At 60.5% G+C, this 57,304-nt stretch carries 51 protein-coding genes and 1 pseudogene (2 of these 52 only partly in view); 25 read left to right on the forward strand and 27 right to left on the reverse strand.

Annotation, left to right across the window (positions count from 1 at the left end):
• From P3T20_RS32985 to P3T20_RS33005, 5 genes are all read right to left on the reverse strand, one after another.
• On the reverse strand, positions 1–528 hold the beginning of the coding sequence (locus P3T20_RS32985; RefSeq protein ID WP_429289034.1) for a YncE family protein. It extends 660 nt beyond the left edge of the window; the window shows 528 of its 1,188 coding nt (coding positions 1–528); the start codon lies at positions 526–528; the stop codon falls past the left edge of the window.
• A gap of 582 nt (positions 529–1,110) precedes the next feature.
• The gene (locus P3T20_RS32990) at positions 1,111–1,764 is read right to left on the reverse strand and encodes an FMN-dependent NADH-azoreductase (RefSeq protein WP_429289035.1); all 654 of its coding nucleotides are present in this window, start codon (positions 1,762–1,764) and stop codon (positions 1,111–1,113) included.
• Between the two features lie 14 nt (positions 1,765–1,778).
• Positions 1,779–2,234 (reverse strand): GNAT family N-acetyltransferase, encoded by a 456-nt coding sequence (locus P3T20_RS32995; RefSeq protein ID WP_429289036.1) that lies wholly within the window; start codon positions 2,232–2,234, stop codon positions 1,779–1,781.
• Entirely contained in the window at positions 2,231–2,959 is a 729-nt protein-coding gene (locus tag P3T20_RS33000; RefSeq protein WP_429289037.1) for an NAD-dependent epimerase/dehydratase family protein, read from the reverse strand. Before P3T20_RS33000 ends, P3T20_RS32995 begins: the two co-directional genes overlap by 4 nt.
• A 161-nt stretch (positions 2,960–3,120) precedes the next feature.
• On the reverse strand, positions 3,121–3,426 hold the full coding sequence (locus P3T20_RS33005) for an SAF domain-containing protein (RefSeq protein WP_429289038.1): 306 nt from the start codon (positions 3,424–3,426) through the stop codon (positions 3,121–3,123).
• Positions 3,427–5,274: 1,848 nt separating this feature from the next.
• On the opposite strand from P3T20_RS33005, the gene P3T20_RS33010 reads away from it, so the two are divergent.
• Positions 5,275–6,720 carry a sigma-54-dependent transcriptional regulator gene (locus P3T20_RS33010; protein WP_074268511.1) on the forward strand — a complete coding sequence of 482 codons (1,446 nt, stop codon included), beginning with the start codon at positions 5,275–5,277 and terminating at the stop codon, positions 6,718–6,720.
• A gap of 40 nt (positions 6,721–6,760) precedes the next feature.
• Here the strand turns inward: P3T20_RS33010 and P3T20_RS33015 are convergent, their stop codons facing one another.
• Positions 6,761–7,927 (reverse strand): DUF3734 domain-containing protein, encoded by a 1,167-nt coding sequence (locus P3T20_RS33015; RefSeq protein WP_429289039.1) that lies wholly within the window; start codon positions 7,925–7,927, stop codon positions 6,761–6,763.
• Positions 7,928–8,243: 316 nt separating this feature from the next.
• Here P3T20_RS33015 and P3T20_RS33020 point away from each other — a divergent pair, with 316 nt between their 5' ends.
• Positions 8,244–9,929 carry an MFS transporter gene (locus P3T20_RS33020; protein WP_429289040.1) on the forward strand — a complete coding sequence of 562 codons (1,686 nt, stop codon included), beginning with the start codon at positions 8,244–8,246 and terminating at the stop codon, positions 9,927–9,929.
• Positions 9,930–10,181: 252 nt separating this feature from the next.
• Entirely contained in the window at positions 10,182–12,836 is a 2,655-nt protein-coding gene (locus P3T20_RS33025) for a mechanosensitive ion channel family protein (RefSeq protein ID WP_429289041.1), read from the forward strand.
• A gap of 18 nt (positions 12,837–12,854) precedes the next feature.
• Here the strand turns inward: P3T20_RS33025 and P3T20_RS33030 are convergent, their stop codons facing one another.
• The 5 genes from P3T20_RS33030 to P3T20_RS33050 form a co-directional block, all read right to left on the reverse strand.
• Entirely contained in the window at positions 12,855–15,128 is a 2,274-nt protein-coding gene (locus tag P3T20_RS33030; protein ID WP_429289042.1) for an ATP-dependent DNA helicase, read from the reverse strand.
• Complete coding sequence (locus P3T20_RS33035; RefSeq protein ID WP_429289043.1) at positions 15,125–16,876, reverse strand: VRR-NUC domain-containing protein; 1,752 nt, start codon at positions 16,874–16,876, stop codon at positions 15,125–15,127. The genes P3T20_RS33030 and P3T20_RS33035 overlap by 4 nt, the downstream gene beginning before the upstream one ends.
• Positions 16,877–17,094: 218 nt before the next feature.
• Positions 17,095–17,592: an NUDIX domain-containing protein gene (locus P3T20_RS33040; protein ID WP_429289044.1), complete on the reverse strand. Its 498-nt coding sequence runs from the start codon at positions 17,590–17,592 to the stop codon at positions 17,095–17,097.
• 186 nt (positions 17,593–17,778) lie between these two features.
• Positions 17,779–18,000, reverse strand: coding sequence for a hypothetical protein (locus P3T20_RS33045; protein WP_429289045.1), 222 nt, complete (start codon positions 17,998–18,000; stop codon positions 17,779–17,781).
• Between the two features lie 372 nt (positions 18,001–18,372).
• Positions 18,373–19,842 (reverse strand): tetratricopeptide repeat protein, encoded by a 1,470-nt coding sequence (locus tag P3T20_RS33050; protein WP_429289046.1) that lies wholly within the window; start codon positions 19,840–19,842, stop codon positions 18,373–18,375.
• Between the two features lie 894 nt (positions 19,843–20,736).
• On the opposite strand from P3T20_RS33050, the gene P3T20_RS33055 reads away from it, so the two are divergent.
• Complete coding sequence (locus P3T20_RS33055; protein ID WP_429289047.1) at positions 20,737–21,864, forward strand: aminotransferase class V-fold PLP-dependent enzyme; 1,128 nt, start codon at positions 20,737–20,739, stop codon at positions 21,862–21,864.
• A gap of 252 nt (positions 21,865–22,116) precedes the next feature.
• On the opposite strand, the gene P3T20_RS33060 is transcribed toward P3T20_RS33055, so the two are convergent.
• Complete coding sequence (locus P3T20_RS33060) at positions 22,117–22,437, reverse strand: hypothetical protein (RefSeq protein ID WP_429289048.1); 321 nt, start codon at positions 22,435–22,437, stop codon at positions 22,117–22,119.
• 726 nt (positions 22,438–23,163) lie between these two features.
• Here P3T20_RS33060 and P3T20_RS33065 point away from each other — a divergent pair.
• The 10 genes from P3T20_RS33065 (at position 23,164) to P3T20_RS33110 (ending at position 31,721) form a co-directional block, all read left to right on the forward strand.
• Positions 23,164–23,766 (forward strand): DUF1326 domain-containing protein, encoded by a 603-nt coding sequence (locus P3T20_RS33065; RefSeq protein ID WP_074268523.1) that lies wholly within the window; start codon positions 23,164–23,166, stop codon positions 23,764–23,766.
• Entirely contained in the window at positions 23,763–24,578 is an 816-nt protein-coding gene (locus tag P3T20_RS33070) for a DUF2182 domain-containing protein (RefSeq protein ID WP_429289049.1), read from the forward strand. The genes P3T20_RS33065 and P3T20_RS33070 overlap by 4 nt, the downstream gene beginning before the upstream one ends.
• On the forward strand, positions 24,571–25,443 hold the full coding sequence (locus P3T20_RS33075; RefSeq protein ID WP_429289050.1) for a DMT family transporter: 873 nt from the start codon (positions 24,571–24,573) through the stop codon (positions 25,441–25,443). The genes P3T20_RS33070 and P3T20_RS33075 overlap by 8 nt, the downstream gene beginning before the upstream one ends.
• Positions 25,444–26,210: 767 nt before the next feature.
• Positions 26,211–27,179 (forward strand): CobW family GTP-binding protein, encoded by a 969-nt coding sequence (locus P3T20_RS33080; RefSeq protein WP_429289051.1) that lies wholly within the window; start codon positions 26,211–26,213, stop codon positions 27,177–27,179.
• 46 nt (positions 27,180–27,225) lie between these two features.
• Positions 27,226–27,729 carry a DUF1097 domain-containing protein gene (locus P3T20_RS33085; protein ID WP_144158400.1) on the forward strand — a complete coding sequence of 168 codons (504 nt, stop codon included), beginning with the start codon at positions 27,226–27,228 and terminating at the stop codon, positions 27,727–27,729.
• Positions 27,730–27,775: 46 nt separating this feature from the next.
• Positions 27,776–28,519 (forward strand): nitrile hydratase subunit beta, encoded by a 744-nt coding sequence (gene nthB / locus P3T20_RS33090; protein ID WP_429289052.1) that lies wholly within the window; start codon positions 27,776–27,778, stop codon positions 28,517–28,519.
• Positions 28,520–28,540: 21 nt separating this feature from the next.
• Complete coding sequence (gene nthA / locus P3T20_RS33095; RefSeq protein WP_429289053.1) at positions 28,541–29,167, forward strand: nitrile hydratase subunit alpha; 627 nt, start codon at positions 28,541–28,543, stop codon at positions 29,165–29,167.
• A gap of 8 nt (positions 29,168–29,175) precedes the next feature.
• Positions 29,176–29,559: a nitrile hydratase accessory protein gene (locus P3T20_RS33100; RefSeq protein WP_429289054.1), complete on the forward strand. Its 384-nt coding sequence runs from the start codon at positions 29,176–29,178 to the stop codon at positions 29,557–29,559.
• Between the two features lie 31 nt (positions 29,560–29,590).
• Positions 29,591–30,640: a HoxN/HupN/NixA family nickel/cobalt transporter gene (locus P3T20_RS33105; protein ID WP_429289055.1), complete on the forward strand. Its 1,050-nt coding sequence runs from the start codon at positions 29,591–29,593 to the stop codon at positions 30,638–30,640.
• Between the two features lie 73 nt (positions 30,641–30,713).
• On the forward strand, positions 30,714–31,721 hold the full coding sequence (locus P3T20_RS33110) for a GlxA family transcriptional regulator (protein WP_429289056.1): 1,008 nt from the start codon (positions 30,714–30,716) through the stop codon (positions 31,719–31,721).
• A 383-nt stretch (positions 31,722–32,104) separates the two neighbouring features.
• Here P3T20_RS33110 and P3T20_RS33115 read toward each other — a convergent pair whose 3' ends face one another.
• The 3 genes from P3T20_RS33115 to P3T20_RS33125 form a co-directional block, all read right to left on the reverse strand.
• On the reverse strand, positions 32,105–32,785 hold the full coding sequence (locus P3T20_RS33115) for a hypothetical protein (RefSeq protein ID WP_429289057.1): 681 nt from the start codon (positions 32,783–32,785) through the stop codon (positions 32,105–32,107).
• A gap of 89 nt (positions 32,786–32,874) precedes the next feature.
• Positions 32,875–34,350, reverse strand: a complete 1,476-nt coding sequence (locus P3T20_RS33120; RefSeq protein WP_429289058.1) for an alkaline phosphatase family protein — start codon at positions 34,348–34,350, stop codon at positions 32,875–32,877.
• Between the two features lie 852 nt (positions 34,351–35,202).
• Positions 35,203–36,282 (reverse strand): alcohol dehydrogenase catalytic domain-containing protein, encoded by a 1,080-nt coding sequence (locus P3T20_RS33125; RefSeq protein ID WP_429289059.1) that lies wholly within the window; start codon positions 36,280–36,282, stop codon positions 35,203–35,205.
• Positions 36,283–36,398: 116 nt separating this feature from the next.
• Between P3T20_RS33125 and P3T20_RS33130 the strand changes: the two genes are divergently transcribed.
• The gene (locus P3T20_RS33130; RefSeq protein WP_074268563.1) at positions 36,399–37,172 is read left to right on the forward strand and encodes a helix-turn-helix transcriptional regulator; all 774 of its coding nucleotides are present in this window, start codon (positions 36,399–36,401) and stop codon (positions 37,170–37,172) included.
• A 160-nt stretch (positions 37,173–37,332) separates the two neighbouring features.
• Here P3T20_RS33130 and P3T20_RS33135 read toward each other — a convergent pair whose 3' ends face one another.
• Positions 37,333–38,253: a proline dehydrogenase family protein gene (locus tag P3T20_RS33135; protein ID WP_074268564.1), complete on the reverse strand. Its 921-nt coding sequence runs from the start codon at positions 38,251–38,253 to the stop codon at positions 37,333–37,335.
• Positions 38,254–38,693: 440 nt separating this feature from the next.
• On the opposite strand from P3T20_RS33135, the gene P3T20_RS33140 reads away from it, so the two are divergent.
• Complete coding sequence (locus tag P3T20_RS33140) at positions 38,694–39,104, forward strand: GFA family protein (RefSeq protein WP_074268565.1); 411 nt, start codon at positions 38,694–38,696, stop codon at positions 39,102–39,104.
• A gap of 8 nt (positions 39,105–39,112) precedes the next feature.
• Here P3T20_RS33140 and P3T20_RS33145 read toward each other — a convergent pair whose 3' ends face one another.
• The 3 genes from P3T20_RS33145 to P3T20_RS33155 form a co-directional block, all read right to left on the reverse strand.
• On the reverse strand, positions 39,113–39,520 hold the full coding sequence (locus tag P3T20_RS33145) for a GFA family protein (RefSeq protein WP_074268566.1): 408 nt from the start codon (positions 39,518–39,520) through the stop codon (positions 39,113–39,115).
• Positions 39,521–39,804: 284 nt separating this feature from the next.
• Positions 39,805–40,209, reverse strand: coding sequence for an Hsp20/alpha crystallin family protein (locus P3T20_RS33150; RefSeq protein WP_429289060.1), 405 nt, complete (start codon positions 40,207–40,209; stop codon positions 39,805–39,807).
• 14 nt (positions 40,210–40,223) lie between these two features.
• Positions 40,224–40,664: an Hsp20/alpha crystallin family protein gene (locus P3T20_RS33155; RefSeq protein WP_429289061.1), complete on the reverse strand. Its 441-nt coding sequence runs from the start codon at positions 40,662–40,664 to the stop codon at positions 40,224–40,226.
• Positions 40,665–40,927: 263 nt separating this feature from the next.
• Between P3T20_RS33155 and P3T20_RS33160 the strand changes: the two genes are divergently transcribed.
• Positions 40,928–41,314, forward strand: coding sequence for a hypothetical protein (locus P3T20_RS33160; RefSeq protein ID WP_429289062.1), 387 nt, complete (start codon positions 40,928–40,930; stop codon positions 41,312–41,314).
• A 137-nt stretch (positions 41,315–41,451) separates the two neighbouring features.
• On the opposite strand, the gene P3T20_RS33165 is transcribed toward P3T20_RS33160, so the two are convergent.
• From P3T20_RS33165 to P3T20_RS33190, 6 genes and pseudogenes are all read right to left on the reverse strand, one after another.
• Entirely contained in the window at positions 41,452–41,823 is a 372-nt protein-coding gene (locus tag P3T20_RS33165) for a DUF4087 domain-containing protein (RefSeq protein WP_429289063.1), read from the reverse strand.
• 170 nt (positions 41,824–41,993) lie between these two features.
• Positions 41,994–43,625, reverse strand: coding sequence for a serine hydrolase domain-containing protein (locus tag P3T20_RS33170; RefSeq protein ID WP_429289064.1), 1,632 nt, complete (start codon positions 43,623–43,625; stop codon positions 41,994–41,996).
• Positions 43,626–43,748: 123 nt separating this feature from the next.
• A pseudogene (locus tag P3T20_RS33175) lies at positions 43,749–43,862 on the reverse strand (integrase); the annotation flags it as partial.
• Positions 43,861–44,316, reverse strand: coding sequence for an NUDIX hydrolase (locus P3T20_RS33180; protein WP_429289065.1), 456 nt, complete (start codon positions 44,314–44,316; stop codon positions 43,861–43,863). The pseudogene P3T20_RS33175 and the gene P3T20_RS33180, both read right to left, overlap by 2 nt.
• A 102-nt stretch (positions 44,317–44,418) precedes the next feature.
• Positions 44,419–45,249 (reverse strand): GNAT family N-acetyltransferase, encoded by an 831-nt coding sequence (locus P3T20_RS33185; RefSeq protein WP_429289066.1) that lies wholly within the window; start codon positions 45,247–45,249, stop codon positions 44,419–44,421.
• Positions 45,250–45,638: 389 nt separating this feature from the next.
• Positions 45,639–46,481: an SDR family oxidoreductase gene (locus P3T20_RS33190; protein ID WP_074269471.1), complete on the reverse strand. Its 843-nt coding sequence runs from the start codon at positions 46,479–46,481 to the stop codon at positions 45,639–45,641.
• A 227-nt stretch (positions 46,482–46,708) separates the two neighbouring features.
• On the opposite strand from P3T20_RS33190, the gene P3T20_RS33195 reads away from it, so the two are divergent.
• A complete protein-coding gene (locus P3T20_RS33195; RefSeq protein ID WP_254369039.1) occupies positions 46,709–47,602 on the forward strand; it encodes an AraC family transcriptional regulator in 894 nt (297 codons plus the stop codon).
• Between the two features lie 143 nt (positions 47,603–47,745).
• Here the strand turns inward: P3T20_RS33195 and P3T20_RS33200 are convergent, their stop codons facing one another.
• A complete protein-coding gene (locus P3T20_RS33200) occupies positions 47,746–49,170 on the reverse strand; it encodes a phospholipase D-like domain-containing protein (protein ID WP_429289067.1) in 1,425 nt (474 codons plus the stop codon).
• 258 nt (positions 49,171–49,428) lie between these two features.
• On the opposite strand from P3T20_RS33200, the gene P3T20_RS33205 reads away from it, so the two are divergent.
• Entirely contained in the window at positions 49,429–49,800 is a 372-nt protein-coding gene (locus tag P3T20_RS33205) for a YciI family protein (RefSeq protein ID WP_074268575.1), read from the forward strand.
• Between the two features lie 182 nt (positions 49,801–49,982).
• On the opposite strand, the gene P3T20_RS33210 is transcribed toward P3T20_RS33205, so the two are convergent.
• A complete protein-coding gene (locus tag P3T20_RS33210) occupies positions 49,983–51,287 on the reverse strand; it encodes an adenylosuccinate synthase (RefSeq protein ID WP_429289068.1) in 1,305 nt (434 codons plus the stop codon).
• Between the two features lie 144 nt (positions 51,288–51,431).
• On the opposite strand from P3T20_RS33210, the gene gcvA reads away from it, so the two are divergent.
• From gcvA to P3T20_RS33240, 6 genes are all read left to right on the forward strand, one after another.
• Positions 51,432–52,331, forward strand: coding sequence for a transcriptional regulator GcvA (gene gcvA / locus P3T20_RS33215; RefSeq protein WP_074268577.1), 900 nt, complete (start codon positions 51,432–51,434; stop codon positions 52,329–52,331).
• A 338-nt stretch (positions 52,332–52,669) separates the two neighbouring features.
• A complete protein-coding gene (locus P3T20_RS33220) occupies positions 52,670–54,349 on the forward strand; it encodes an ABC-F family ATP-binding cassette domain-containing protein (protein ID WP_429289069.1) in 1,680 nt (559 codons plus the stop codon).
• Between the two features lie 95 nt (positions 54,350–54,444).
• Positions 54,445–55,137, forward strand: a complete 693-nt coding sequence (locus P3T20_RS33225) for a hypothetical protein (protein ID WP_429289070.1) — start codon at positions 54,445–54,447, stop codon at positions 55,135–55,137.
• 131 nt (positions 55,138–55,268) lie between these two features.
• A complete protein-coding gene (locus P3T20_RS33230) occupies positions 55,269–56,231 on the forward strand; it encodes an AraC family transcriptional regulator (protein ID WP_429289071.1) in 963 nt (320 codons plus the stop codon).
• A 91-nt stretch (positions 56,232–56,322) separates the two neighbouring features.
• Complete coding sequence (locus P3T20_RS33235) at positions 56,323–56,820, forward strand: methylated-DNA--[protein]-cysteine S-methyltransferase (protein WP_429289072.1); 498 nt, start codon at positions 56,323–56,325, stop codon at positions 56,818–56,820.
• 248 nt (positions 56,821–57,068) lie between these two features.
• Positions 57,069–57,304, forward strand: partial view of a carboxymuconolactone decarboxylase family protein gene (locus P3T20_RS33240; protein WP_429289073.1) — the beginning only. The gene runs 307 nt beyond the window's last position; the window shows 236 of its 543 coding nt (coding positions 1–236); it begins with the start codon at positions 57,069–57,071; the stop codon falls past the right edge of the window.

Raw genomic sequence — 57,304 nt, forward strand, 5'->3', positions numbered from 1 at the left:
GAGCACGATATTCTGCGGAAAGCGCTGGGCGCGGACCGTGCGCACGATCCGGCCTTTCTCCAGATCGACGAACACCAGCGAATCGGGACGCAACGAGGTCACATAAGCACGGCGGCCATTCGCGTCCACGGCAACCCCAACCGCGCCGACGCCGCGGCAGAAGTTATCCTGGCAATCGTCCGAGGTCTTGGCGGGCGCATGGCCGTCGATGGTCTTCGCCACGTTGCGGTTAGCCAGATCGACCACCGCCAGCGTGTTGTCGCCATTGCTGGTTGCGTAAAGCCATTTGCTGTCGGCGCTGATGTCGAGACCCGCCGGCACATTGCCGACCGGAATCACCGTGCCCTTCGCCAGTTCTCCGACCGACGCGGCTGCGGCCTTCGCAGCGGCCTCGCTGGCAGAATCGTTGGTGGTGCTGCAGGCCGCCAGCACGAAACACGCGGCCATCACGGCAGCCAATTGACGCAAACCTGGCAGAGCCAATTGCTCCGTGGCTTCATTATGATTAAAACGATCACGCCAACTCATCGCTACTCCTTGTTTAAAACCCGATCAAATAACCGAATCCTGCATAAGCTGTCTTCACACCTGCATTGGCCACGCATTAGTCCACTCTGGGCGCACATGCCCATAAAAATATTGCCGCCAGGTCGGACTTTCAGGGATTTCAAACACTGCAGGCGGTGGCAGAACTCTGGCGGATTCATACGCCAGTGGCGCCATTTACCCGCATGCGCTGCCATACCTGCGTCCCACAGCCAAATCAGCCCCTGCGCGAAGGCGTCCTGCCGATGCGCACCCTTGTCCAGCACGGATTTATCTAAAGCAGAAAAATAACGATTTCATGCCGCCCGATGAATCGTTAAATTTATGTGAATTGCATAAGCATTATGTGCCGCTCATATTCACGAATGAGCGGATTTTAAATGAGCGCGACCGGCCGTGTATAGTATTTGTTCGATTTTCCGGGGGTTTAAGCGGGGCGCCCCGCACGTTCGCCGCACGAGATTCACATGCAATTCAAATCGGCGACATAAAGCGGCAGAATTTGCAGATATCGCGTAGCGGGTGGCGTCATATTTCCCGACGCCAGCGTTGAATCGCTCCGCTTTATGTCGCGGCACTCCATGTCGTGCGCTTCCAGTCGGCAGTCGCCGCCTCAATCCACCCGGCGGCGTCCGCATCGGCCCGCGCGAGTGCTGTTTCACCGCGCGAGAGACCGGTCAAACGCAATACCGAAACGTTTCGTAGTCCGATCGTTGCCAGCACGTAGCGCAGATAAGGGGTAAGGAAATCCACCTGACCGGTTGCAGTGTGCGGTTCCGGTACAGGTCCACCGCAAGCAATCACGATAAACACGGGCCGATCGCGTAGCAGTCCCACCTTCCCTTCGCGCGTGCTGCGAAAGGTCCGGCCGATCCGCACCACATGATCGATCCACGTCTTGAGCGCAGCGGGCACCGTGAAGTTATGCATGGGCGTGTCGATGAGCAGCGCATCGGCACACTCCAACTCAGCAATCAGCTTCTCCGAAAGTGCTAACGCCTGCGTTTGCTCAGCAGTGCGTTGCATTTCAGGAGTCAGCATGGCATCGACGAACGAGCAATCCGGATATGGCAACGGCTGCGCCGCCAGATCGCGCTCGACGATCTGCAGCGGCGGTCCATCCATGGTTTGCAAATGCCCGATAAACTGCCGCCCCACTCTACGGCTATGCGATACAAGTCCACGCGGACTCGCACTGATGTGCAACAGAACACTCATTGATACTGTTCCCCTCAAAGCGCGGTATTGAAGCGCAACGCCGTGGCTAGCAGCCCCTGACGGTAATAGAAGCGATGGCCGAGTGTGTTGGTGAGCGGTGTATCCAGTACCAGCTTTGCGCAACCCAGCGCACGGCCCTCGGCCTTCAGACGATCCATCAGCAACTCGCCGTATCCCGCGCTGCGCGATGCTGCTTCCGTCACCAGATCGTCCACGTAAAAATGCGGACCGTGGACCAGATTGTCCTGCACCCGAAAACCGGCCAACGCCACCGGCTTTGCGCCTTGCCACAGTGCAAGCAGACGATAACCGACGGCCACCTGACGCCGCCAGCGCTCGAGGAATTCTTCGCAGGATGCGAGGTGCGGCCGCAATTCAAGCATCAATGCGTAGCATGCCGCCGCGTCTTCCGGGTCATCCACGTAGCGGATTTCCAGGTTTGGGTCACGCTGCCCGGGTTCCGTTGTCATTGTCCGCCCCTCCAGTCAGCGCTCCATCCCAGCTCGCGTTTCGCCTTGTCGCAGGCGAGCGTGCCGTCGTCTTCGGCAATGTTGTAGATGCCGGTCTTCCCGCGTAACACGGCCAACTCGGCGGCGCGTGCCGCTGCGTCGACGTGGACGGGAGCGGCGCCCGCCGCCGCATCGAATCCGGTGCCAGGACCGTAAAGCCGGCCATAGCGCAGCACGACGGCTTCCAGCGGCGCCTGCAGCACCTGCCGCTCGAGGCTGGCGACGCCACGCAGCGAGACGCCGCGTGGGCCGTCGAAGTGACTGTCCAGCGGATCGTCCTCGCTGTGTGGCAACGGGCCATCCGCATAGGCGAAGCCGATACTCTGCGCGACGATGCGCCGGACGTCCGCCGCGACTGCTGCAGCGACCAGGTTGCGCGTGCCCTCATCGCGGATGCGGGCGTTGCGCTGCGACGCCTCGGCCATTCTGGCCGGGTCGAGACCAGGCGGGAGGTCGGTAAGCTGATGCATGACGACCTGGGGCCGAACGGCCTCGAGCGCGGCGCGCAACGCGGCCGCGTCGAACACATCGACGACAACCGGTTCCACCCCCAACTCGCGCAGCATGGGCGCCTTGTCCGACGAGCGCGTGGTGCCCACGACGCGCCAGCCGGCGGCGACGAACAGCGGCGCGACGCGGCGCCCGATCGCCCCGGTCGCACCGGCCAGAAAGAGACAATCGGCCATAGCGGGAATCTCCCTGGATTAACGATGCGGCGAACCAGCCAAGCTGCCAGCCCACCCACAAGATGTATGAGTTCGAACATGATATAAGAATTCTTACATCATGTGCAAGCCACAGTGGGATCCGCTATGGACGATTGAAGAAGGTCGGGAATAAGGAGAGGTTAACGGGCGGGTTGAAGCCGCCGTTCAATCAGCGGTTCGCCCCGCTCCATGCTTTCGGCGAGGATACGGCCATCGAGTTTGTTTGGGTCGCTAAACGAGCCGACCGGGATCTTGCCCGTGGGCGAATCTACCAGTTTGATATAATGCGGCGCAAGACGCTGCCCGACGTCGATATCTACCGCGGCCACGGCGATTTTTGCTGCTGGCGCGGCTTGCGAGGGCATCCCGCGCACTACACAGAGCGCACCAAAAAGCGCGCCGGCAGCGGCAATTGCCAATGTCCCCATCCATTTTGTATTTTTCATGTCGCACTCCTTATGTTGCCGCCTGGCAGGATTGCGCTAGCCACACTCGAACAAACAGGAACACCAGGCGGAATCAGGCTGAAGCGCCGTCATCACACTGCGATGTCCGCTGAAAAAAGAAAGATGAGCAAGTATCAACGCCGGCGTCGAATCGCACCGCAATCAAACGCTCCGTTCCCCCACAGCGATCGTGTTGATCCGATCTGCCGCCCGGCAATTGCCGTCCCCGCGGAGCGTCGATGCAACCGGTCTGCACCGGCGGGGGAACACCCGCCCCCATCCGGTGACTGCCGATCAGGCTGTTGATCCGCCCGTAGTAAAACCCAGCTTATAAAGCCTTTCTATGAAGGCTTGTTTTTTCTGGTTGGCCCCATCGCGTCCTGCTACTTTTACTGCGCCGCCCCCTGTTGATCGGGGGTCGGCCATACCGCCTGTTTTTGTTGTCTTCCCTGTGCGTCTTCACGCTGCCTGCTGCTTCGCCCTGCTTTATTTTTCTCGCACTGCCGGTCCTCTCTGCGCCGTGCCTGTGCTTCCCCGCGCCACCTGTTCTGCACCGTGCCGCCTGATCTTCCTGCTGCTGCGTTGCGGTCCGGCGCAGAGCATATAGCGACTACCGTGCCAGAGGTTCGCAAAGCGTTGTGCCGACTGGCCTGGCGGGCGGCGCATCTAACTGGCATGGCCGCTTTGAGGAGGTCCGCGCCGAAACTGTTTCAGTGCTGCGACTCGCCAGCAACGCAAAATTTGCGGAGTGCGCGTCGCCGCATCGGTAAGCCCTGACTGCCCCGCACGGCGGTTGCGCTGCAACGCTTGGTACAGGCCATGCAGCGCTTACTGGGATCGTCACAGGCGATTCACAAAACGCGATCGGCGGCCGTTATGTGCGGTACCGCACGAAGTCCAAAGTGTCTCAATTGTGAGACAGTCGCCGGGCGGGGTAAGCTGTTAACCGAACGGTCCAATTTGCCTGAATGGAGCGTTCCAGGCACTGTCCGTTGGATGGTCCGTGACAGGCCGATCACTTCGCGTGACGCGAAGCGCCAAAGCTCCAACCATTTCGGACGACTCGCCCGCGCGAGCGCCACCTGCCTGAAAGAAGTCGTGCGAACGGCCTCTATCAAGGCGTTCACGCCTTTTCGCCGTTTAAACCAATCGGCAATACTGGCCCAGGCAATCAGACCGGTACGGGGGAGTTTCTACCGCGCAAAGGTTTGCGCGATTTGACGGGTAATCGAATTGAACAGGTGATCGGTCATAAAAGTATTTGTCCGGTCAAACATTCCGCATAACGAATTAACAATTTCTCAAGAATAGGCTTTCCCGCTTTCTCAGGAATGAGACAGAATTGATACACAACTCGCAACTAGCCGCCTATACTGGCCTTCCGCGACATCCGCAGACCCTGCTGCCTGGTGCACCACGGCGCGGGCTGCGAATGGCACGTCGAAGGGTGCGGCCCAATTGCCGTATCCAGATTTGCGCGTATGGCAAGTGCAATTGTTTTGATCTATCTTTGGCCCATGCGTCGCATAGAGCGCAATACAGAGAGACCGACGAAAAACACGTCGACAGTCGAATCACCGGGGAATGAAATGAACAATAAACGTTCGTATGAACAAAATAATCGGCGCGCCATTGATTTCTCAATGAGCGCCCAGGACGCTTGTGGGCGCGGTCCCTTTGGATGCGCCCACAACCAGTCAGCACGGCCAGCCTCGTTGGCGGCCTCGCGTGGAGTGCAACGCGCGATCCAGAGTCCCGTGGGGACGGGTCTGTCCAGGCCGGTAATCCGGCCTGAAGCATGCTTGCATGACCCAGCAACCGCGAGCGCCGCATCGAACCGGGGTTAACATGACCAAGACTGAAACGCCGCATGACGCAGACCGTACGGTGCTCTGCGTTTCCAGCAAACCCGACGAAATTCTCACCAGGTTTCTGGCCGCCTGCGGCTGGCAGGTGGTGCACGCCAAGACGACCGCGCTTGCAGAGCGCGTGATCGAGCGCGACAACATCAAGGTCGGCCTGATCGAACTGCCAGAAGATTGCTCGACGCAATATTTGTCGGCGCTCGAGGCATGCATGCGCCGGGTGGAGACCAACTGGGTCGCGCAGATCGCGCCGGGCCAGGCCGACCACGAACCGGTCAGCCGTTTTATCCTCGATTATTGTTTCGATTTTGTCACCACTCCGTGCCTGAACGAACGGCTCATTTTCGCGTTGGGCCACGCCCATGGCCTGTCGAGCCTGCGCAAGGCGCGCGTGACGCCCGAGGCTTCGCTGGGCCGTCACGAAATGGTCGGCCAGTGCGAAGCCATGCAGCAGCTCTACCGCCACATCGACAAATGCGCCGTTACCGATGCGCCGGTGTTTGTCGCGGGTGAGTCGGGCACCGGCAAGGAACTGACGGCACGCGCCATCCACGTACGCTCGCCGCGCTCGGCCCAGTCCTTCGTCGCGATCAACTGCGCGGCTATTCCGCCTACTCTTCTGCAGGCCGAACTGTTCGGCCATGAACGCGGCGCCTTCACCGGCGCGGTGCAGCGCAAGATCGGCCGGATCGAAAGCGCGCATCAAGGCACGCTCTTTCTCGACGAGATCGGCGACATGCCTCACGAGTGCCAGGCCGTGCTGCTGCGCTTCCTGCAGGAAGGCACCATCGAGCGCCTGGGCGGCAGCAACGAAATCAAGGTGGACGTGCGGGTGATCTCGGCGACCCACGTCGATCTGGAAAAGGCGGTCGAAGACGGCCGCTTCCGTTCCGACCTGTATCACCGCCTGTGTGTGCTGCGGCTGATCGAACCGCCGCTGCGCGAGCGTGGCAACGACATCAAGCTGCTCGCCAACTACGCGCTCAGCATGTACCGGCAGGATGGCGCACGCAAGATTCGCGGTTTTTCGAGCGATGCGGTAGTGGCCATGTCGCGCTATGGGTGGCCAGGCAATGTCCGCGAGTTGATCAATTGCGTGCGGCGCGCGGTAGTCATGAGCGAAGGACGTTTCATTACTGCGGCAGACCTGGGCCTGCCGCAGACGGCGAACGTGCCGGCTGTGACACTCGCCGAGATTCGCAGCAAGGCGGAAAAGGATGCGATCGTGCAGGCGCTGCAACGCCACGGCTACAAGCTGACCGAAGCAGCCGCGGATCTCGGCGTCTCGCGCGCCACGCTGTACCGTCTGATGCACGCCAACCGCATCAATCAGGATGGCACCGCGCGCTCCGTGGACGCATCCCCGGCGCAGGACGACGAAGACAGTGAGCGGGACCTACTGCGCTCGCTCACGGTTTCGAGTCATTGAATCGTCTGGGTGAATCGCTGCGCTGTGGTCGGCGCGCATTTCAGTGCGCGTCCGGGCCGGCTTCGGGATCGGAGCGGTACACAGCGATCCCTTCCATCGGGTCAGGCGCTTCGCGCCATGGCGCCTTCTGCAGCATCCGGACGGTGTTTTCATAGCCGGCGGCCCAGCGTCGCTGGATGCCGCTCGTTGAGAAATCGATGTCCTTGTGCAGATCGTCGCCCGCGAGACGCGGCGCGTCGAGCTCGATCACCTGCATGGTGGTCCCGCAACCCCAGCCGAGCAGTTCTCTGACCTGCGGGGTATCGCGCTGATCGGCGGGGATGTACTGCTCCAGTTCACGAATGACATGCCGCAGCCGATGAATCTGCTTTTGCCGCTCGAGGTGGCTTTCAGACCGGCTGGAATACTGGATATCGCGTTGCCTGCTCATCGCCTGCCAGACCGACTTCGGCTCCCGGCCGTGTGCCGGCCACAACTGCACGGCGAAAATCACCGAGTCGCTGCGCGGATGGTCGTCGAGCACCGCCTCAAGCGGTGTGTTGGAGTAGATGCCGCCATCCCACCAGCTCTCCCCTTCCAGCCGCACCGACGGAAAACCCGGCGGGAACGCCGCGGAGGCCATCACATGATCGACATCGAGCGGCGCATCGCGATTCGTGAAATAGCGCATGCGTCCGCTGCCGACGCTTACGGCGCCGACCGTCAGACGCGTTTCCTTGCTGTTCAGGTAGGAAAAATCGATCAGCGAGAGGAGCGTCTCACGCAACGGCACGGTCGAATAGATTGCCGCCGGCTCCATGATGCCCGCGGGGTGGATGCCGAACATCGCGGCCGGACTCGGTGCGAAGAACGCCGGAATACCGCGCGTCATGATCGACAGGTTGCGCAACCACTCGTCGAGTACAGGCAGCCAGCCGGAAGTCGCGCTGCCGCGATAGGCCACCTGCTCCCAGAACTGCTTGAGCCGGTCGATGCGTTGCTCGCGCGGATTGCCTGCAATGATCGCGCCGTTGATCGCGCCGATCGAGGTGCCGATCACCCAGCCGGGTTCGACGTGCGCTTCATGCAGTGCTTCGTACACACCGGCCTGATAGGCGCCCAGCGCGCCGCCGCCCTGCAGCACAAGGACGATCTGGCCGGCGATATCCTCGCCGTGCGACGGTTCCGGCGAGTCTCCGGGAGCGTGACTCGGTGCTTGCTTGGCCATGGTGCTTCTCCGTTTGTGAAGTGTAACGACCCACATGGGGCGGTCGGACATTCGAACGGGTTCGCAGGACGCGAGCCTTCAACTGCTGGTGGCGGCGTAGAACGGTGTAGGAAGACAGATACCGCGCGCACCGGTTGAGGACCATCATGGCACGCGTACATGTCAGCAAGCAATGAAACGAAGTCAGCCCGGATCAGCCTGACGAATACTCCTGCCCGAGCCGGCGGTCGCGCTCACAAGCGACATGAGCAAGGCGCCTGGCGTCCGCGGCGTTGCATTGCTATGCTGCTAGCAGATCATTCTCTCAGGAGTCCGCTTGACCGGTCCGCAGCTCTCCCGGACACCCGCGCGGACCGCCCACCCCGTCGCCGCTCAGGCGAGCCCATGCGACGAACTTGTCATCGGCGCGCAGCCGCCCGCGCCCGGGCGCCCTTGCCGCTACAAGCGGCTCGCTCTGGCGGCCACCATCCTCGGATCGAGCATGGCGTTTATCGACGGCTCGGTGGTCAACGTCGCCCTGCCCTCCATCCAGGCGGAACTCGGGGCGAGCGTGGCGGCCATCCAGTGGGTCGTCAATGCCTATCTGCTGTTTCTCGGTTCGCTCGTGCTGGTGGGCGGCTCGCTCGGTGACAAGCTCGGACGGCGCACCATCTTCATCACCGGTATCGTCATTTTTACGCTGGCCTCGGCCGGCTGTGGATTCGCGCCGAACGCGGCCACATTGATCGCCGCACGCGCGATACAAGGCATCGGCGCAGCGTTGCTGGTGCCCAGCAGTCTGGCGATTATCGGCGCGGTCTTCGATGTGGACGAACGCGGCAAGGCTATCGGCACCTGGGCGGGGGTGGGTGCCATCACCTCGGCGGTGGGGCCGGTGGCTGGCGGCTGGCTGGTCGACGCGTTTTCGTGGCGGGCGATCTTCTTTCTGAATCTGCCGATTGCCTGCGCGACAGTGGCACTCGCGCTCGTGGCGGTGCCCAACAGTCATAAGACCGACGCGCCGAAGCAGCTCGACTGGCTCGGTGCGGCGGCCGCTGCAGCGGGGCTCGCCGCGCTGACCTACGGTCTGACGATAGCCTCCACGCGCGGGCTCGCGGATCGCCGGGTGCTTGGCCTGATCGGCGCGGGCGTGGTGGTGCTGATCGCCTTCGTCATGATCGAGGCGAGGAGCCGCAACCCCATGATGCCGCTCGACGTGTTCCATTCGCGCGATTTCGTCGGCGCGAACCTCGTGACGCTGCTGCTGTACTTCGGCTTGGGCGGCGTGCTGTTTTTCTTGCCGTTCACGCTGATTCGCGCTTACGGATACAGCGCCACTGCAGCCGGCGGCGCGTTGCTGCCATTGCCGGTGACGATCGGGCTGCTGTCGCGCTTCACCGGCGATCTGACCCGCCGTTACGGCGCGCGAGCGCTGCTGACAGTGGGACCCTGCGTCGCTGCGGCCGGCTTCGCCATGCTGGCGTTGCCGTGGGTGCGCGGCGAGTATTGGAGCGGCTTCTTTCCTGCGATGATCGTGCTCGGGCTAGGCCTGACCATCACCGTTGCGCCGCTGACGACGACGGTCATGGCGGCGGTATCGGCTGAGCGCAGCGGGGTCGCCTCCGGCATCAACAACGCGGTCGCCCGGGTGGCGAGTCTGCTGGCGATCGCCGTACTCGGAATTGTGTTTGTGTGGTCGCATAACACGGCGCTAGCAGCGCGGCTGATTCAGTTGCATGTGCCGCAGGAGGCGCAGCGCACGGGGCAGTTGCTGGAACCGGGTGCGGATTTAGCAGACTCGTCGGCACCGAGCGCTGCCGGCGCGCACGAAGCGGCACCGAGGGCGGCGCAACCGTTACCGGCGTCCGCGTCCGCGTCTGCAGCTCCGCCAGATTCACCAGCGCTTGCCCGCGCACAAGCTGACGCGCTCGGCGCAGCGCTGCGCGCAGTCGCGCTGGCCTCGGCTGCTTGCGCGCTGGCCGGAGCGGCCCTCGCAGCCGCTACCGTGCAGCGCCGCAAATGACGTATCTGCCGAGCGGCCAGGCTTCCAGCGTCTGGCTGACACACGCCCGCGGCCGCAGGCGTGCATAATCGTTGCACAGTCTTAGCTTACGATTCACCGACGCGCTCGACGCAAAGCCGGTTTATCGTCGATCGGTCCCCATCGTGCGGAACTTGCGTAGTCAAGCCGCTGTCGTTTTATATTCAGTCAATCCGGCCGAATTGGCCCGTACCCGGACGGCGCCGATCATCGCGGCCGTCCCGCTTATCCCCTATGCGCAAACTACTCATCGTCTGGTTGTTGATCCTGTTCGCTGCGCCCGCCTTCGCTGCCGCGCCAGCGCCGGCCTCCACGGCCACTCCGCCCGTCACGCTGACGCCTGCTCAGGCCCGGCAAGCGCTGGTGGTCCTCAACGACCCCAAACAGCGGGCCCAGATCGTCGACACGCTGCACGCAATCGCCGCAGCCGGCGCGCTTAGCGCACCACCGGCCTCGGCGTCCACGGCTGCCTCTGCGCCGGCTCCAGCCTCGGCGGCAAGCGGCGCGGCGGCCACCGTACGCGCCGCGTTCGAATCGAACGGTCTCGCCTCACAATTGGCCCGCGAGGGCGCCCATGGCGCCGTACAGGTGGCGGGCGCGCTGCGCCGCTCGCTGGCGGCCCTGCTCGACGTGACGTCCGTGCGCGTGTGGTGGATCGCGTTGATGAACGACCCGCAGCAGCGCGGCGAACTGGGCACCATTGTCCTCACGCTGCTCGGCGCACTGATCCCCGCGCTGGCCTTTGAATGGCTGACGCGCCGCCTGCTGCGCAAGGCGCTCACCGCGCTGGCGAACCGCCGCAATATGGACCCGCGCGAGATGTTTCTCGACGAACCGCCGGAGGTGGTCGCAGATGCCAACGGCACTGCTGCGGCCGCCGACACAGCCCTTGCTGCAACCCCATCCGCGCAAACCGTCCCGAGCGACAGCGACACCCTTGCCGAGTCCGACGCCGAACTGGCGGCCGCCGGCGCTGCCCCTACCTCCGCCCCTGCCCCCGCTCCCGCCCCGGCCACGCCAGACGCGAGCGCTACATCTGGCCAGCGGCACGCCGCAGTCCACTACTCGCTGATGCGCCGTCTGCCGCGTGCCGCGCTGCGCATGGTGGTTCGATGCGTTCCGCTCGCCGTCTTCATCGGCGTAGCAAGCCTGCTGATGTCAGTCCTCTCCGAGGACGGCACGCCGCAAGACCATGCCCTCGATTCGATCATCGATATCTATGTGCTGAGCCGCGTGATCGTGATCGTCAGCGGCTTCTTTCTGCAACCCGACGCGCCACGTCTGCGGCTCCTGCAGATGGGCAGCAGATGGGCAGCGTTTACGCAGCGCTGGGTGGTGATGATCGTCAGCGTGGTCGGCGCGGGCTCGGCGCTCGCCGAGACCGCAGTGGCGCTTGGGCTGAACGACGACGCACACACCGCGCTGATGAAAGTGGTCGCGCTGATCGGCCACGTCATGATCTCGCTGCTGATCCTGCAATGCCGGCGGCCGGTCGCCGCGCGCATCCGGGTACGCTGCGCCGCCAGCCGGTCGCTGGCGGTATTTGGCAACGCGCTCGCCGATTCGTGGGCCACGATCAGCGTGTTCGTCGTGATGGCGCTGTGGTTCGTTTGGGCGCTCGATGTTCGCAACGGCTATCACACGCTGGTGCATCTGGGCGGCATTTCGATTGCGGTGCTGGTGGGCGCGCGGGTCGTGTCTATCGTGATCTTCGGCGCACTCGCGCGGATGTTCGACTCGCAGAACGGCCAGACCAACGACTCCCTCGTTCATCAGCACGCCTACCGCTATTACCCGCTGCTGCGCCACGTCGTCTCGTCGGTGGTCGGTGTGATCACCGTGCTGGTGCTGTTCCAGGTGTGGGGCGCCAACGTGGCAGTGCTGTTCGAGAGCGGCACCATCGGCCACCGGCTCGCTTCCGCGTTGGTGACGATTGCCATTGCCGCGGGCGTTGCGCTGTTCGTGTGGGAAGCGGCCAACGTCACCGTCGAACGGCGTCTGCACCAGTGGACCACTGCGGGTGACCTCGTGCGCGCCGCCCGCCTGCGCACCTTGCTGCCGATGCTGCGCAGCCTGCTGTTCGTCGTGATTGCCCTCGTCGTGGTCCTCACCGGGCTCAGCGAACTCGGCGTGAATATCGGACCGCTGCTGGCCGGCGCCAGCATCTTCGGCGTGGCGCTCGGCTTCGGTTCGCAAAAGCTGGTGCAGGACTTCATCACGGGCATTTTCCTGCTGATGGAAAACGCCATGCAGGTCGGCGACTGGGTCACGCTCGCTGGCGTGTCGGGCACCGTCGAATATCTGTCGATCCGCACGGTGCGTCTGCGCGGCGGCGACGGCTCGCTGTACACGGTGCCGTTCAGTTCGGTGTCGACGGTCAACAATACCAATCGCGGCCTCGGCAATGCTGCCGTGAAGGTCAGCATCATCTATGGTCAGGACGTCGACCTCGCGATCGCCACGCTCAAGGAGATTGGTGCGTCTCTGCGCGAGGATCCGCAGTTCAAGGACGGCATCCTGTCCGACTTCGCATACTGGGGGATCGACTCCGTCGACGGCTCGGCGATAACGATGTCCGGTCAGATACAGTGCCGCGATAGCGGGCGCTGGGGCGTACAGCGCGAATTCAACCGGCGCGTGGCCCAATTGTTTCAGGAACGCGGCATCCAGATTGCTAATCCGCAGCGCACGGTGTTCGTACGGGGCGATGGAGCGACGCCTCCTGAAGCGGCGGATGAGGCTACAGGGGGTTCGGCCGAGGTGACTGCGCCGGAAGCGCAACCGCCAGTGCAAGGCACAGCGCAGACACCCACGCAGCCGCCAGCACAGGCATCAACGCAAGCGGCAGGCGAAGCACGGCCCGGTCCGGCGAGACGCTCGGGCTCCTGAACCTGAGCCCGCGCCTCCTCAAGGCACCTGCCACCAGCGCGGCAGCAGGCGACGCACCTCAGGACGCCGATAGCGGTCATCGATCAGATGCACGACTCCGGTGTCCTGCTCGGTGCGGATCACCCGCCCGGCGGCCTGCACTACCTTCTGCAGCCCTGGATACAGGTACATGTAGTCGTAGCCGTTGCCGAACTTCGCCTCCATGGTGCGGCGCATCTGTTCGTTGACGTCGTTGATCTGCGGCAGGCCGAGCGTCGCAACAAACGCGCCGATAAGCTGCTCACCCACCAGGTCGACGCCCTCCGAGAACGCGCCGCCCAACACCGCGAAACCCACGCCTTGACCCATGGCCCGGAAGCGCGCGAGAAAGGCTTCACGCGCGGCTTCGTCCATGCCCTGCTCCTGCATCCACACCGGGACCTCGGGATAGCGCTCGCGCATCAACGCCACGACCCGTTGCAGGTAATCGAAGCTGCTTAGAAAGCCAAGGTAGTTGCCGGGCTGCACCGCGTATTGCTGCGCGATCAACTCGACGATCGGCGCGAGAGAGCGTTCGCGATCGCGCCAGCGTGTCGATACGTGGCTCGCGACATGCACCTTCAGTTGCTCCGCTCGAAACGGCCCCTCGACATCGAGCCAACGGGTTTCTTCCGGAAGGCCGAGCGTGTCCCGATAGAAATGATGCGGACTCAGCGTGCCCGAGAACATCACGGTGGTGCGCGCCGCCGCGTAACGCGGGACGAGAAATGGCGCGGGGATCACGTTGCGCACACACAGCGTCGAGGCACGCGTAGCGGAAGCGCCAGAAGCGAGCGTCGTGTCGAACACCGAATGCTCGCCGAACTGTTCAGCCAATGACACGAAATGCATTGCATCGAAATAAAAACGCAGCTGCGTTTCATCGATCGACAACGGCGCCTCCGCCACTTGCTCGGTCACCGCACCGATCAGATTTTGCGCGGCGCTCAACAGGCGCGGCGGCACTTCGGAATGCACCTGGTAGCCCTCGGTCTGCGCGCGATTCAACGCATTCCACTCGCGATTGAGCCGTTCGAGCGGCTTGCGCAAAGCTATGGGGGCGCTCTTGCGCGCAGCGCGGAATGCGCTTTGCTCGAGCGACGCCGTGTACATCCGACGCGCCCGGTCGAGCAGGTTGTGCGCTTCGTCGACCAGCACCGCTATGCGCCACTGGTTCAACTGGGTTAGCGCGTAGAGCAACGCGCTGCTGTCGTAGTAGTAGTTGTAGTCGCCTACTACGATGTCGCTCCAGCGCACCAGTTCCTGCGCGAGATAGTACGGACAGACGTCGTGCGCGAGCGCCGCTGATCGCACAGTCGCGCGGTCGAGACGGCGATGAGCAAGTGCCGTTCTGCGCGCCTCGTCGAGGCGGTCATAGAAACCTCGCGCGAGCGGACAGGAGTCGCCATGGCAGGCCTTGTCTGGATGCTCGCAGGCTTTGTCGCGCGCCACCAGTTCGAGTGTGCGCAATGGCAACGCGTTCACGTTGCCATTGGCCTCTGCGCTGGCATGCAACACATCGACGGCATCCAGCGCAAGCGCTCGCCCCGGCGTCTTGGCGGTCAGAAAAAAGATCCGTTCCACCTGATCGGCCGCGCAGGCCTTGAGCAGCGGAAAAATGGTCGCGAGCGTCTTGCCGATGCCGGTAGGCGCCTGCGCCATCAAAGTCTGTCCGTCGCGTGCAGCGCGGTAAACCGATACCGCCAGTTCGCGCTGTCCGCTGCGAAACTCAGCATGCGGAAACGCCAACGTGCCTAATGCCGCATTGCGTGCGTTACGGTGCGCCTCCTCTTGAGTGGCCCAGCCGATAAACCGCTCGCACTGCTCGACAAAAAATGCTTCCAGAGAGGCCGCCGTGTGCAACAGGGACAGCACGGTCTCCTTCTGGCTCGCAATGTCGAAGTAGACCAGTGCCACATGCACCCCGGTCAGACCGCGCGAGTGACACAGCAGATGACCATAAACCAGTGCCTGAGCCCAATGCAATGCGCGGTGATTGTCCCGCATCGCCGCGAGATCGCCACGATAGGTCTTGACCTCTTCGATCCGATTGAGCACGGGGTCATACCCGTCCGCCCGGCCGCGCACGGTGAGGCTGCGATGTACACCGGTCAGCGTAATCTCCGCCTCGTAGTCGTCAGCCCGCCGCCCCGCTACGGTGGCATGTCCCGCGATGCCCTCCGCAGCCGTGGGCGCGGGCGTAAAACGCAGATCGAGATCGCCGCGTTTCGCCGTGAACTCGCACAACGCCCGCACGGCCACGACGTAGGTCATGCGTCCGCCCCGGCGTCGATGGCAAGTTCGTCGTCGGCCCAGCGTATGTCGAGCACACGCACGGGCATGCCGTGCTGCGCACAGTATTCGAGCCAGCGGATCTGGTTGTCCTGCAGACGATCGCCGGGCCCCTTCACTTCGATCAGCTCATAGCGCCGCTCGGCAGGCCAGAAGCGCACGAGATCCGGCAGGCCGGAACGGTTGCTGCGAATGTCGCGCAGGAGCCGTTCGAACCAGAGTTTCAGATGCGCGGCCGGCAGACAATCGAGTGCCTGGGTGACGAGCTCGGGCGTCAAAACACCCCAGAACACGAACGGAGACTGCAACCCTGCCTTGCTCTCGAGATGCCGCAGTATCGTCTCGCGATACGCGCCACTGTCGAGTTGCGCGAGGCAAACTTCGAACTGCGCGGCGCGGCGCGCGTGGAAATCGGGCGCATGCAGATCAGCTGGGCCGCGCTGGAAAGGATGGAAAAACGCACCGGGAATCGCCGCGAACACGGGTTCCCAGCACAGCAAACCGAACAACGAATTGATCAGCGCATTCTCGACATAGTGAACCGGCGCGTGCGGACACCCCAGATGATCGCGCGCGACGTATTCCACCGCGAGAGCCGCAGCGGGCCGAGGCAAAACCAGCGTACTGCGCTCGATGGGACGAGCCCCCGTGCCCCTCGCTGCCTGTAGACCCAGACGGCGTTGCAGTCGCGGCAACATGCGAGCGAGACGCTGACGTTCCTCTTCGCTTTCCGGCCCTTCGGCCGCTTCCTGCGCCAGGGCTAACGCCGCCTCGAAACGGCCACAACGCTCGAGCACCCGCATGCGCCGATGACGTGCCCCCGGCCAGGTGCAGCGTATATAGACGCTCAGCGCCGCGTCCCACTGCTGCTGGCGTTCGCGATGCTGTCCGACGCGAAAGAGCAGCTTGGCACGACGCGCTTCGAGCCACGGGTTGCCGATCTCGATAGCAGCGATTTCGTCGAGCAGCGGGTCAACGGGCTCATCCGCGGTCAGCGTCTCGAGCGCTTCACGACAGGCGTGCAAGGCGAGATAACCATCCACATCCGCGCGCTGTTGAAACGCCCGTGACGACGGAGAAAACGCCACCGTCTCGTACTGGAACACGCCGAGATCCGCGAGCACGAACTCCGACCAGTCCTGCTGCAGATTGCCGAAGAACATCAGCCTCAGACGTTCGCACAGCGGCGCGACGGTGACATGAAACACACGGTCGGAGGTTTGCGGATTCCAGACGTCGTAGGGTTTGGCGTCGTGACAGGTCGCACGCAAGGCGTCGAGCAGATCTGCCTTGCGGAGCCCTTTGCGTGCGGGGACGTCGGTAAAAATCTGCTGCAGTTCCAGGCGGGTCGCCAGCGCGAATAGCTCGTCGAGGCTTAGATGAGGCGTGGCGTCGATCCAGCCGAGCGCAATCAATGGCGTGGCTGCGAGCAGTGGGCAGCCGATTTCGTCGTAGATCAGGCGGCTGGCTTTGAAAAGCGTGCCTTTGCGCATCAGCATGCGCACGAGCAGCGCCCGCGATGCCTGTGGCAAGCGGCTGAACTCCGTGAGAAAGCTGCGCTCGTCGGGGCCGAGCACGTCGGCGTAGCGCTCGGCGAGCCATGCCAGCGCACGTTCGAAATTCAGCAGGTAGTAAAGCGCCCAGGGCGGCGGCGAGCTCTCCCCTGCCTGGCCGGCAAGAGCCGCGGAAGGAACATCGATAGTAGCGACGGAGGGCGCGTCAGGAAGCATCGGTCACCACGGGACGATCAATGGACTGTATGTTTGTACAGTATATGATAGCAAACCGCGCGTGGCCGCGGTTTCGATGATTGACGGCCCACACCTCCTGACTGGCTTCAGCGGCGGATGAACGAATAAACGAATCGCGAGACAATCGGGCGACACGGTTTTGTCACCGGAAGAAACTGAGGCAACCGCTAGCAGTCGACCTGCGGCGTGATATCGCTTCAGGCGCTATCGACCGGCGATCGACTGCTGAGATACGCGATGACTGCCCCTGTCAGCGCCATGCCCTGCAACTCCTCAGGCGATGCCAGATGCGTTGCGACAATCTCACGATTATCAAGCCGCAGCTCGGGCAAGCGATCGAGGTGCAGTTCAAAGAAATGCACCCGGTCTCTTCGCCCGTCCCAAATGCCGTACACGCTGCCCGCGGGGCGTAATGGGTGCGGCGAGAGACCCAGCTCCTCCTCCATTTCGCGGTGCGCCGCTGCTTCGGGCGCCTCGCCAGGCTCGAGACTACCGCCGGGAAAATTCCACTCGTCGCGGTACGATGAGTGCACCAGCAACAGCGCCTGCCCGACATAGATTGCGACTAGCGCGCCCTCGTGGCGAGGCCGTCGAAGGTGCCACCAGGCGCGAGCGAGCCGGAATCCGAGGCGAAGCGCCATGCGCCAGACAGAGTCGACAAGCATGGCCAGACGCGCTCGCTCATGGCTCTGCATGAGGTCTCTCCTTTCCTTTCATGGTCAGAGGATCTTCCGGTTCGTCGCGTTCGCGTGGGTTAGTCGTTTGGTGTCTGGTGTGCCGCTGCGTGAAAAAACTGTGCGGCTCGCCCAGGTATCGAATGGTTAAGACCTGCGGAGCATGCTTCCCGAAGCGCTGCACTGAAGCCGTCACGGCAAAGGTGATTATTGCGCCGCTTCCGTCTGCAATCTCTCGAGTTCCGCATGCGCCTCATCGACCTTGCGCTGCCGCTCGGCAATTTTCCTTGCACTCGTGCCGTCGGCCTTTGCGTAGGCGATCTCTTGCTCCACCGAGTTGCGTTTCGCATCGCAGCCGCTTGTCTGAGCGGAACACATTACCGGAAAGATGATGATGGCGAGCGTAAATGCCTTGATGGTTTTACTCAAGCGGGGCCTCCGGGTTTTTTATGCTCTTGGTGTCGAGGTTCGATGCGGCAATATTACTTTGAAATGCGGAGGGGATTTGGAGAATCGCAGCTTGGCGGTCGCGAGTGATGTTGCACACCAAGATGCTGCGAAGGCACTGAGCAGAATGGGGCCGCCGGGCAATTCATTCAAGCGACAGATTTTTCGACTGCTCCAGGAGAGCGGCAACTCTATGTCAAAGCCAGCTGAACGGCCCGGACAACAGTTTCAGTTCAGCGGATGAACGCTCATTCGAAGTATGGGGCGACGGTCAGGCGCTCCCCGTTCGACACGCTCACGCTAGCGCCCAGGAACCGGGCACCGTGGTAATCACAGTCCACGTGGTTCGCCGACTCAAGGCCAGTTTTCGATTGCGTACCTCCGGCAATCCGCGGTTTCGAAATGCGCCGTTGGCCAATTCACCGTGTGCCGGCCAAATTTCGGCAGCTCATCCTTTGACAGGTCGGCGAGGCAACTGCGCCACGCGTCGGCGTCGGCCGATTCCGAATTGCCGCGGCACTGCGGATGGCGTCTTTCGCTAATCATGGCCTCCTCCAGTGCGGTTGCAGCCCTTTCCGGTTCTCTGAGTCGGGTCTCGATCTTCGCGACCTCTTTGTACGCCTTGCTTGTATATTCGTCGTCCAGCGCGATTGCCGCGCGCAGCTTGTCCAGCGCCTCAGTATGCTTTCCCTGTAGCTCCAGCGCTTCGCCCAGATTGACATAAGCCTCGGCATAGCGCGGATCGTGTCGAATGGCCGATTCGAACTCGCGTTGGGCCAACTCGGCTGGCCGGGCGTGCAGTCGAAGCGATGAGTCCGTCGGTATATATTCGTGGCTCGCAATTTTAAGGTACTCGCGTCCGAGCGCATTATGCCCGGCGGCGAAAAGGTCGCGATCGACTGCTACCCGTTGATATTTTTCGAGTGCCTCCTTATCGCAACCCATGTTTTCCAGTGCGATGCCCCAGTTATAGCGAGCCCACGAGAACTTTCGATCAATCCTTATCGCCTGCCGTGCGCGCTCGATCTCTGTCAGGTAATCGAGATTGTTTTCCGCAATCTTGGACAGTCCAAGATCCGCCCACATGGCGAGCTTCTCCTGATCCTTGGGTGACCCATTTTTCAGAACCTTTTCAAATTCATTTGCTGCATCGGTGTATTGGCAAGACGTCCCTTCCTCGCATTCTTTTTGTGCCTGGTCGAAGACAGACGATGCAAGTATGTAAGGGCTGTAAATCTGCATCGCAGCCCTTGCTCCCCGAGAAATCACTTCATCCACGTCGCCGCGCTGACTGTAAGCATCAAACAGATACGCTTCGCCTCCGGGTCTAACCACGCGTCCGAAGAGCCGCAGCGCCCCACCGTCCCAGACGATTTCCGCGGTGATATGACCGTCACGCCGGGTAATGTCCTTGATCGCGGTCACCACGTCCTGGACCGACATTCCGGTTCCCGGAACCTCAAGATGCAGGTCCTTTGTTCCTTCTTCTTCGAGCGTATCGTGGATCTCGGTAGGCATGACTGAAGACGCAGAATTGATCATCGAAAGCATGTCTTCGCTGAACCTGCTTTGACTCGTGGACGCGGTGAATCCGCTTGCGACAAGATCGCTCGGCGTTGCGATCGGCTCAATTATCGTGACCGAGCGCAAGCCTGAACCCGTATAGACCAGCCCAATGCCTACAGCGGCGATCACTCCAATCGCAACGAGCCCTTTTTGCAGGTAGCCGAGTCCGCGAAAACCGGACTGCACGGCGCGCACGAACACGCCGCCAGCCGTGGCGACGAACCGGACACCTTGCTTGAAAATCTGTGAAAGTTTCATCGCGGCACCTTTCAGTTCGAACGGGCTACCGCAGCAGTCGGCGAACGCGGCTTGCCATTCTTCCGCCGACAGTAGCCGAGCTCATTGAGATAGTTTCTCGTTCGTTGTCCTGCAATAGAAAAAGGACGAGAGTTCCTACAAGAACTAAAGCCGCGAGACATTCACAATGTTAAAAACGAAACACCGGTCGATCGAATTAATCAAATTTCCGATTTAGCACAGCAATAACAAGCTGCATCGGGACGCCAACCTGAAAAAGGAGTTTCGCGCGCCGAAGAGGCGATGCTGGTCGGGCACAAGCTGATGGGCGAGCACGCGGACCGGCCGCCGCAGCGTACGCCGACGAGGTGTTTCAGGGCGTAATAGCTGCTTGCATTGCGATTGCCGGACGTGAAGAGCCGGAGTTCAGGCAGTTCCTCGCCGAAGGCGCAGCCGACACGCAAGTACGCATCTGCTTACTGTGTGAACGGCAGTTCGCAGTCGCTGAGTAGCGAATCACAGGAAAGCAACCAGAAGCTGCCTGACCAACGGTGGTACCCGAACGTCGGCTCCGGCCGAACTCCACTCGACGATTATCGGGTGGGTCGCGCATGCGCTGCAGTCATCGGGTGACGGCTTTGCAGGAGGTTGTTCCACGCATCACGGGATTGTTCTCTCTTCATGGCAAACTCCCACAAGAAAGTTGGGAGTTTCATTTTTCGACCACGCTCCGGCGAAGGTTCACAATAGTGCCGATTGTTGCCACTGCAGCATTGCCAACTGGTGTGGCTCGACGGCTGGTCCATGTCGAAACTTGCCGGATGGATAACGGGCGCTATCGTCCGATGCCGTTGCAGGTGGCTTTCGTTAGAATTTGTTTTCGATTCTTTTATTCGTCTATAACCGGAGGCGAACGTGCCAGGATTACTTCCCCATGTCGACCGCGAGGGACTCCTCGAATATTCGGTCGTTTACACCGACCGATCAATCAATCACATGTCGCAGCTCTTTCAAGGAGTCGTACGCGATATTTCCGGCGCCCTGAAAAAAGTCTACAACGCGAAGTCGGCTGTTGTCGTCCCGGGCAGCGGGACTTTCGGCATGGAGGCCGTCGCCCGGCAGTTCGCGACGAACAGGAAGTGTCTGGTCATCCGCAATGGCTGGTTCAGTTTCCGCTGGTCGCAGATTTTCGACATGGGCGATATTCCATCTGAATCGACGGTGTTGAAGGCGCGTCCGGTCGAACAAGGAAGGCAGGCCGCCTATGCACCGGCTCCGATCGAAGAAGTGGTCGCTGCGATCAAGGAAAACAAGCCGGATCTGGTCTTTGCGCCGCATGTCGAAACTGCATCCGGGATGATGTTGCCTGATGCCTATTTGCGTGCCGTGTCCGACGCTGTTCATGCGGTCGGCGGCATGTTTGTACTGGATTGCATCGCCTCCGGTACGATCTGGGTGGACATGCAGGCCAGTGGCGTCGATGTCCTGATCAGCGCACCGCAAAAAGGATGGAGCGCGTCACCCTGCTGCGCACTGGTCATGCTCAGTCCTCTCGCCCGCGAAAGAATCGACGCAACAACCAGCACCAGTTTCGCGTGCGATCTTCGCAAGTGGCTGCAAATCATGGAAGCCTACGAGAACGGCGGGTTCGCGTACCACGCTACGATGCCCACGGACGGTCTCGCGACGCTGCGTGACGTCATGAAGGAAACCGAGGCGTATGGCTTCGACAAAGTAAGAGCGGAGCAGCTTGAACTCGGCAAGCGCATTCGCTCACTCTTGAGTAGCAAAGGTTTCAAAAGCGTGGCGGCCGAAGGTTTTCAGTCTCCGGGCGTCGTAGTCTGCTACACGGACGATGACGGCATACGATCAGGCAAGAAATTCGCCGAGGCCGGCTTGCAGATCGCGCCCGGCGTTCCCCTTCAATGCGACGAGCCTGAAGACTTCAAGACCTTCCGCGTCGGATTATTTGGCCTGGACAAACTGCATGACGTCGAAGGCGCAGTCGCCAGGCTCGCCAAGGCGTTGGACAGTATTCTTTAGAGCGCTTTTGCGGTACATGTGCGCATGGCTCGCCCTCGCAACCGATCGATAGTAGGGCCCCGGAACCTGCCGGGGCAGCTTATGCGCACGCTTCGATCATTGTCATCATTCGAATATCGGCGTTGATCAAGTGGCTAAGCATCGCTTTCGGGTCATTCGCACGTCGGCGTGCTTTAGCTTATCCGGCACCAACGCGAGTCCAACGCCATTGTCGACACGATCGCAACGAACGGTGCACCCGTTTGCGCCAAACTATCTGACGGGCGCACGAACCTCGCCGTCTACCAGCAGCATGCGCTTCTCGGCCGTGACGATGTATTGCACTTTCTGCGTCGCCGTGACGCTGCCATACGATTCGCCATTTACGAAAACGGAGCCATTCTTCAGTTCAACGATGTCATTGCCGACGCGAGCCCTTCCCTGCGTCCCAACGAGTGTTGCTTCGCTGCGATCCGGCGTAGAAGAACTGCTGACAGACGTGCCAGCCCCGGCGGTGCTTGAACTGCACGATGTCTGGCAACCAGCGATGGTCGACGCAGCAAGCATGGCCAGGATAATGGGAATGCCTTTCATCGATCGCTCCTCTCCTGAATGGCAGCTTATGCACACGGGTTGAGGTTAGATTTTTCGTAGCTTATGCAGGATAACTTATTAATAAATGAGAAACTAACTGAACACTTTGGCCCAGGATCTGCCGAGCTCGCCGGGATTCATCTGGTGGCAGGCTTCACGTCCGCACAATCTTCACAACAATAATAGTGCGAGAAATGTCGATGGCTATTGTTTCAGCACCGAGAAATGTATGGAGATGTAACGGGTATCCACTGTCGGCGAAAGCAGTATGGTCTAACAGCAGGAAACCAAAAGGCTCACCATCACGCGGCTCCCATATGAATGCAAAAACAACGCTTTATATGGTGAGCGCTGAACGAACCGACAATCGGCAGCACGCGACCCACTCCCGCCGTTTGGGCCTGCCCCAGATCAGCGGCGGCTTGTTGGATTCCAGCGGTCATCTTCTATGTACTGGCCGGCAAGCGAGGCTACTCGCCTCTAAAATACTGACGCCGACAAAACCTGTCTTCGATGATGAGACCCCGCGCGGACATCGAAGAGCCCTCTCGTCACCCGGGTTGAACGACGCAATGACCTCGCACAACCGCTGGTCTGACCGTTATCGAACGGCCTGGACGTCATCGAACTTGACTTGTCGCAACCCGCAGCGGGAAAATTAGGAGTTCTTGCAGCCGCGCCCCGCGGCGACAAGTCGGTGTTCGCGTGCCTTCAATGGAGGTTCGTATGAGTTATCACCTGGAAGGTCGTCTACTCGAAGTTTGCAACTGCAAGGTGCTTTGCCCCTGCTGGATCGGCGAGGACCCTGACAACGGTACCTGCGACACCATTGTCGCGTGGCGTATAGACAAGGGAACGGTCGACGGCGTCGATGTAGCCGGCAATACCATCGCGGCCGTCGCTCATGTGCCCGGCAACATCCTGCAAGGCAACTGGACTGCCGCGATCTATGTCGACGACCAAGCCTCAAAGGCGCAGGAAGAGGCACTACTGAAGGTCTATACCGGGCAGGCCGGCGGACCGGTCGCCGACCTCGCCAAGCTCATTGGCCAGGTCGTATCCGTAGAGCGAGCGCCGATCCGCTTTACCGTGGTTGCAGGCAAAGGCGAACTCGAGATCGGCACAAACTACTACGCCGAACTCGAACCCTATCTCGGCGCGACCGGGGGCCAGACCACGCTGTCCGACACCGTGTTCTCGACAGTGCCCGGCGCTCCGGTGTTTGTGGGCAAGGCCCCGACCTATCGATCGAAGAACCCCGCACTCGGCATCGACCTCGACATCAAAAATCACAACGCCCTGCAGAGCACGTTTGTCTTCGATGCATGAGCCCGATGGCCGGCCCAACGTCGGCCCACGCCTCGCGCCATGTTCACGTGTTCCTGCCAGTCCTGGTTGCGCTGATTGCGCTCGCGTGGGTGGTGTTATGGGCGTGGGCGCGTAGTCCATACGGACGCTATCTCGAGCACGGTGACTGGACAGCGTCGGGACCGGCGGCATTTCTGTGCCGTGTTGTTCCTGCGGGCTACGTGGTCGTGCCCGTGGTGCTCTACGCAGTCGCATGGATCCTTATGACAGCGGCCATGATGCTGCCGACCACGTTACCGTTGTTCAATGCCTTCGACCGGTTGACGGCGAGCCGCCCTGACCATTGGTACCTTCTTATGTTGCTCGGCCTGGGCTACATGACGGTGTGGGGAGCCTTCGGACTTTTGGCGCATGCACTTCACAGTGCATTGCTGTCCCTGCTCGCCAGCGTACCCACGCTGGCATGGCACGGCTGGCTGATCGGCGTCGCAGTCATTGCGGTGGCTGGCGCATTTCAGTTCAGCAAGCTCAAGTACCGGTGCCTTGAAAAATGCCGCACGCCCTTGAGCTTCGTCATCGAGCACTGGCGTGGGCACGCGCAGGCCCGGAACGCGTTTGCGCTAGGCGCGCAGCACGGCCTGTTCTGCGTCGGTTGCTGCTGGGCGTTGATGCTATTGATGTTCGCGCTCGGTACCGGCAGCCTCGGCTGGATGCTCCTGCTTGCCGCCGTGATGGCGATCGAAAAGAACGTTCGCTGGGGCAAGCGTCTCAGCACGCCCCTCGGCGTGGCGCTTTTGTCGTGGGCAGTCGTTCTGGTGGTGACCCATGCATGACGCGCGCGGTAGCCTGCTCATTTTGCAGACGATCGTGCTCACTGCTGTGGCGATGCTCGCCTTCGCGGCTAATTCGCTGCTGTGCCGGCTCGCGCTGCAGCGCGGGGAAATCGATCCGGTCAGCTTCGCCGGCATCAGGTTGGTTTCGGGAGCGATCGTGCTCGCCGTCATCGTGCGGTTCAGGTCAGAACGGGCAGCGCCCGGCCATGCCGACTGGCTCGCCGCTGCCATGCTGTTTGTTTACGTCGCCTTCTTCTCCTTCGCGTATCTCACGTTGTCCGCAGGCACGGGCGCATTGATTCTGTTCGGGGCAGTTCAATTGACGATGTTCAGCGTGGGTCTGCGCTCCGGCGAGAAGTTCGGATCCGTCGCATGGCTCGGTCTCGCACTGGCTGTCGCAGGGCTTGTCTACCTGGTGTCGCCGGGGATCGCCGCGCCGCCGCTCGTCGGCGCGGCGTTGATGGCGATAGCGGGCGTCGCATGGGGCGTGTACTCGTTGCGTGGCCGCGGAGTGGCCCACCCGCTCGCAGCGACGGCGGGAAACTTCGCGCGGGCGGCTCCGCTTGCCCTCTTGCTGAGCGTGCTTTTCATCGCCAACGCCCGCGCTTACGCGAACGGGGCCGGGATCGCCCTGGCGATTGCCTCCGGCGCGCTCACGTCCGGCATCGGGTATGTCATCTGGTATGCGGCGCTGAGCAAGCTTACCGCCATGCGAGCCGCCACTGTACAGCTGTCGGTGCCGCTGATCGCTGCATTTGGCGGAGTGGCGTTCCTTTCGGAAGCGATCACGCCGCGCCTGGCTGCGGCTTCCGCAACGATTCTTGGTGGTATCGCGATGGTGCTGACCAGCAAGTCGCGCACATAGCGTCCATCGTGCCGGCGAACCGTATTCCCGATCACGCATGGTCGACCATGCCGACAGACGGCGCGCCATTTCGACTGCGATAGTCATGATCGGCGCACGAAGGTCCGTTGACAGGGGCGGAGCCGACGCTCGAACGTCCCTACCTCGCCGGTCACTGTCCCATGCAAACCGAATGGTTCCCGGGTTCTTTCGTTGAGCTTACTCGACGGCATGCGACCCATTGCCGTCATTCAGACCAAAGCGGGAGCAGCGACCGCTTCTAAGGTCCAACGGACATTCGCTCGCGCAGGTCGACTACCCATTCGGCGGAGTGTCGTTTTCCTGCAAGGGCCGTTGTTGATTAGCCAAGTCATTTTCGGCCAGTCATTTCCTTCCAGCGGTCAATGTCGACGAGTTGCGCACGCGGCTCGGGCACCACCCGGTCCTGCTGTTGACCGCACAGGTCAACACTCGTCGTTTTTACTGCTATTGGTTAGGCGCTGCATCAGATCGCCCTGTCAAGAGTCATCTCGCTGCGCTCTCGGCACAACTTCTGGGAAACGTGCACCGATACAGGGTCCGTTAGCGGAGGACATTGCAGGCTCATCAAAGTGCGCCACAGCGCGCTGTCTGTCTGGAATTCACGGTTTCGAAAAATCTGGCCACGTAGCCCGGCGAATCACGCCAAATGCATCGGGCATTAGGACACGCGGGTTTTCTCGGCCCGGAAGTCGCTCTATCCGTCTGAACTTCCGGCATTTCTGCCGACGAACATGAGGAGAGTGGAGATGCGACTCAACAAAATTCCGACTACAGTCGTCACCGGTTTTTTGGGCGCCGGCAAGACGACACTGGTCAATCATCTTCTCGAACATGCGCGACCGGCGCGTGTCGGCATCGTCGTAAATGAATTCGGTGAAGTCGGCATTGACGGCAACCTGATCGTCGCCGATGAAGACGCGCTGGTGGAGATCAATAACGGCTGCGTTTGCTGCACCGTCCGCAAAGACCTCGTCAAGAGCGTGTCCGAACTACTGGCACGCGCCGGCGAGCCTCCAGCGCGGCTGGTCGTTGAGACTTCGGGGCTTGCCGACCCGGCTCCCGTACTGCAAACATTTCTTGCAGACCCTGATGTGCGGGAACGCGTTGAACTCGAGTCGGTGGTCGCTGTCGTGGACGCTTATCATTTCCATGAGCAGCTCTACGATGAGATCGCCCGTGAGCAGGTCGTGTTTGCGGATCACATCATTGTCAACAAGACAGATCTCGTCAGTGCTAAAGAGGTGACGAGCCTCATCGCACGTATTCGCACACTCAATCCCACCGCGGCGATCGACATCGCGCGTCATGGCGCGGTCGACGTCGAAGCAGTCTTTGGCATCAAGCACTTCTCGCTGGATACATTGCTCCGTGTCGAGCCCGATCTGCTCGACGAAGGCGCGCATGAGCATGAGCACGACAACTCCATTGCGTCGTGTTCGTTCGTCATTCCGGGACCATTGGACGCTACGCGCTTCAATCGCTGGGCCAATCAGCTCGTGCAAACCCACGGGCAACAACTCCTGCGCATGAAAGGTGTACTGAACCTGCACGAAGAGCGCCGCCGCCTGCATTTCCACAGCGTTCACATGCTGCTCGACTCGAGCTTTGGAAAAGCGTGGGCACATGACGAAGCGCGCGACAGCAAGTTCGTGATGATCGGGCGCGACCTGGACATGCCAGCCATGCGCGAGGGCTTGCTCGGTTGCGTGGCTTGAACGAAACGTTTTCCCTACCGCTGTTACACACATCAGGAGTACGAAGATGAAAAAGTCAGAAGCCTACACCGTCAGCATCGGTGTCCTCGCGGTGGCCGATACATGGCTCACGGCCACCGTCTTTCCCGTGCCCGTGTGGGTCACGTTCATCGCCTGGGCATCGTTCTTCGTGTTAGGCGCCGGGCGCGCGGGTTTCGTCAAAAGCGTGGCCTCGAATCTGGTCGGCGCTGTGATCAGCTCGCTCACCCTGCTCGCCATCGCAACAACGAACGGTAGCGCACTGGCGGTTGCGGTGCTGGTCGGCATCGGCAGCGCTGCGATGGTACAGGCGTCGAAGATCAAGTTGCTGGATGTGCTGCCAGCCATCGTCTGGGGGTTTGCATCGACCGTCGGAACAACGGTGGCCGCAGGCAAGCCCATCACCACCTTGGGACTCAGCAACCCAGGCCTCGTCGCCGCCGCCGCGCTCATAACGGGTGCCGCATTCGGGTTCGTGTCAGAAGTGCTGGGCGATGCACTTGCATTCAAGCGCGAGCACAAGCTGGGATAAGGCGTACGCCGACTGGCTGCCAGTCGCTAACTTTCTGGAGCGAACCATGAAACTACAGCACCACCTCGGGGGCATCGAGAATCTGGGCCCCGTCAATGTCGAAACGCGTGTCTTCGTGGAGCCGTGGGAACACCGCATCTTTGGCATTCACACGGCAATGATGGCCGAGAGCAGCCACCTCGGCGATGCGTTACCGGCTTACCCAATCCAGGAACTACCGACTGCGTTCAAAAGCACGTGGACATGGGCGTCTTTGCGCACCGGCGCTGAAGACATGCAGCCCTTCGAGTACTTCAAGTACCGCTACTACGAGAAATGGCTGATGGGCATCTCGCAGTTCTTCGTGGATCAGGGGTACATCACCGCCGATGAATTGACCGAACGCACTTCGCTGTACCGGGCGGATCCCCAGGCTCCGATGCCCGATAGCCCTCGTGCTCCGATCAAGCAGCAGATCGATGCGTATCTCGAGAAAGGAGATTCCGGTTATCACGAACGGCGTGCCCAGGCGCGCTTCTCGAACGGAGAAACAATACGGGTCGCCGATCCTGAAGCGGTCGATCACACCCGTTTACCGGGTTATCTGCGCCGCAAGACCGGCAAGGTGGTGGAGGTCTATCCTGGTACGTTCTCGTACTTCGTTTCAACCGGTGTAGACGGAATCGGTGAGCCGATGGCGGTCTACCGGGTCGCATTCGACGCCGCCGACATCTGGGGCGAGGGCAAGAGCGAGCCCCACACCACGATCTACGCAGACCTGTACGAAGCCTATCTTCAGGCCACCCTCTAACCAGCGCAAAAAGGAATCGTCATGACTCCACTGTTTCAGTATGAAGACGACCGCGAGGCATCGAGCGCAGCCAAAGTACGCGCACTCGAAGCATTGCTGATCGAAAAAGGTGTAATCGGCAGCGACTCGGTCGATGCAGTGCTGCAGCATTTCGAAACCGTCGCCGGTCCGTTCAACGGGGCAAAGATTGTCGCCCGTGCGTGGGTCGACCCTGCGTTCAAGCAGCGCCTCGTCGAGGATACGCCGAAGGCAATCGCCGAACTGGACCTGCCAGCCGGCATGGCCGGTGCGGAAGGTGAACATATGGCGGCCGTTGCAAACGGTGACGGCGTACACAACCTGATCATCTGTACGTTGTGCTCATGTTATCCGTGGCCCGTGCTTGGCCTGCCACCCTACTGGTATAAGGACCCGGTATTTCGAGCACGCGGCGTGCGCGAACCGCGAGCGGTGCTACGTGAATTTGGTGTGGACGTACCAACGGAAACCGAGGTCAAGGTATGGGATAGCAGTGCGCAGATCCGCTGGTTCGTTGTGCCGGAGCGTCCCGCGAACACCGAGCACCTGAGCGAGCAGGAACTGGCTGCGCTCGTGACCCCTGAGTCGATGATGGGTGTCGCGCTGGTCGCGTCTCCCGCTGCCACATAAGGTTAATCATGTTTACGCGCTTCGAAGAATATGCGGCAGCGTCGATGCTCGGTGCTGATGATTCTCCCCCTCGGCTGGACGGCAAGCTGTTTTTTTCCAATCGCTGGGAAAGAGATGTGTTCGGCCTCGCGTTGTCGCTTTCAAAAGCAGGGTACTTCGAGTGGGAAGACTTCCGCCAAAGCCTGATTACGGCAATTGTGCACTGGGAATCCGCACCGTGCGAAGGTCAGCCTCGCTGGGACTATTACGAGCGCTTTCTCGAAGCGCTACTGGATGTGGTCGGCTCAAGCGGTGTCCTGTCGCGTGACGAACTCGCGCAGGTCGTGGTCGCCAGACGCGGGGCGACCACGACGCGCACAGCCGCTAAATCTCCGCACTCGAACAGCCATTGAACTTGAGTCCGTCCCAACCCAGGAGAAACACATGGAAACGCTTAACGCCGTGATGACGCGCTTCAGCTCACCTGCACGTCAGAAAGTGGGCGCAATGTATGTCGCGCTTGCGCTCATCAACATCCTTGCATGGACATGGGCATGGATCGTACTGCGCGCTTCACCCGCGCTGATCGGTACCGCCTTCATCGCCTACAGCTTCGGCTTGCGCCATGCCATGGACGCGGACCATATCGCCGCAATCGACAACGTGACACGCAAACTGATGAACGACGGGAAACGTCCCGTGGCGGTTGGCTTTTTCTTCGCGTTTGGCCATTCGTTGACCGTGGTATTCGGCGCGGTGGCGGTTGCGTTCACAACCAAAGCTCTGGCACATCACTTTGATGCGTTCAAAGAGACCGGCGAAGCAATCGGCACCGTCGTATCAGCGACCTTCCTGATCATGATCGGTGCCATGAATATCGTGCTGCTGCTAGGTCTGTTCCGCGCGTTCGGACGCATGCGTCGCGGCCAGCGCCGTGACGGCGACCTTCGCCTGACGCAATTCGAGGGCAATCTGCTGGCGCGTCTGTTCAGGCCGCTCTTTCGTCTGGTCCGCTCGAGCTGGCTGATGCTGCCGCTGGGTATCCTGTTTGGACTCGGCTTCGAAACCGCCACCGAAATGGCATTGTTCGGCACGTCGGCCGCTCAGGCCTCGGCCGGCTTTTCGATCTGGACCATCCTGGTGTTTCCATGCCTGTTCGCGGCAGGCATGATAACCATCGATACGACCGACGGCATTCTGATGCTGGGCGCCTATGGCTGGGCCTTCGTCAAGCCCCTGCGCAAGCTTTACTACAATCTGACGATTACGCTGATTTCCACGGTCGTTGCGTTGATGATCGGCGGCATCGAGGTGCTTGGACTGCTCGGTGACCAACTGAGCCTGACCGGGCCGTTCTGGCAGGCCATCGGTTGTCTCAACGACAATTTCGGCTTGCTAGGATATGGCATTGTCGCTGTGTTCGTGATCGGCTGGCTGGCGTCTGCGTTGATCTATAAAATGAAGGGGTACGATCGCGAAGCCGCCTCGGCGTAACCCGTGCGCAAACCAGCTCTGACACTGCCCCCCCGACTCTCCATGACCATGACGACCTGAGCGTGTGAACGGGATGAAACAGATCAAAATCGGCGTGATTGTCTTCCCAGGCTTCCAGCTGCTGGATGTTGCTGGACCCAAAGATGCGTTCGCGGAAGTCAAGGTATTGAGTCAAGGCGAGTGCCAATATGAAATGCTCACTGTGGGGACCACGCGCGGCAGTGTGCAGTCGTCGAGCGGGCTGACGGTCGTACCGGATCGCACGATCTTCGACCTGTGCCCGCACTTCGATACGGTGCTGGTCCCGGGGGGCCTCGGAATTTTCGAAACCTTTGACGACCCGGCGCTCAGTGACTGGCTCAAGGAACAATATAAACATGCCCGGCGCGTGTCCGCCATTTGCAATGGCCTGTTCGCGCTGGGATCTGCGGGGCTGCTCAACGACCGCGTGGTGACCACGCACTGGATGGATGTGCCACGTTTGGCCACCACGTTTCCGCGCGCCCGGATCGAGCCGGATCACATCTACGTGAAGGACGGCAGCATTTACACGACGGCAGGAGTGACGGCAGGAATCGATCTTTCCCTGGTGATGATCGAGGAAGATTTTGGCCGAAAAATGGCGCTGGATGTCGCCAAATATCTGATCGTGTATCTGCGACGAGCAGGCGGTCAATCGCAGTTCAGCCCGCTACTCGAATCTCAGGCAGCGCCTGATTCTCAGATGGTGGAGATCCAGCAATATATGCTCGACAATCTTGCCGTGGAGCATACGCTTGCATCGCTCGCCGAGCGCGCTCATATGAGTGCACGCAACATGACCCGCCTGTTCACGAAGGAATGTGGCCTCAGTCCGACACTGTTCCTGAACAACGCGCGTATCGATGCCGCAAGGCGCTATCTGGAGAGCACCGATCTTCCTCTACGCGAGGTTGCCCGACGCTGCGGATTCGATGGTACGGATGGGCTGCGCCGCACCTTCCAGCGGCGACTGCAAATCAACCCGGCTGACTATCGAAGCCGCTTCCGTTCCGCCGATTCGCCTGATCGCACGCGGGATGCTGTCTCTGAGGCACGTTAGAGGCTAGCAACGCACTCGACTTCCAGTCCATTGCCGTAATGCTGCCGATCGTTGCGCAAGTGCTATAGACAGTACTCGAATCTCGGCAGCCGTGGAAGCGGCGGCCATGTCAATGGCCGCTCTCGGAGTTGAAGGGACCCTTGAATGTCCACGTCGAAGCGTCGGCGAACGGCGACTTCTGGCCGAACTGAGCCCGATGACACCAGCTCCGGTCGACCCGGAGCAGCCGTCCGACCCAACACCGTTTCGATGGCGGCTTTCAAGGTCTAGCGGCCGAACCCCAGCAGACGCGAACAGCGGTCTGGCAAAAAATATGGCTCTGCGCGGACTCTGGATGGCTTTTGCCAATGGAGCGCCACGGTTAGGTTGAGTGTCGAGGAATATCAAGGAGCAAGCCAGAAAGCGCTTAGTTCGCTTCTCTGTCTAAACGACGGCCGGAGATACAACGTGTAGTCCGACTTGATGACTTTTTTCACGCTGGGCGCGTACCAATAGGTTCGAGTGAAGGGGACACTGGACAAACGTTCAACCTGCTGCTTTGCGTTGATCCCATGACTTACTATCTTGAAGGCCTCAAATGAACCAGCAGCTACCTGTACTTGCTCGAAGGCAACAATCTCGTCGCGGCCGCTGACGTCAAGGGTTCCGCCGACGGAACGCTGTAAATGATGAAAATCCCAAGTCTTCCCCACCGTCATTGGGAAATTGAGGCTCTCCTCGCTAGGCTCATACGTTGTTCCGGCGGCATCCCGCGTCATGTTCCCCTGATTGTTGAAGTCGATCTCCTTCAGGGGGCCACCGTTCCATGAAGTCGACAACGTCGTTTTCTCCTCGGTTACGGCAGCTATCGTCAGAACATAGGAGGTACCGGGATCGGCGTCGGTTCGTCGTTGAACAATTGTCCACGTGTCACCGACCTTATAGCTCGGTGCAGCAGCGGTCGGCGCGCTTGCCGTCTCCTGCGCCGCGAGGGGGCTCGCCAGGCAGCCGAGCGACAGTGCTGCATAACAAGACTGCCTCGCAAGCATCGACAAGTATGCTGTCACGATATGGTGGTTTTTCACTCGTATCCCCCAGACAGCGGTAACACACGAACGCCCACGCAAAGTAATGATCTATCGGAGTCTCCCGAAGCGTCCAGCTATCGCTAACCTTACGGTCCCGTCTTGAATCCCAACGAGGCCGCCTTGGCGCGCAGATCGGCAAAGCGGTCCGCCGTCGGGTTGACGGTGAGTTGAGAATTATCGACGGAGGATACCGAACTCGATGATGCGGGCGCCGCCGCACCCGAGCACAGGCCGCCGAATGGACCCTGAGCAACTGTGATTGCCGGCACATCAGTGCGCGGCGCGTCGGTGAAGTCGAGCGCGTAAGCGAGATTGAACGTCGCGGAATCGCTGCCACGCACGCCGAGCGGCGCCAGCCCAAAGCGCCATTGCAGGAGCGCGTGAATCGAACTCGGATCGAAGGGATAGCGCGTCACGGAGCCTGCGCGAACGCGTGGACCGAGGAGTGCGAGCGGCACGCGGAATCCTAGCCTTCCATCGTTGCCCAGCGCGAGCTCATTGTTGCTGATCGGCCGTATCGGCGGCACCACATGTTCGAGAAAGCCGCCCCATTCGTCGTAGACGACGATCATCAGTGTGCGGCTCCAGTTCGGGCTCGTGCTGAGCGCGTTGTAGACCTGCGCGAGAAATGCTTCGCCGTTGCGGATGTCCGCGTGCGGATGATCGTCGGCGGAAACGCCCTGCTCTTCGCCAGCGAACATCGGGTCGACCATGCAAAACGGCGGCAATGTGCCCGCTGCGGCGTCGGAGAGAAAGTCCGAAAACAGATGTGAAATGCCAAGATAGCGGGTGCCGTACAGCGCCGTGAATGGCACGTCGTGATAGTAGTAGTTGCAGCCGACATTCGCCGCGCTCAGGTTGTCCCAGATCGTCCGCAGCGTCGACGTATCGACCGTGTCGTCGAGTCGATCAGTCGCCCCGCTATGCAGGTAGATCCGATTTGGATACGTGCTGGTCAGCACGCCACTGAAGTAAAAGTCACCGATCGTGTAGCTTCCGGCAAGCGCGTTGAAGAAGCCGAGATCCGCGGATGCGTAATAGCCGATAGGCAGCAGATCGCCGCGCACCTCGCTCGTATCGGGCGTCAGTAGCCATCCGTCCATGGCACCGGCAGCCAGCTGGGTCCGAGCGCCCTGATAACTATGATTGGGATCCTGATAAGCGCACGCCTGGTAACCATACGACGAGTTCGCCGAGAGCAGGAACGGCGTCTGCACCGCGCCGAACGCGTCCTTGAACTGCTGGTTCGCGGGCATCCCCTCGGCGCCGGGCACCCAGCTCAGGAAATGGTCGAAGGAGCGATTCTCCATCGTCACGAGCACGATGAAATCAATGCCGGACGTGGACGGCGCCGGTAACGCCGGACGCGCGAGGCTGTAACGGTCGCCGCCGTCCGGTGAGGGAACATCGGCAATCGACGGCGCAGGCGCGTCGCCGTTCGGGTTGCTAGAGCTGCCTGCGCCCCCACACCCCGTCAGCGCGACGCTGCCCGCAACGGCGGCGACTCCAGTGAGAAACCTGCGACGGTCGTGAGGGTGGCTTACCTTGTTCTCGTTGTCCATGGCTTATGTCTCCTTGGGCGGCAGCCAGCGGTGACGCCCGTCAGTGTCTCGACGAGCCGCGACGAGACATGATTTCCAGCGCAAGCAGCGTTATAAGCTTTATTGGGGTCACGCTTGCGCTATTCGCTTACGGGATACCGCCAGGTGCGCGCGCAAATGAATCGAGCCGGCTCGATCCGGGCGCAGGCGGACTCGTCGAAATCAGCAAGAAACGCTCCCAGATTTGCCGATGGTCCTCTGGGGAACTGCCCCTCAAGGTGAGGTGGCAATTGACACCGTGCTGGCCGAGATGCGCCGGATGGCATCGTCCAATGAAGGGCCGCAGTCAACGGTAAAGCCGACGTTCAAATGTCCGCTCAATGGCGTGGGCGAATGGCCGTAGCTGGCCGCAGCCCGTCCGCTGCAATCAGCATACGTTGCCTGAAACTTACGGGCCGGGGATCGACAGCACGCGCCCCGGAGCGGTCAGTCGACTTTCCCGAAAGCGGCCGTCGTCAAGCGAGACGCAGTCGAGCCCGCTGAGCCGACGCCAGTCACATGATGCACCGCCGGACCGCACCTGTAACCGGACCTACGCAAAGTGCCAGAACCGATCTTGCCTTCCACGATATGGAACCTGTCGCTGAGCGCAGCGTATGAATACGCACCCCGTCAGCAATATCCGAATGACGGCATGCTCCGGCATCCTGAATATAAAGAGCGCCTGTCATATCGCGGTCAAAAATTCCGTGCGACAAGGTCTCGTACACCCTGTTCCAGTCGTAATCTGTCAGGCGCGATCCGGCGTGGCATTGTTTGAAAGAAACGCCAGCGCGCTGGCATCGCCTGACCGAAGTGCGGGAGAAACCGCGTTCATGGATGGACTACCGTCATCCTGAACGGGCCGCCATTCGCCGCAGCGTGACTGACGGCCTCGTTCACGTCGTCGAGTTTGAAGGACGTCACGTCGAAATGTCCGAGATCGAGCAGACCGCCGCGAATCAGACCTGTCATTCGCGTGACCGCCTCCGGCGGGTACATCCATTTGCCGCGCACGGTGATGTCGTTGCGCATGATCCACGGGTACGGCAGATCGAGACCATCGCCGCCGAGCATGCCAACACCGCCCATCAACACGACACGTCCGTAAGGCCGCACGGCCATCACCGCGGCGCGCACGGTCCTCGTGGTCGCGGAAGGCGGCAGCAGATCCATCACGCAGTCGATGGGTGCTCCGGCAGCCGCACGCATCCGTTCGCGATCGTCGTCCTCGTTGCCTGTGAGCTTCACGGTACGGATACGTTCGCCGAAGCGCCTTTGCAGATCGGCGAGCACGCCTTCATTGCGTCCCGGCGCGACCACGCAGCGCACACCCATCGCGAGGGCGACGGCGACGCACGCGCTGCCAAAGTTGCCGGTCGCGCCGCTCACAAGCAATGTCTCGCCAGCCTGCAGATTCGACGCAAGCAGCCCGCCGTACGGAACCAGCATGGTGTTGAGCGCGCACCATTTCGCGGCATCGGCGGGATCGATTTCGCCGATGCGAATGGCGTTCTCGGTCGGCACGCGCATTTGTGCGGCGAATGGGCCGTCGTGGAAATGGCGCGCGAGCCGCAGGCCGCCGTCGCCGCGTGCACTCCAGCCCTGCAATGTAATGTCGGGCGTGAGCGCGTCGTCGCGTGAACGCACGGTCGGGTCGCAGAAAACCCAGTCGCCTGTTTTCAGATGCGTGGCGTCGGGGCCGAACGCACGCACGCGACCGATTGCCCCGCAGCCAGGCACGATCGGCAATTCGATCTGGTAGCGGCGCTCGCCGCTGAACACTTCTTGCGCATATGACAGCACCGGCGCGGCAACGACGTCGACGATCACTTCGCCGGTGCCCAACGAAGGATCTGCTGCGTCTTCGATCGCAAGCGGCTTGCCGAGTGTCTTCAAAATCGCTGCTTTCATCTGCGTTCCCCATTGATGGTCATTGGACGAGGCCATTCTGACAGGGGTAGCATTGATAACAAGGCCTGGTACTATCCTGGGATTCCCGCGTACCTGCTTGAGGAGGACGGACGGTCATGACAACCGCGAGCCGAAGCGAATTCGGCGATTTTCTGCGCTCACGGCGCGAGAAGCTAAGCCCTGAATCGGTGGGGCTCAATAACGGGCGGCGGCGTCGCACGCCCGGTTTGCGTCGCGAGGAAGTTGCCGAACTCGCGGGCATTGGCGTGGACTGGTATGTGCGGCTCGAGCAGGGCCGCACGGTGAGTCCGTCCGATACCACGCTCGAAGCGCTGGCTCGCGCGCTGCGGCTCGGCAAAGTCGAGGCGGCGCATCTGCGCGCACTGGCACGCAGCGGCGATCGGCAAACCTTCACTCGCGAGAGCGTGCCGGGACCCATCGCGAATCTGATTGCGACTCTCGAGCTTCCCGCGTATGTCACGGGCAGGCGTTGGGATCTGCTGGCCTGGAATGCAGCGGCGGCCGATCTTCTCGGCTTCGAGCGTCTTGCCGAGGCGGATCGCAACATTCTGGTGTTCATGTTCATCGAACCGGATTCGCGACGGCTTTTCGGCGCGAACTGGACCAGCGAGGCGCGTCGCATGATCGCATTGTTTCGCGCAACGCATGATCTGTATGCCGACGATCCGGCCTTCGTCGAACTGGTCGAACGGCTGCGCGCGCACAGCGCCGAATTCGCAAAATGGTGGAACGCGCACGATATTCGTGGCGGCGCGTCCGGGCAGAAGGTGCTGATCCATCCGGAGCGCGGTGCGCAACGCTATGACTACGCGACCTTTCAGGCAAATGACGACCCCGCGTTGAAACTCGCGATCTACACGCCTGCGTGAATCGAAATCCCCACGCGCCGCGCGTCAGCGTGGCGCGGCGAGCCAAGCCGATCATCGGACAGGCTCGACCCACAGCAGCCGGCCGGATTTCTCGAAAGTAGCCGTTCGAACCGGGACCAACGATCTGGTCGGTCCCGATCCACCGGTCTTGCTGTAACCGCTAGCGAGCTCGGGCGCTACGTATCATCGCAGCTAGGATATATCCGGCAATTCGCGGATTCTCCTTAATTCGCCGAGTGCTGTAGCCATACCAGTCATGACCATATGGCACATAAACCCGGACGTGAAATCCTTCCGCAAGCAAAGCGTCACGCTGCGGTTCGCACACGCCTAGCAACATCTGAAACTCGAATCGCGAGCGGTCAACTTGCTCGCGTTGCAGCCAACCGGTCAACGCATCGATCAATTGTGCGTCGTGCGTTGCAATGCCCACGAACGATCCCGCCCGTATCGCGGTCGATACGTGCCGAACGAAGTGCGCATTGATCGCGGCCCGATCCCTCGATGCACCGTCGACGAGATGCTCGGTCGACTCTGCATAAATCCCCTTGCAAATGCGCATGCGGCTCTTGCGCGCCTGCAGGGGAACGATGTCGCCGTTCGTGCGCGTCAAATACGCTTGCAGCGCGATCCCGACTGGATAACCGTCGGCTTCGAGTTCCCGGAACATGTCGAGCGTTTTCTGGGTGCAACTGACGTCTTCCATGTCGATGCACGCGCCGATTCCGTGCGATGCCGCCGCTCGCAAAACCATAGAGACTCGTGCCATGCACGCGTCTTCGTCGAGATGCAGTCCGAGGGCGGTCAATTTTATCGATAGCTCGGTGGGTTGATTTTCTGCACCTAGCGCCCGGACGAGATTGAGATACTCGCGAGCCATCGACTCCGCCTGCTCGGACGACGACGCAGTCTCGCCCAGCACATCGATGGTTGTACGGAAGCCTGCCGCGTGGAGCGCGTGGATGCGCGTGCGAGCATCGCAGAGCGTTTCGCCAGCGATATAGCGGCGGGAGATCTTACGGATTAGCGAACGGGGAACGAGCGGGATGGCGCGAGCCGCCATCGTATTGAGAATACGCATGTTGTGGTCTCATGAAAACGCAGTCGCACGAATCTGGATACAAAAAGTCGATTCGAACGACATCGCCGGACCGTCTATCACAACAGGTCCGGGACGAATGCCAAAGTGGATGCAATCACTGCATCGACACAGGCTTTCAGTGCGTTTTCGAGGGAGGCCAGGCAGCTGCGTACATTGTTCGAGCGAAATCTTTTGCGATTAACTACGGGGCGAGACAAAGCCTGATTTCTTTACGTCAGTCAGGCATTGGGAATCGTAGCATGAACGAACAAACGGTGGTGATGAGCCGATCCGCGCTGCACCGAAGCTTTGATTGTTGACGATCGGCGCGTCCCTGCCGAATGTCGCATCATCGAAGCAAGCGCTCTCGCGATGTACGGGAATGGCGTCGCGACTTCACGCCAAACAAATCGCAGGTTCATTTCAACTGGAGACGATTCATGTCAAACCCCTGGACCGGGCGCTGCCTTTGCGGCGCGATGCAATATGAATCTCGGGGCGATCCACTCGCGCAACTCATCTGTCATTGCAGGGACTGTCAGCGCGCTTCCGGCTCGGCTGGGTTGCCTGTGATCGTAGTGAGAACCACAGATTTTGCATTCAAAGGCGAAATCAAGTCTTATACGAAGACCGGTGGCAGCGGCATGCCAACAACGCGTAATTTCTGCCCTCATTGTGGCAGCTTGCTATTTGGAACACCGCATCACGCACCGGAAATCGTCACCATTTATGCCGGAACACTCGATGATCCGTCGCGGTTCAACGCCGAATTCGCCCAATTCATGTCTGAACGCCATCAGTTGGACGTCCACCAACCGGAGATTCCCCAACATTTGAGAAGAGCGCCCTGATCAACAAATCAAAGATGCCGGCTTTCCGAAGGGGGATTGCTCCAATCGTCCTGCAGGCCATTCACGTAGGTCACCGGCGCATTTAGCGCTTCATTGATGTCAAGTTCTTCGATGCACATGATGTTGACGTTGATATACGGGTACCCTGTTGCGTTTGGTGTATCAACGCGATCAAACACGTGAACACCGCACCGTTTGCAAAACGGGTGGTGAGCTACCGGATTTTTACCCTGATACTCCGTAAGTGCAGTTTCGTCGGAAAGGAGACGAAACTCTTCCCGACGAACCTTGACATGCCAGAATCGTAGCCTGCTACAGAAACTGCAATTGCATTTCAACGTACCATTGCTTAAATCAACCCGGGCTTCAAACCGCACTAGTTGGCAATGGCAACCTCCAAGGTATGTACGCAGCATCAGGCTCCTCCATGTTGATGGATAACCACATCGTCAACGCATTGCCACTGGATCGCGGCGTCCCCGCGTAGCGACTGGACACGATTGTCGACGATCCGCGGCTCGCCGTCGACCGACCGAACGTGGATCAGCGAGAATGCCTGGAGTTGATACCAGAGGAGAGTTCACCTCCGCGAGAACATTTTGGAGCGCCGACGCGCGTGCGTGCCTGCGCGGGAATGTCTGCGCAGCCATCCACCGGACAGCTGCGCTCGTACCCGTGTCGGCCGCGGCCTTTTACTCTGTTATTCCACGTGTACATCAATGCGGCGCGGACGCGCTTCTTCTCGACGCGGGATGCTGAGTTTCAGCACGCCGCCCTGCAGATTGGCGTCGACCTTGGACGTATCGAAGTCCTCGCTCAAGGTGAAAGCCCGCGCGAAATGCGGAGCACGAATCTCTGCATGGTGCAGCTGCAGGTCGCCTGGCGTGGGCACCACCGCCTCCGCTTCGATATACAGCCGCCCATCGTGAACCTTCACGTCAAGCTTGTCGCGCGATACGCCCGGCAGGTCGGCCCACAGGGTGATGCCGTGGCTGTCCTCGATGATGTCGACGGCCGGCGTAAGCGTTAAACGGCGAGCGCTGTCCTGGTTACTACGGGCCACACCGCTGGTATCTCGCTGTGCGATTTGAGTCGTGTCGTTCATGGCTTCCTCCTCGCTTACTGGATGGTGATAGCGCGCGGCTTCGAGGCCTCGCGTTTGCCGATCCGGATGGTCAGGCAACCGTTCGAATAGCCAGCTTCGACCTTGTCCGGATCAGCGTTCTGCGGCAGCTCGATCACGCGCCGGAACGTGCCGAAAAAGCGCTCCTTGGCGTAGGCGCGGGTTTCGCTCCCCGCCGCCAACTCGGGCGCTTTACGCTCACCGGCAATGGTCAAAGTGCCCTTGTCGACGGTCACTTCGAACGTGCCTGGGTCGATGCCTGGTGCGAATGCAACGATATTGATGGACTCGTCGGTAGTGCCGATATTGAGAGGCGGGAATGCGTCCGTGCGGCTCGAGCGGATGCTCGATGGAAGGTTGCCGAACAACGCAGACATCTGCCGTTGCAGACGATCGAGTTCCCCAAACAGGTCGTTGCTAAAGTAGAAGTCACTCATGATTCAATCTCCCGTGATGCGAAATGATCAAAGGCGTCCACCTGCTGCCGCGCCCCGACGAAGCGCACGCGGTCGCACTACCTGGAGACGCGGTATGGGCGGCGCGCAGCGGGCTTTGCGACCCAAAAATAGGCGCTTGCCCAAGACTTTCAATATCAGCAGATCGAATATTGACTGCGCCTCAATATATTCCGCCGGATATGTTGAAACACCCGGCGGGAGCCCTTATTTGCACCGCGCGGATTGTTCTGGAAGGAGGCAATATGGAGTTCGATACTGACTGGGTAACGCTTGGCAAACACCGTGTCCGACCGCATGCGACCCGCGGCTTTCCGGCCGAACGGCTGCGCATCGTGGCCGAGGTCGCGCGGTTGGCCGTTGAAAGCAACATGAGCGCGCGGGCGCGCCTCGTGGAAGTGGTGTTTCGCGATCAGGACGGCGTGTATGACATCTCCATTGGCACGACCATCGCCGAAGACCGCACGTGCGCACCGCCGATCGAAGCTGCCCTTGCCACGATCTTCGGTCTCACCCCCGAACAGGTCGTGTTGACGGTAAAGGCCGTCTCTCAGGATGAGGTGGACTTGAGCTTCGGCACTTACGAGCGGTTGCTGGCGCAGAAGATCGGCGCCACCGCCCCGATCCAGTAGCAACACGGCTGGCACCGCTAGCGATCCATCTAACCGGCGGGACTACCCGGTGAGCATTCTTCGGGAGGCGAGGAACCGCCGACCACGTCTCCCGGCCACACGCGGGAATTAAGCACTGGCGGTTGCACGATGGCGAGTCAAGGCGGTGGCAATTTCGGATCGAGTTTGCATCGTCTGAGTGGTAGCGGCTGAGCGGATACCAGTCGTGTCACAAGGCGTGACTTTTCATCGACCTGTACATCGAGGCAGGCGCAGCCGTACCCGTGCTCTCCAGCGTTGGTCACGATCCATCCTTTCGTCGTCATGTCCGGCATGTTGTCGATCCCAGGGGCCTGATAGCCACCTTGTTCCGAAATTGTCCATTCGCCACTTCGGTCCACTAACGAAAAGTTGGCGGGAGTTGGATTTTCGAGCCAGCCACAGCGCTTCTCCACGGCACCTTGCGCGTCGGCGACGGAGGTTGCCAACGCCATTCCTAATCCGAGCAACACCACAAACGGATTTGTCATCAGGGTTTTCTCCTCACTCATTGGCAACTGTCGACAATCTGAACGTCACTGTCGAACGTCGGTTCATGCCACGCTCTGCACGACACAGTCGTGCTCAGTGCGACGCGTAGGACGACATTCAGAAATTCCGGCATTGATGCTCGACAAAACAGACAGTCAGCAATTATGACTCAAGCCGTCATGGGAATTACGTCGAACAGCCTGAATGCGCGTAGCTGTGTTCCAGCGTGACGTAGAGTCAATCCCCAAACTCCGTCTCTGTCGGTGTACTCGAAAGTAACCTTGGCTTGTGTGTCATCGAGGACAAAACAGCGACCACTCTCAAAGACAGCGTTCGACTTCTGCTGCCCGGTCGCTTGCACCGATAACTGCTCACCGCAAAGCGTCACTTCAAAATGCATCAGCGGGTGTCGATAGCGTCCAACATACTGCGAGAGTTCCGTTGAATCTGCCGAGATGTCCTTGCCATTTTCCGGCTGCCTTTCGTCTACCTTGCGGTAGACCGCGTCGTCTATCCTTCGTCCTGCGAACGATACGCCATGCTCGCGAAGAGTCACTACAGAAGCCTTTCCTTCTGCCTCGCGGCTGAACGCAATCTCAATGTCGCGAGTTCGCGAAAAAAATGCATCGGATTCCGAACAAGCCAGTGTTAGCCGCTGAAGACCAGTCAGGTTTGCACAGAGCATCCCGCTTTTATCCAGGGAGATTTCCATAAAGCACCGCTGGCCAAGTCGAAAAACACCCACATATTCGTCAAGTTTCGACGCATCCAGCGTGATTTCGTGAGGCGTCTGATATAGACCGAGACTTGCGTGCGCAAGACGTTCGGTGATCTTCAAAACTCCCGAGGCCTGCAGATTGGCGAGAGCGATGACGGTAAGGTCGTCGTCGGGATGCAGGTCCAAAGCGCTCAGGAACCCATTTATGGCGCCGCCGTGCCTGACGAAGCGGCGCCCATCGGCGGACCCAACAAACCAGCCATAGCCATATCCCTGTCCATGATCTCGCAACATGTGCTGTAGAGCCGCCGGTCCGATCACATCGCCTCTCATGAGGGCCTGCGACCAGCGATACAAGTCGTCCGCGGTGGAATAAAGGCCGCCGGCAGCATGGGGTAAAGACATGGCAATGAACCGCGCATGTCTCCACTTGCCGCCGATGCAGGTATAGCCGTCCGCTCGCCGCTCGACAATCTTCCAAGTATGGTCATAGCCGCTATCGGCCATGCCAAGGGGCTGGAAGAATTCGTTTTCCAGGAAGTCGGAGTAACGTTGGCCGCTGATGGCTTCCACCACGCTGCCAAGTAATATGTACCCGGTATTGCTGTAGCGAAACCGCTCGCCGGGCGGAAACTCCAGTGCCTGGCCGCTGGTCAGCTCCATGATCGCCTTCGGGGTTCGCTCCTCGAGCGAAATCCGAGTTAAAAAGTCCGGCAGGTCGGTGTAGGAAGGGACACCCGATGTATGAGTCAGTAATTGATGAATCGTGACGTTATGCCAACTTTCTGGCGCGTCGGGTAGGTGTTGACCTAACCGGTCATGAACGCCCAGCTTGCCGCGCTCCGTGAGGCGGAGAATCGCAGCCGCCGTGAACTGTTTCGTAATTGAGCCGATGCGAAATCTTGTTTCTGGTGTGTTCGGGATAGCCCACTGCCGATTGGCGAAACCGAAACCCTGACGAAAGATTATTTCTCCCGCTTTGGCGACCAGAACTACACCGGTAAAAAGATCGTCGTGGAGGAACGCCGATACGATTTCCTGTGCTGCTACAGCATAGTTTTCCGCTCGAGGCGTGGCGCACATGATTCGGGTCCTTCAAGGAGATTGGGCGAAGTCCTGGGCCACAGTCTACAACTGGTGGTGGTGACGCCTCACTTCGATAGGGAGGCCTCGTAGATCGTCAACGATCTGGCGGGATACGGCGAACGTCTCAATTCGGCCCGGAAACAGGAAGTCTGAAGGCAAGAGCCCCGCTGACTTGATCCAAACGTCCGCGCTTTCGCGGGTCTGCTCGGTGATCTCGAACTGCACCGGCCGCTCAGCCGCCGAAAACTCCTGCCTCGTCTAGCATCTCGACTAGCCCTTCCGGATAGATAGTCTCGCCGGTGATAGACAATTCCTCCCGGCTCCACCATCGGTGATCCGCCATCACCTCCCTCTCTTCCGCGGTCCAGCCGTCACGTGAAATGGATTCCGTGTCCGTGTTAACGACGAAATATTGTTCGACCGCGAGCACGCGCTCACCATCTGGCAACTGCAAGGGCACTTCGCGCCGCCCGACCGGCATGGATACGTGCGCCTCTCGAATGCCTGTTTCTTCACGGAGCTCTCGCCTTGCAGCGTCCGCGAACGTCTCGCCATGCTCGACGCCACCGCCCGGCGTTGCCCAGTAGACCTTGCCCGCAAGCACACCAGTTTTGTGCACGAACCGGAACAGCAGCACTCGCCGCTTTGGAGTGGTGATCAGTAGTCTGGCCGAAGGACGTTCGCGCATGGGATTCAATCGGAAGTAAATGTCAGTGAAAGAAAAATATGCGTCGGGAATGCGACCCGCTTCGGTCCGCAATCTTTCTCAGAGCCGGACGCTCCGACCACATCAACCAGGGGCCGGAGAGCGATACGTTACAAAGTGCTCGTCCTTCGTCACGACAGAGAAGCCGAGCTTTTGATAGAAGCTCATCGCTGCTTCATTGCAGAGAAAGCATGACAAGGTCAATGGCTGGTCCGACTCGGCCACGCGCGACATCAACGTTTGCATCACCTCCCGACCGATCCCTCGATTTCGGAATTCCGGCCGCAGAAGCAACAGCGATAAATGGACTGCCTCGACCTCATTCCTAAGTGCAAAATATCCGGCCGTCGCCGATCCTATGGTGATCAAAGTGCATTCAGAATCGGGGTAAGACTTTTCGAAGCGCTCCCGTTGAAAATTCTCATCCCAGCCGAATGTCTGATCGATGTATTCGTGCAGCGAGAGTTTGTAGAGCTCGAAGAGAGCTTGTCGATCAACCGTTCCTTCAAGCCGCGGAATCAACCGGATTGCATTGGCTTCGTAAGGCTTCCCTCCCCTCGGCGCTACTGCATAGGACATGAAATGCCGCTCATTGGTTGAGTGCTCAACCTCAAATCCGTTTCTTTCGTAAAGTTGCTTGGCCCGGTTGACGCGAAGAACTCGCAACCGGATGGATTTTCCAACAGCGTTAGCACGCTCAATAAGACGTCCGAGCAGCAACGTGCCTATACCACGCCTTTGATAACTGGGAAGAATATAGAGCTTCTCCAGCATCAAAGCCTCTGGTTCATTGACCACTGCGATGCAACCGATCTCGTCTCCATCGCATTGAATAATCTGGTGGGTCTCCGGCCGGAAATCATCAAGCGGTTCCGGTATCCAACTACCCCACGTACGTTCGGCATACTCCCTCATGCACGATTCCTGAACGGTACACAAGAAGCTCCAGTCGGACGCAGTGGACGGGCGTAACGTGATATTCAGCATCTGGCTTTGTGGTTCGATGGATTGTCTGGACTGCAATTGTCGACGAACTGGAGCATGGGGTCCACCGGCCGAAATTGGCCACACTGCGTCCCACTTTTATTCAGACCGTGCTTCTATTGCATTTCCAGCGGGAAAATTGTCGAAGAACGCGGGCAACCTGACCTGTTGGCCCTCTTGCAGCAAATCGGTGCGGTGCCGGTCTGAGCGCAAGTTGGTCGCGTCTGCCGCATGCACTTTCTGTCGAGGCATCCCGCCGGCCCCCTGGCCGGATGCATCAAAGGCCAGGGTGACGAACCCTTGTCCGACGGCGCCCGTCTTTATTCTGGGGCGTGTGAAAGGGATGAAGACAACTCGCGGTGGGCATTCGCCTGAGCGAGCAAGGTGTTCGCCTTGGATTCAAAAGCTTCAACTGCATCTGCGCCGGCAGCGAAGCGAGCGGGCGGCTCTTCCTGTGCCGTCAATTCCACTAGAGCGGCGGCAAGTTTGGCCGGATCGCCGCCCTGCTTGCCGTTCATGCCTTTCCACGCAGTCACGGTCTCCTGAGTGCGGGATGCATAGTCATCAATGGAGAATTCAGCGTAGGTAGTTGAGTCTGCGCTGAGGAGATCTGTTCGGAAAAAACCCGGTTCTACCAGCATGGTGCGAATGCCAAAGGGAGCAATTTCCTGGGCAAGCGCCTCCATCCAACCTTCGACGCCAAACTTTGCAGCGGCATATGCACTGCAAAAGACGCCAGCAGTAATGCCAGCTGTCGATGAGATTGTGACTAACAGGCCAGAGCGCTGCCTGCGCATCACCGGCAATACGGCCCGGGCAACATTCATCGGACCGAACAGAAGCGTTTCGAGCTGGCTTCGCACCTGGACGGGGCTAAGCTCCTCGAAGAAACCCCCATAGAAGTTGCCGGCGTTGTTGACCAGCACGTCAATGCGGCCAAACCTCTGGACGGTAGTTTCGACGGCGGCCTCGGCATCCGCGGGGCTGGTCACGTCCAGCTGGGCGACCAGAAGATTATCGTGATCGCCGATGGCGTTCCTGACCTTTTCAGGATTGCGCCCGGTCGCCACAACGTCGTGACCGGCCGCTAATGCTGCCTTGGCGATATCTACGCCCATGCCACGGCCGGCGCCGGTAATCAGCCACACTTTCTTGCTATTCATACGCGAGTCCTCTGTGTTCTTGATGCCCCAAAATTCAGGCATCGGATATGAATTAACCGGCTTCAGTGTCGCGCGATTGACACCGGGGAGGTTGCCGAAAGCGCCGAACTTTTTGCCTAAACTGACGAAGCGTGCTTAAAGCCACGCGAATGGCCTTCTACCGGAGTAAAGTATTTCCACCGAGTCGGCGTTAGAGATTTCACATGAAACAGCGGGTTTCCGAGCCAATGAGTACGACTACTGCAAGCACGCATGGCCTCGCGCGAGCCATCGCCCGCTTTGCCCAGTCCGACGGCGACTACACCACAGCCATACCATCCCTTTCCGTTCACCGCCGGAAGGGGCCAACCGAGCCGTTGCACTGCATCTTTAGCCTCGGGCTCGGCGTCGTTGCCCAGGGCCATAAGCAGGCGTTGGTAGGAAAAGAGGTGGTGAACTACGGCCCCGGCCAGTCGATGCTGGCAAGCATCGACCTGCCTGTGATCTCGCACGTCACGCGCGCGAGTATTGAGGAACCGATGCTGGGCCTGATGCTGACACTAGACAGTCGTGACATCGTGAAGACAGCTGCGGAGATGCAGTTGCCGGCTCCGCCTCGAACGCCAGCTTTCACGGCCATCACGATCGAAACTCTTGACGATGCCCTGATCGGCGTCCTGATTCGGCTGATCGAATTGCTGGACCAACCGGCATTGGCTCCGCAATTGGCGCCGCTCTTTCAGCAGGAAATCATCGTGCGGCTTCTCGCTGGCCCCCACAGCCCGCAGTTACAGCACCTTGCGGCCAACGGATCGCCGAGCCAGCAAATCGCCAGGGCCGTGAGATGGCTCAAGCAGAATTTCTCGAAGGGACTCCAGGTGGATGACCTGGCCGCGCACGCGCACATGAGTCCTTCGACCTTCCGTCAGCATTTCCGCAACATCACCGGAACAAGTCCTTTGCAATACCAGAAGCAGTTGCGCCTGCAGGAAGCGCGGCAGCTAATGCTCAACCTTGGCATTGACGCGGGCAGTGCCGCGATCCAGGTCGGCTACGAGAGCGCCTCGCAGTTCAGTCGCGAGTACAGCCGTCTGTTCGGCGCGCCTCCGCAGCAAGACGTGAGGCGCCTGCGGCTGTCGTGATACGCACGTTCGCTAGCTGCAGGAAGTGATTGTTGACGACCTATGTGACGGGTCGAACGGCCGTTCATGGCCGACTACTGCGCGACACCGTGCAGACGGCGCCCCGAACTGACGACGTCGTTTAGCGACAGGGCACGCCGCGCTCAGAGGAAGTTCCTGATCAGTATCGTCACCCACTGCCAGGCACCGCCGCAGCCGGCGGCCCGGCAGCGCGCATCGGGATCCGCCAGAAGGCGGCCATTGGCGTCGCTCACCGAACTTGAGTTGCGCAGGAAGTACGCCACGCTGTCTTGCAAGGGATCGAGCCCGTTCTCCGGGATATCTATCCACAGGCCGTTTTCGGTATTCAGGTGGGCCGACAACGAATCGAAATTGAAACTGCCGAGATAATATCGATGGCCGTCGATGAGGACCAGCTTGGCGTGCATCATGCGGTTCTCGTCGTCGGAATATTCGCGCACCTCGATCCCGGCATTCACCAGGTCGGGCAGATCGTCGGCGTAGGCGCGCGCGACGGCGGGGAATTCCTGCGTCAGGCTCGCCAGCGAGGCGCTTACCAGGACCACATGGACACCTTCGCGCCGCTTGCGCTCAAGCGCCTCGCGCAGTTCCGGCACCAGGATCAGGTAGGGGTTGATGATCACGATCTCGTGCTGCGCCGTATCGAACGCTTGTAACATGTCCTGCAACGTCCCTGGCGGGCGTTTGTCGGGCCAGTCGTGGACATAGCGCAGGCGTTCGCAGGCGATCGGCGTCCAGGCGGGATCGAAATGCGCACCGGGAGCGAGCGGAGCGGCGGAATCATTCGGCGCATCGGAGACAGGTGGTGTATCGCTCGCGGCCAGGTCCGTCGCCGGGGCTGCAGCGTCGAGCGGAGCCAGCAGCCATTCGCGCCAATAATGGATGCGCGCCGGGTCCAGCGTCGCATAACCCTGTGAGACGCGATAAGGACTTGCGACTTTGAGGAATTTTTCCGGCTCGGGGCGAACCACTTCCGGGCTATTCCAGAACAAGGCGAAATGCTGGGACATGGCGTGCAGGGAGGAAGCATCCTGGCCGGCGTCGCCCGACACCATCAGATCGCGCTCGCTGAGCCAGTTGCGGAAGCTCGCATCCCAGATCGAGGTACTGCCGATCACGGCCGTGTCGCCAACCAGGAATAGCTTGTCGTGCATGCGATGCGAAATCTCGACGAGATCTGATCGTGGATGGAAGATTCGGAGTTCGATGCCGGGAGCCACCTCGTGCAGGGCGACAATGAACTCGTCCTCGAGCGGGAAGTGCGGCTCGGGGCCGATGCCGTCGATCAGCAGCTTGACCGGCACGCCTCTGCGCGCGGCCTCGACCAGATGACGCAACAGCAGGCCGCCGGTCTGATCGATTTCGAAGATGTAGGCGAGGATGCGAATCTGCTCGGTAGGCGTGGCACGGTCGACCAGCGCAATCCGCGACTGCATCAACTGACCGTCGTCAAGACTGGCGACCAGGTCGACACATTGCGCGTGGGCGTGCTGGGAAAAGGCAAACACGCATGCCAGAATGAGCGCCAGGCTTCTCGTTGTGGTCATGATGTGGCGAACTGGTTCGATGTGTCTCGGGCTCTGCGTAAATCTCCGATTGTCGCCGATTTATGAACACTGTTCCAACGACCGCTCATGGCCGACCACTGCCTCATGCGATCCGCATGTGCAGCACGAGCCCTACGGTCGGCACCGCACGACCGCAAAGGGAACAGGCTGGCGAGACCCGCTACAAACTCTCCAGAAGTTTGTCGATTTTCGATCATCAGATTCGTCGTCAGGGTATTCCCACCCAAAGGATCTCCCATGAAATACCTCGGCTTGGCTTACTTCACCCCCGAAAAATTCGCCGCGATGACGCCAGACGACGTCAAGAAACTAGTCAGTCAATGCCCCGCATTGGACGACAAGATGCGCGCGACCGGCAAGGTACTGATTTCCGCGTCGCTTGGCGATCTGGACACCTGGAAGACTCTCCGCCCGCGCAGTGGCAAGACGCACGTCATCGATGGGCCCTACACCGAGTCGAAGGAAGTCGTGGGCGGCCTGTTCGTCATCGAGGCGGATACCCACGACGAAGCGTTGCGCATCGCCTCCATGCACCCGGCGGCCACGCTGGGCGAAGAAGGCGGATGGGCCGTCGAGCTTATCCCCCTGGATTTCTACCTGGCCAGATGATGGCTTGGACGCGTGTCCCAAACATGCATCGGCGCTCCTTTGTCCGCAAACACATGCACGGCTTGCCACTCGTCTTCAGTGAGCATCGGTACATCTATCTTGCAGCGCAAACAGTACACCCACGACGGTCACTCAGCTTTCTCGATGACGCCCCCCGTCAATCGTTTGTCGGCACGAGTCAATCAGATTGCTATATCGTCCGTTTGCGCGAATGGAGATCGCAAGACGATTGCATCGTCACGTTCAGGACCAGTGGTAACCATTGACACCGGAACGCCGACTTCCCGCTGAATCGCTTCGATTAGCGCCGCGGCCTCGCGGGGCAGATCACCATAAGACCGGATGCCCCGGGTGGAACCGTCCCAACCATCAAAGCGCTGGAGAACCGGCTGCAGGCGCTGCTGCTCGGCGTTGGTGGACGGCATGTAACCGATGCGCTTCCCATCAAGCTCATAGCCTACGCACAAGTAGACCGAATCGAAGCCATCGAGCACATCCAGCTTGGTCAGCGCCAGCAGACTGATGCCGGCGACCTTGGTGCTCTGGCGCAGTTGTACCGTGTCCAGCCAACCGCAGCGACGCGGGCGACCCGTGTTGACTCCATACTCGGCGCCGCGTTGCCTAAGCAGGTCACCGAGTGTTCCGTGCACTTCGGACGTGAAAGGGCCTTCGCCGACACGCGTTGCATAGACCTTGCTGACACCGAGCACCTGCCCGAGGCGTGACGGGGCGATGCCGGTGCCACTGGCCGCGCCAGCGGCGACGGTGGTCGACGACGTCACATAGGGATAGCTACCCCAATCCACGTCAAGCATCACGGCCTGCGAGCCTTCGAATACCGTGCGCTTGCCCGATGAATGGGCGCTGTCGAGTCGTTCCCAGACCCGTCCCATGAACGGCAGGATTCTTGGTGCCATGGCAACCAGGTCGCTCAACATCTGGTCTCGCTGGAAAGGTTCGAGACCGACGCCGCGGAACCACGCGTTATGGTGCTCAAGCAGTGCATCGAGCTTTTGCGCGAGGAGTGCCGGTTCAGCCAGGTCGCAGACGCGCAGGCCTCGGCGCCCCACCTTGTCTTCGTATGCCGGACCGATACCGCGTAGCGTGGTGCCGATCGGTTTGGCGCGCAAGCGTTCCTGAGCGGCGTCGATCGCGCGATGGACCGGTAGAACAAGCGTGGCCGTCTCGGCGATCTGCATCGTTTCTGGCGTTATACGGATGCCCAGCGCGGCCATGCGGTCAATCTCCGCAAGCAGCGCTTCGGGATCAAGGGCGACGCCGTTGCCGATCAGACTAAGCTTTCCGCGCACGATACCGCTGGGAAGCAGCGCCAGTTTGTAGGTCTGGCCATTCACCACAAGTGTGTGGCCTGCGTTGTGGCCACCGTTGTAGCGGACAACGATGTCCGCTTTCTCGGCAAGCCAATCCACAATCCGGCCTTTTCCCTCATCGCCCCACTGCGCACCAACCACGACAACATTTCGCATACGGTAGCCTTACTGGTGAGTTTATCGAACAGATCGAAAACCGGATCTGCTGCCAACCAGCGCAATATAAGCGTCGACAGCAGCCACGAAAATCGATATAAAGTCATCACCTTTGTCAGCAAAACTCACATAGAGATTCGCCGTATGCCACGTCGTCTGCCACCGTTGAACGCACTGCGCGTGTTTGAAGCCGCCGCCAGGGCCGAGAGCTTTTCAGCCGCAGCCGACGAGCTTTGCGTCACGCACGGGGCAGTGAGCCGGCAAGTGGGACAACTGGAGGCCTGGCTTGGACATGACCTGTTTGAACGCCGCGGCCGAAGGGTGGTACTGACCGCGCCGGGACGCGCCTATCTGTCGGAGATATCGGCGGCACTCGACCGCATTGCGCTGGCGACCGACGAACATCTTCGGGTCACGCGACAGCAGATCATCAGGGTCAATGCGCCGACCACGTTCGCGTTGAGATGGCTATTGCCGCAGCTTTCCCACTTCCAGTTGAGCAATCCGGCGGTGGAAGTCCGCCTGACTACCTCGGATGAACCGATCGAAAGACTGCGCGACGAATGCGACGTGGCGATTCGCGGCCGCGAGCAGAAAGCGGCAGGGTACGTAGTCAATGAATTTCTGTCGGAAGTCCGGCTGCCGGTGTGCTCGCCCAAGGTGCTGGAATCTCATCCGATACACCATGTCTCGGACCTGGCGCATCACACCCTGCTGCACACGGCGACCTATCCTGGCCTTTGGGACGAATGGCTCGCGGCGTGCGGCAACCCTCGGCTTGCTACACGCAATTCCCAGCAACTGGATCACTTTTATCTGACCTTGCAGGCCGCTATTGATGGCCTGGGTATCGCGATGGGCCCGACCGCGCTTGTAGCACTCGATATCGAAGAGGGCCGTCTCGTGTTTCCGTTCGACGGACCGGCTCTGCCGGCATGGCGCTACTGCAGCTACGTCCACAATGCCCGCCTTGGGGATCCCGCCATCAATACCTTTCTCACGTGGCTGCGTGAACTGGGGCATCGTTTCTCACGCAATGCATAGTGACCAGAACAGATTTCATAAATACCGAAAAAATTAAGGCTAGGTACTTATGAAACCGCCTTTAATAGCTCAAGCTTATTTGGGGCGATATTTCCTGATTGCTGACGATGTACACGTTCGTGACGAACATTCCCCGCAATCTTCTGTCCGCGGGTTCCTGGATCATTTCCGGGTATTCCGACCATGGCCCACCGACTGATTCCTGTACCCGTCCCTGCCTCGCTTTATGGGCGGTGGGCGCCGCCAAGCGCAAGCGGCTCTTCCCTCGTGCAACCAGAAAAAAACAGTCCTGTAACCCCGGTCGGCTATCATGCCTATCCCCTCCGAAGTAGCTCCTTATGATTTCCGTCCGTAATGTCACGCTGCGCCGCGGCGTCAATGTCGTACTCGACAACGCATCCGTCACCTTCACCCCCGGCGAAAAGATTGGCCTTGTCGGCCGCAATGGCGCCGGCAAGTCGTCCTTCTTCGGCCTTCTCAACGGCACGCTGCACGAAGACGGCGGCGAGTTCTCGATTCCCGCTGCATGGAAGATGGGCCAGGTCGCGCAGGAGATGCCTGAGACCGAGCAGAGTGCGACCGACTTCGTAATCGAGGGTGACACCGTCATGCTGGCCGCACAGGCTGAAGTCGCCGCCGCCGAGGCCAGCGACGATGGCATGCGCATGGCGCACGCCTACATGGCCCTGCACGACGCCGGTGCACACGATGCCCCCGCACGTGCCCAGGCGCTGATCCTGGGCCTTGGCTTCAGTGCTGCGCAGCTCAGCCAGCCGGTCAACAGTTTCTCCGGCGGCTGGCGCATGCGACTGCAGCTGGCGCGCGCGCTCATGTGCCCGTCCGACCTGCTGTTGCTCGACGAGCCGACCAATCACCTCGACCTCGACGCGCTGGTCTGGCTGGAAGCGTGGCTCAAGCGCTATCAGGGAACCATGGTAGTGATCAGCCACGATCGCGAATTCCTCGACGCGGTGACGCAGGTGACGGTGCACGTCGACAACGCCAAGCTGGTGCGTTACGGCGGCAACTACAGCAAGTTCGAAGAGATGCGCGCTGAGCAACTGCTGTTGCAGCAGGCCGCGATGGCCAGACAGGCGGACAAGATCGCCCACCTGCAGAAATTCATCGACCGTTTCAAGGCCAAGGCCTCGAAGGCGAAGCAGGCGCAGAGCCGGGTCAAGGCGCTCGAACGCATGGAGAAGATCGCGCCGGTGCTTGCCGACGCAGAGTTCACCTTCGAGTTCAAGGAGCCGCTCAACGTCCCTAACCCGCTGTTGTCGATGCTGGACGCGAGCTTCGGTTACCCGGCGCCGGCCGGCGCACCGCCGGGCACGCCGCCGACGGTCATCGTGCGGGGCATCAACCGATCTGTGCTGGCCGGGCAGCGCATCGGCATTCTCGGTGCCAATGGCCAGGGCAAGTCCACTCTGGTGAAAACCGTGGCGCACGAGCTGGCGCCGATTGCCGGCGAAATCAGCGAAGGCAAAGGCCTGAACATCGGTTACTTCGCCCAGCAGGAACTCGACGTGCTGCGCCCTCTCGACACGCCGATGGAACACATGATCCGCCTTGCCAAGGATACGCCGGCGCACATGCGTGCCCCCGGCCAGAGTGGCACCGAACAATCGCTTCGCACCTTCCTCGGGACCTTCAACTTCAGTGGCGACATGGTCCATCAGGCGGTCGGCACGATGAGTGGCGGTGAAAAGGCGCGGCTCGTGTTGTGCATGATCGTGTGGCAGCGCCCCAACCTGCTGCTGCTCGACGAGCCTACCAACCACCTGGACCTGGCCACACGCGAAGCGCTGGGCATGGCACTCAACGAATTCGAAGGCACAGTGTTGCTGGTCAGTCACGACCGGTCCCTGCTGCGCGCGGTATGTGACGAGTTCTGGCTCGTCACCAAGGGTGGCGTCGAGCCCTTCGACGGCGATCTGGACGATTACCAGCAGTTCCTGCGCGACGAAGCCCGTCGCATGCGCGAGCAGGCTGCCGGGGAGCAGAAAGTCGTCGCCTGAGTAAGCCCCTGGCAGCTCCCGCCTGGAAGCTGCCATAGCGCTCGCGTCGAGTCGAAGGTCCGCTTAAGGCGGCTTCGGCCGATGAACGAGCGTTCGTGTTTGACAATCGGATGACCGTTTACGGGGCAACGCCGACGCCTGGACGGATGAATTCTTCAGTGTTCTGTTCCCGTATTACCCGGCTTCAGTTTGCGATATCAAGTAGAGACGTTCCCGTGCGCAACGCCGGTAGTCTGCCCACCATTATCGACACCAATCAGGCAACGATTTCGTATCGTTGCAATCGGGCAAGTGGGCAAATGTGGCAGTTGGCTAGAATGGACAACCCGACCTTGACGACCCACGCCATGGAATCATCCGAGATCTATCAATCCGGCTTCTACACCCTGAGTCAGGCACATGGATTTCGCTTGCCTGGTTACCTCATCCTGAGTTCCAACACGCCCGTTTCCCGGTTCTCTGACCTTCCGTTGCAGGCGGACGCTGACCTTGGCGCTTGCATACGTTTGGCGGATACTTTATTGCACACACTGTTGGCACCCGAGCGGGTATACGTGTTGCGATTCGGCGAGTCGATTGAGGATATCCACTTCCACATCATTCCGCGGACCAACGAGATCGCATTGCAGTTCTCTGCCCCGGACCAGGTGCAGCCAAGTTTAAACGGGGCGGATATTGCAAGTTGGATATGGCATAACCATGACGCACTGGGCTACTCGGATATGGACATCGACTCGTTCATACAGCGGGCAAGACAGTTCGTGAAGGAAACCCAGTCTTTGAACTAGCGACACCTGGCCGATGCAACGCTCGCCAGTTTGCAGGCCAATCGAAAATAGACAAACTCGCCCATATGCTGACATAGTGAGGGCGGAATCCAACCAGTTTTTCAATTTTTCCGTTCCGCCACCCCATACGAATGCCAGCCGCAACGCCGATCCCCTCGCCTCGTGTCTCCCCCGTCGATCTGAACGAACTGATCACACTGCTCGAGATCCGCGTGCTGGGATTGTCCGAGTGTCTCGTCAGCCAAGGCTTTGTGCTCGAACTGGACGGCAACGACGCGCCCGGTATCCACTACATCCTGTCTGGCGAAGGGCTGCTGCATATCGACGGCGCAGAGACGGTGCCGCTTGCACCGCATACGCTGCTGATCGTGCCGCCCCGTCACCCGCTGAAGCTTGAGGTTCCCGCGGCCAAGGCCGGCATCGCGCCGATCGTCGTGCCTGGGCGCGAGCACAAGCGGGTCGTCGATTCGATCAACCGGTTTCGCGCCGGCACCTCCGAGCCGATGACCGTGATGATCTGCGGCTATTTCAATGCAGCATTTGGCGCATCCATCAATCTCTTCGAAACGCTGTCCACACCGATCGTCGAGCAATTCGACGCGTCCGACCGGCTCGACGTCTACCTGCGCACCGCCTTCGATGAACTCGTCGCCCAGGAGATCGGCGCGGGCGCCATGTCGGGGGCGTTGCTGAAACAGGTGATCGTCGCGCTCGTGCGCCGCTCGCTGAAAACGAACGCGCTCTGGCTCGAACGCTTCGCGCTGCTCGGCGATCCACAGATCGCGCGGGTCTTCGCGGACATGGTCGCCCGCCCCGCCGCGCCGCACAGCGTGGCGAGCCTCGCAGACGCGGCATTCCTGAGCCGGTCCGCCTTCATGGCCCGCTTTTCAGCGGCCCTCGGCCACTCGCCAATGCAGGTCCTGCGCGACATCCGCATGCGACAAGCCGCCGCCCAGTTGCGCAGCGGTGATCTGTCGCTGGATCAGGTCGCGCGCAATGTCGGCTATGCGAGCCGCGGCACCTTCGTCCGCGCATTTCGCGAAGTATTCGGCACCGGCCCGGCCGGGTATCGGTCAGACGCCGAACACGCCTGAACTGCAGGACGATTTGCACTATCTGGCGGACCCCATGCAGCGTCCTCCCGTCCATACTGACTCATGTCAACCCATGGACTGGAGGTTCAAAATGGCTCCCGAATACATGATCGTCGACTCGCCAGTCGGCAAGCTCAAACTCGTTGCGCGCGATACGAAGCTGGTCGCCATCCTGTGGGAGAACGAGCGCAAGAACCGCGTGAAGCTGGGCGAGATGCAACCGGCGGACGACAATCCGGTGCTGCTGGACGCCGCCCGGCAACTTCGCGAGTACTTCGCTGGCGAGCGCACTCGATTCGATCTCGACATTGCGATGGAAGGCACGCCGTTCCAGAAGCGCGTGTGGGACGCGCTGCTCGACATTCCGTTTGGCGAGCGGCGCACCTACCGAGACATCGCGACGCGAATCGGCAACCGTCAAGCTGTGCGGGCTGTGGGCGCGGCGATCGGGCGCAATCCGCTTTCGATCATTACGCCGTGCCATCGTGTGATCGGCTCGTCGGGGAGTCTGACCGGCTTCGCTGGTGGCCTTCCAACCAAAGCCCTACTGCTTGACACGGAAGATCGGGCAGCACGAAAAACCGTCTGAAGACGACACGCAGGTCACCCACCTCTCGACCGGCGTCACGTGTCAGCGCGCAAGCGCTGATGCCTGGCGCCGGTTTTTTTTGCGGCGATGTCATCACGCTCCGCATCGATCCGCACAAGCGGACTTTCGCGGCGGTTTGCCGGACTTTTTGCACGGCATGTGCCTCTAGACTTTCCATCAATGCAAACGCCAACACAGACGCGTTGGACGCAGACCCGCTTCCTCTTTCGATCATCAGGAGAACCATCATGACCCGCATTGCCCTTCCCACCGACGAACAGATTCCCGCCGCGTCGCGCCCCGTTGTCGACGCCATAACGAAGCAACTGAAGATGACACCCAATCTCTTCCGCATCATGGCGCTGAGCCCGAACGCGTTGAACGGATGGGCCGGACTGCAAGGCGCGCTCGCGAAGACGCTCGACACGAAGCTGCGCGACGGTATCGCGCTCGCGGTTTCGCAGGTGAACGGTTGCCAATACTG

The organism is Paraburkholderia sp. GAS206C, assembly GCF_050435645.1.
In the GTDB taxonomy this organism is placed as follows: Bacteria; Pseudomonadota; Gammaproteobacteria; order Burkholderiales; family Burkholderiaceae; genus Paraburkholderia; species Paraburkholderia phenazinium_B.

What these genes read in the sequence shown, in the direction of transcription:
- P3T20_RS32990 (WP_429289035.1), bottom strand. Translation starts at nt 1,764, where the DNA reads ATGAGTGTTCTGTTGCACATCAGTGCGAGTCCGCGTGGACTTGTATCG.
- P3T20_RS32995 (WP_429289036.1), bottom strand. Translation starts at nt 2,234, where the DNA reads ATGACAACGGAACCCGGGCAGCGTGACCCAAACCTGGAAATCCGCTAC.
- P3T20_RS33000 (WP_429289037.1), bottom strand. Translation starts at nt 2,959, where the DNA reads ATGGCCGATTGTCTCTTTCTGGCCGGTGCGACCGGGGCGATCGGGCGC.
- P3T20_RS33005 (WP_429289038.1), bottom strand. Translation starts at nt 3,426, where the DNA reads ATGAAAAATACAAAATGGATGGGGACATTGGCAATTGCCGCTGCCGGC.
- P3T20_RS33010 (WP_074268511.1), top strand. Translation starts at nt 5,275, where the DNA reads ATGACCAAGACTGAAACGCCGCATGACGCAGACCGTACGGTGCTCTGC.
- P3T20_RS33015 (WP_429289039.1), bottom strand. Translation starts at nt 7,927, where the DNA reads ATGGCCAAGCAAGCACCGAGTCACGCTCCCGGAGACTCGCCGGAACCG.
- P3T20_RS33025 (WP_429289041.1), top strand. Translation starts at nt 10,182, where the DNA reads ATGCGCAAACTACTCATCGTCTGGTTGTTGATCCTGTTCGCTGCGCCC.
- P3T20_RS33030 (WP_429289042.1), bottom strand. Translation starts at nt 15,128, where the DNA reads ATGACCTACGTCGTGGCCGTGCGGGCGTTGTGCGAGTTCACGGCGAAA.
- P3T20_RS33035 (WP_429289043.1), bottom strand. Translation starts at nt 16,876, where the DNA reads ATGCTTCCTGACGCGCCCTCCGTCGCTACTATCGATGTTCCTTCCGCG.
- P3T20_RS33040 (WP_429289044.1), bottom strand. Translation starts at nt 17,592, where the DNA reads ATGCAGAGCCATGAGCGAGCGCGTCTGGCCATGCTTGTCGACTCTGTC.
- P3T20_RS33050 (WP_429289046.1), bottom strand. Translation starts at nt 19,842, where the DNA reads ATGAAACTTTCACAGATTTTCAAGCAAGGTGTCCGGTTCGTCGCCACG.
- P3T20_RS33060 (WP_429289048.1), bottom strand. Translation starts at nt 22,437, where the DNA reads ATGAAAGGCATTCCCATTATCCTGGCCATGCTTGCTGCGTCGACCATC.
- P3T20_RS33065 (WP_074268523.1), top strand. Translation starts at nt 23,164, where the DNA reads ATGAGTTATCACCTGGAAGGTCGTCTACTCGAAGTTTGCAACTGCAAG.
- P3T20_RS33070 (WP_429289049.1), top strand. Translation starts at nt 23,763, where the DNA reads ATGAGCCCGATGGCCGGCCCAACGTCGGCCCACGCCTCGCGCCATGTT.
- P3T20_RS33075 (WP_429289050.1), top strand. Translation starts at nt 24,571, where the DNA reads ATGCATGACGCGCGCGGTAGCCTGCTCATTTTGCAGACGATCGTGCTC.
- P3T20_RS33080 (WP_429289051.1), top strand. Translation starts at nt 26,211, where the DNA reads ATGCGACTCAACAAAATTCCGACTACAGTCGTCACCGGTTTTTTGGGC.
- P3T20_RS33085 (WP_144158400.1), top strand. Translation starts at nt 27,226, where the DNA reads ATGAAAAAGTCAGAAGCCTACACCGTCAGCATCGGTGTCCTCGCGGTG.
- nthB (WP_429289052.1), top strand. Translation starts at nt 27,776, where the DNA reads ATGAAACTACAGCACCACCTCGGGGGCATCGAGAATCTGGGCCCCGTC.
- nthA (WP_429289053.1), top strand. Translation starts at nt 28,541, where the DNA reads ATGACTCCACTGTTTCAGTATGAAGACGACCGCGAGGCATCGAGCGCA.
- P3T20_RS33100 (WP_429289054.1), top strand. Translation starts at nt 29,176, where the DNA reads ATGTTTACGCGCTTCGAAGAATATGCGGCAGCGTCGATGCTCGGTGCT.
- P3T20_RS33105 (WP_429289055.1), top strand. Translation starts at nt 29,591, where the DNA reads ATGGAAACGCTTAACGCCGTGATGACGCGCTTCAGCTCACCTGCACGT.
- P3T20_RS33110 (WP_429289056.1), top strand. Translation starts at nt 30,714, where the DNA reads ATGAAACAGATCAAAATCGGCGTGATTGTCTTCCCAGGCTTCCAGCTG.
- P3T20_RS33120 (WP_429289058.1), bottom strand. Translation starts at nt 34,350, where the DNA reads ATGGACAACGAGAACAAGGTAAGCCACCCTCACGACCGTCGCAGGTTT.
- P3T20_RS33125 (WP_429289059.1), bottom strand. Translation starts at nt 36,282, where the DNA reads ATGAAAGCAGCGATTTTGAAGACACTCGGCAAGCCGCTTGCGATCGAA.
- P3T20_RS33130 (WP_074268563.1), top strand. Translation starts at nt 36,399, where the DNA reads ATGACAACCGCGAGCCGAAGCGAATTCGGCGATTTTCTGCGCTCACGG.
- P3T20_RS33135 (WP_074268564.1), bottom strand. Translation starts at nt 38,253, where the DNA reads ATGCGTATTCTCAATACGATGGCGGCTCGCGCCATCCCGCTCGTTCCC.
- P3T20_RS33140 (WP_074268565.1), top strand. Translation starts at nt 38,694, where the DNA reads ATGTCAAACCCCTGGACCGGGCGCTGCCTTTGCGGCGCGATGCAATAT.
- P3T20_RS33145 (WP_074268566.1), bottom strand. Translation starts at nt 39,520, where the DNA reads ATGCTGCGTACATACCTTGGAGGTTGCCATTGCCAACTAGTGCGGTTT.
- P3T20_RS33150 (WP_429289060.1), bottom strand. Translation starts at nt 40,209, where the DNA reads ATGAACGACACGACTCAAATCGCACAGCGAGATACCAGCGGTGTGGCC.
- P3T20_RS33155 (WP_429289061.1), bottom strand. Translation starts at nt 40,664, where the DNA reads ATGAGTGACTTCTACTTTAGCAACGACCTGTTTGGGGAACTCGATCGT.
- P3T20_RS33160 (WP_429289062.1), top strand. Translation starts at nt 40,928, where the DNA reads ATGGAGTTCGATACTGACTGGGTAACGCTTGGCAAACACCGTGTCCGA.
- P3T20_RS33165 (WP_429289063.1), bottom strand. Translation starts at nt 41,823, where the DNA reads ATGACAAATCCGTTTGTGGTGTTGCTCGGATTAGGAATGGCGTTGGCA.
- P3T20_RS33170 (WP_429289064.1), bottom strand. Translation starts at nt 43,625, where the DNA reads ATGTGCGCCACGCCTCGAGCGGAAAACTATGCTGTAGCAGCACAGGAA.
- P3T20_RS33180 (WP_429289065.1), bottom strand. Translation starts at nt 44,316, where the DNA reads ATGCGCGAACGTCCTTCGGCCAGACTACTGATCACCACTCCAAAGCGG.
- P3T20_RS33185 (WP_429289066.1), bottom strand. Translation starts at nt 45,249, where the DNA reads ATGAGGGAGTATGCCGAACGTACGTGGGGTAGTTGGATACCGGAACCG.
- P3T20_RS33190 (WP_074269471.1), bottom strand. Translation starts at nt 46,481, where the DNA reads ATGAATAGCAAGAAAGTGTGGCTGATTACCGGCGCCGGCCGTGGCATG.
- P3T20_RS33195 (WP_254369039.1), top strand. Translation starts at nt 46,709, where the DNA reads ATGAGTACGACTACTGCAAGCACGCATGGCCTCGCGCGAGCCATCGCC.
- P3T20_RS33200 (WP_429289067.1), bottom strand. Translation starts at nt 49,170, where the DNA reads ATGACCACAACGAGAAGCCTGGCGCTCATTCTGGCATGCGTGTTTGCC.
- P3T20_RS33205 (WP_074268575.1), top strand. Translation starts at nt 49,429, where the DNA reads ATGAAATACCTCGGCTTGGCTTACTTCACCCCCGAAAAATTCGCCGCG.
- P3T20_RS33210 (WP_429289068.1), bottom strand. Translation starts at nt 51,287, where the DNA reads ATGCGAAATGTTGTCGTGGTTGGTGCGCAGTGGGGCGATGAGGGAAAA.
- gcvA (WP_074268577.1), top strand. Translation starts at nt 51,432, where the DNA reads ATGCCACGTCGTCTGCCACCGTTGAACGCACTGCGCGTGTTTGAAGCC.
- P3T20_RS33220 (WP_429289069.1), top strand. Translation starts at nt 52,670, where the DNA reads ATGATTTCCGTCCGTAATGTCACGCTGCGCCGCGGCGTCAATGTCGTA.
- P3T20_RS33230 (WP_429289071.1), top strand. Translation starts at nt 55,269, where the DNA reads ATGCCAGCCGCAACGCCGATCCCCTCGCCTCGTGTCTCCCCCGTCGAT.
- P3T20_RS33235 (WP_429289072.1), top strand. Translation starts at nt 56,323, where the DNA reads ATGGCTCCCGAATACATGATCGTCGACTCGCCAGTCGGCAAGCTCAAA.